Annotated in this window: 51 protein-coding genes, 4 tRNA genes and 1 rRNA gene; 3 read left to right on the top strand and 53 right to left on the bottom strand. The window is 58.3% G+C overall.

The window, feature by feature from the left end; all coding sequences use genetic code 11:
- The coding region (locus DNK10_RS26340) for a hypothetical protein (protein ID WP_208738870.1) at positions 1-225 on the top strand (225 nt) is incomplete at its 5' end.
- A gap of 120 nt (positions 226-345) precedes the next feature.
- Positions 346-693: a VanZ family protein gene (locus tag DNK10_RS25270; protein WP_131193419.1), complete on the top strand. Its 348-nt coding sequence runs from the start codon at positions 346-348 to the stop codon at positions 691-693.
- A 67-nt stretch (positions 694-760) separates the two neighbouring features.
- On the opposite strand, the gene DNK10_RS25265 is transcribed toward DNK10_RS25270, so the two are convergent.
- Together DNK10_RS25265 and DNK10_RS25260 are read right to left on the bottom strand one after the other, a co-directional pair.
- Positions 761-1,255 carry a single-stranded DNA-binding protein gene (locus DNK10_RS25265; RefSeq protein ID WP_131182230.1) on the bottom strand — a complete coding sequence of 165 codons (495 nt, stop codon included), beginning with the start codon at positions 1,253-1,255 and terminating at the stop codon, positions 761-763.
- 15 nt (positions 1,256-1,270) lie between these two features.
- Positions 1,271-2,659: an MFS transporter gene (locus DNK10_RS25260; protein WP_131182231.1), complete on the bottom strand. Its 1,389-nt coding sequence runs from the start codon at positions 2,657-2,659 to the stop codon at positions 1,271-1,273.
- A 132-nt stretch (positions 2,660-2,791) separates the two neighbouring features.
- Here DNK10_RS25260 and uvrA point away from each other — a divergent pair, with 132 nt between their 5' ends.
- Positions 2,792-5,650 carry an excinuclease ABC subunit UvrA gene (gene uvrA, locus DNK10_RS25255; protein ID WP_131193418.1) on the top strand — a complete coding sequence of 953 codons (2,859 nt, stop codon included), beginning with the start codon at positions 2,792-2,794 and terminating at the stop codon, positions 5,648-5,650.
- A gap of 68 nt (positions 5,651-5,718) precedes the next feature.
- Here the strand turns inward: uvrA and bfr are convergent, their stop codons facing one another.
- The 51 genes from bfr to rrf all read right to left on the bottom strand — a co-directional run bounded on the left by bfr (position 5,719) and on the right by rrf (position 43,823).
- Positions 5,719-6,183 (bottom strand): bacterioferritin, encoded by a 465-nt coding sequence (bfr, locus tag DNK10_RS25250; protein ID WP_131182233.1) that lies wholly within the window; start codon positions 6,181-6,183, stop codon positions 5,719-5,721.
- Positions 6,184-6,328: 145 nt separating this feature from the next.
- The gene (gene katG, locus DNK10_RS25245) at positions 6,329-8,620 is read right to left on the bottom strand and encodes a catalase/peroxidase HPI (protein WP_131193417.1); all 2,292 of its coding nucleotides are present in this window, start codon (positions 8,618-8,620) and stop codon (positions 6,329-6,331) included.
- A 173-nt stretch (positions 8,621-8,793) separates the two neighbouring features.
- A complete protein-coding gene (rplQ, locus tag DNK10_RS25240; protein ID WP_042552930.1) occupies positions 8,794-9,180 on the bottom strand; it encodes a 50S ribosomal protein L17 in 387 nt (128 codons plus the stop codon).
- Positions 9,181-9,223: 43 nt separating this feature from the next.
- On the bottom strand, positions 9,224-10,225 hold the full coding sequence (locus DNK10_RS25235; RefSeq protein WP_131182235.1) for a DNA-directed RNA polymerase subunit alpha: 1,002 nt from the start codon (positions 10,223-10,225) through the stop codon (positions 9,224-9,226).
- A gap of 22 nt (positions 10,226-10,247) precedes the next feature.
- A complete protein-coding gene (gene rpsD, locus DNK10_RS25230; protein ID WP_070882618.1) occupies positions 10,248-10,868 on the bottom strand; it encodes a 30S ribosomal protein S4 in 621 nt (206 codons plus the stop codon).
- Positions 10,869-10,885: 17 nt separating this feature from the next.
- The gene (gene rpsK / locus DNK10_RS25225; protein WP_013789773.1) at positions 10,886-11,275 is read right to left on the bottom strand and encodes a 30S ribosomal protein S11; all 390 of its coding nucleotides are present in this window, start codon (positions 11,273-11,275) and stop codon (positions 10,886-10,888) included.
- Between the two features lie 30 nt (positions 11,276-11,305).
- Positions 11,306-11,662 (bottom strand): 30S ribosomal protein S13, encoded by a 357-nt coding sequence (gene rpsM, locus DNK10_RS25220; protein WP_131182237.1) that lies wholly within the window; start codon positions 11,660-11,662, stop codon positions 11,306-11,308.
- A 131-nt stretch (positions 11,663-11,793) separates the two neighbouring features.
- Entirely contained in the window at positions 11,794-11,910 is a 117-nt protein-coding gene (gene rpmJ, locus DNK10_RS25215) for a 50S ribosomal protein L36 (RefSeq protein WP_002555468.1), read from the bottom strand.
- Positions 11,911-11,938: 28 nt separating this feature from the next.
- On the bottom strand, positions 11,939-13,267 hold the full coding sequence (gene secY, locus DNK10_RS25210; protein ID WP_013789771.1) for a preprotein translocase subunit SecY: 1,329 nt from the start codon (positions 13,265-13,267) through the stop codon (positions 11,939-11,941).
- The gene (rplO, locus tag DNK10_RS25205) at positions 13,268-13,702 is read right to left on the bottom strand and encodes a 50S ribosomal protein L15 (RefSeq protein WP_013789770.1); all 435 of its coding nucleotides are present in this window, start codon (positions 13,700-13,702) and stop codon (positions 13,268-13,270) included.
- A gap of 3 nt (positions 13,703-13,705) precedes the next feature.
- Positions 13,706-13,885 carry a 50S ribosomal protein L30 gene (gene rpmD, locus DNK10_RS25200; protein WP_013789769.1) on the bottom strand — a complete coding sequence of 60 codons (180 nt, stop codon included), beginning with the start codon at positions 13,883-13,885 and terminating at the stop codon, positions 13,706-13,708.
- 2 nt (positions 13,886-13,887) lie between these two features.
- On the bottom strand, positions 13,888-14,388 hold the full coding sequence (gene rpsE, locus DNK10_RS25195) for a 30S ribosomal protein S5 (protein ID WP_013789768.1): 501 nt from the start codon (positions 14,386-14,388) through the stop codon (positions 13,888-13,890).
- A gap of 3 nt (positions 14,389-14,391) precedes the next feature.
- Positions 14,392-14,742 carry a 50S ribosomal protein L18 gene (rplR, locus tag DNK10_RS25190; RefSeq protein ID WP_003293038.1) on the bottom strand — a complete coding sequence of 117 codons (351 nt, stop codon included), beginning with the start codon at positions 14,740-14,742 and terminating at the stop codon, positions 14,392-14,394.
- Between the two features lie 11 nt (positions 14,743-14,753).
- Positions 14,754-15,287 (bottom strand): 50S ribosomal protein L6, encoded by a 534-nt coding sequence (rplF, locus tag DNK10_RS25185; protein ID WP_042552935.1) that lies wholly within the window; start codon positions 15,285-15,287, stop codon positions 14,754-14,756.
- Positions 15,288-15,299: 12 nt separating this feature from the next.
- Positions 15,300-15,692, bottom strand: a complete 393-nt coding sequence (rpsH, locus tag DNK10_RS25180) for a 30S ribosomal protein S8 (RefSeq protein WP_013789766.1) — start codon at positions 15,690-15,692, stop codon at positions 15,300-15,302.
- A gap of 184 nt (positions 15,693-15,876) precedes the next feature.
- Positions 15,877-16,182, bottom strand: a complete 306-nt coding sequence (rpsN, locus tag DNK10_RS25175; RefSeq protein WP_042552936.1) for a 30S ribosomal protein S14 — start codon at positions 16,180-16,182, stop codon at positions 15,877-15,879.
- A gap of 13 nt (positions 16,183-16,195) precedes the next feature.
- Complete coding sequence (rplE, locus tag DNK10_RS25170) at positions 16,196-16,735, bottom strand: 50S ribosomal protein L5 (protein ID WP_131182238.1); 540 nt, start codon at positions 16,733-16,735, stop codon at positions 16,196-16,198.
- Positions 16,736-16,754: 19 nt separating this feature from the next.
- Positions 16,755-17,069, bottom strand: coding sequence for a 50S ribosomal protein L24 (gene rplX / locus DNK10_RS25165; RefSeq protein ID WP_042552938.1), 315 nt, complete (start codon positions 17,067-17,069; stop codon positions 16,755-16,757).
- Between the two features lie 11 nt (positions 17,070-17,080).
- On the bottom strand, positions 17,081-17,449 hold the full coding sequence (gene rplN, locus DNK10_RS25160; protein WP_002555479.1) for a 50S ribosomal protein L14: 369 nt from the start codon (positions 17,447-17,449) through the stop codon (positions 17,081-17,083).
- 23 nt (positions 17,450-17,472) lie between these two features.
- Positions 17,473-17,739 (bottom strand): 30S ribosomal protein S17, encoded by a 267-nt coding sequence (gene rpsQ / locus DNK10_RS25155; RefSeq protein WP_131182239.1) that lies wholly within the window; start codon positions 17,737-17,739, stop codon positions 17,473-17,475.
- A gap of 2 nt (positions 17,740-17,741) precedes the next feature.
- Entirely contained in the window at positions 17,742-17,933 is a 192-nt protein-coding gene (gene rpmC / locus DNK10_RS25150; protein ID WP_002555481.1) for a 50S ribosomal protein L29, read from the bottom strand.
- The gene (gene rplP / locus DNK10_RS25145; RefSeq protein WP_042552939.1) at positions 17,933-18,346 is read right to left on the bottom strand and encodes a 50S ribosomal protein L16; all 414 of its coding nucleotides are present in this window, start codon (positions 18,344-18,346) and stop codon (positions 17,933-17,935) included. The genes rpmC and rplP overlap by 1 nt, the downstream gene beginning before the upstream one ends.
- Positions 18,347-18,358: 12 nt before the next feature.
- Positions 18,359-19,045 (bottom strand): 30S ribosomal protein S3, encoded by a 687-nt coding sequence (gene rpsC / locus DNK10_RS25140; protein ID WP_131182240.1) that lies wholly within the window; start codon positions 19,043-19,045, stop codon positions 18,359-18,361.
- Between the two features lie 13 nt (positions 19,046-19,058).
- Positions 19,059-19,391: a 50S ribosomal protein L22 gene (gene rplV, locus DNK10_RS25135; RefSeq protein ID WP_003210077.1), complete on the bottom strand. Its 333-nt coding sequence runs from the start codon at positions 19,389-19,391 to the stop codon at positions 19,059-19,061.
- 11 nt (positions 19,392-19,402) lie between these two features.
- Positions 19,403-19,678, bottom strand: coding sequence for a 30S ribosomal protein S19 (gene rpsS / locus DNK10_RS25130; RefSeq protein ID WP_013789761.1), 276 nt, complete (start codon positions 19,676-19,678; stop codon positions 19,403-19,405).
- Between the two features lie 16 nt (positions 19,679-19,694).
- Positions 19,695-20,519: a 50S ribosomal protein L2 gene (gene rplB, locus DNK10_RS25125; protein WP_073267839.1), complete on the bottom strand. Its 825-nt coding sequence runs from the start codon at positions 20,517-20,519 to the stop codon at positions 19,695-19,697.
- Between the two features lie 14 nt (positions 20,520-20,533).
- On the bottom strand, positions 20,534-20,836 hold the full coding sequence (gene rplW, locus DNK10_RS25120; RefSeq protein ID WP_013789759.1) for a 50S ribosomal protein L23: 303 nt from the start codon (positions 20,834-20,836) through the stop codon (positions 20,534-20,536).
- Complete coding sequence (gene rplD, locus DNK10_RS25115) at positions 20,833-21,435, bottom strand: 50S ribosomal protein L4 (protein WP_042552942.1); 603 nt, start codon at positions 21,433-21,435, stop codon at positions 20,833-20,835. Before rplD ends, rplW begins: the two co-directional genes overlap by 4 nt.
- A 12-nt stretch (positions 21,436-21,447) precedes the next feature.
- On the bottom strand, positions 21,448-22,083 hold the full coding sequence (gene rplC / locus DNK10_RS25110; RefSeq protein ID WP_013789757.1) for a 50S ribosomal protein L3: 636 nt from the start codon (positions 22,081-22,083) through the stop codon (positions 21,448-21,450).
- An 82-nt stretch (positions 22,084-22,165) separates the two neighbouring features.
- Positions 22,166-22,477: a 30S ribosomal protein S10 gene (gene rpsJ, locus DNK10_RS25105; protein ID WP_010486970.1), complete on the bottom strand. Its 312-nt coding sequence runs from the start codon at positions 22,475-22,477 to the stop codon at positions 22,166-22,168.
- A 180-nt stretch (positions 22,478-22,657) separates the two neighbouring features.
- The gene (gene tuf, locus DNK10_RS25100) at positions 22,658-23,851 is read right to left on the bottom strand and encodes an elongation factor Tu (RefSeq protein WP_084307122.1); all 1,194 of its coding nucleotides are present in this window, start codon (positions 23,849-23,851) and stop codon (positions 22,658-22,660) included.
- A 31-nt stretch (positions 23,852-23,882) separates the two neighbouring features.
- Positions 23,883-26,012: an elongation factor G gene (fusA, locus tag DNK10_RS25095; RefSeq protein ID WP_131182242.1), complete on the bottom strand. Its 2,130-nt coding sequence runs from the start codon at positions 26,010-26,012 to the stop codon at positions 23,883-23,885.
- 30 nt (positions 26,013-26,042) lie between these two features.
- A complete protein-coding gene (gene rpsG / locus DNK10_RS25090) occupies positions 26,043-26,513 on the bottom strand; it encodes a 30S ribosomal protein S7 (protein ID WP_010490886.1) in 471 nt (156 codons plus the stop codon).
- Positions 26,514-26,630: 117 nt separating this feature from the next.
- The gene (rpsL, locus tag DNK10_RS25085) at positions 26,631-27,002 is read right to left on the bottom strand and encodes a 30S ribosomal protein S12 (protein ID WP_003186084.1); all 372 of its coding nucleotides are present in this window, start codon (positions 27,000-27,002) and stop codon (positions 26,631-26,633) included.
- A 158-nt stretch (positions 27,003-27,160) separates the two neighbouring features.
- Positions 27,161-31,360 (bottom strand): DNA-directed RNA polymerase subunit beta', encoded by a 4,200-nt coding sequence (gene rpoC / locus DNK10_RS25080; protein ID WP_131193416.1) that lies wholly within the window; start codon positions 31,358-31,360, stop codon positions 27,161-27,163.
- A gap of 61 nt (positions 31,361-31,421) precedes the next feature.
- The gene (gene rpoB, locus DNK10_RS25075) at positions 31,422-35,495 is read right to left on the bottom strand and encodes a DNA-directed RNA polymerase subunit beta (protein ID WP_131193415.1); all 4,074 of its coding nucleotides are present in this window, start codon (positions 35,493-35,495) and stop codon (positions 31,422-31,424) included.
- A gap of 221 nt (positions 35,496-35,716) precedes the next feature.
- Positions 35,717-36,085 (bottom strand): 50S ribosomal protein L7/L12, encoded by a 369-nt coding sequence (gene rplL, locus DNK10_RS25070; protein WP_084307130.1) that lies wholly within the window; start codon positions 36,083-36,085, stop codon positions 35,717-35,719.
- Positions 36,086-36,163: 78 nt separating this feature from the next.
- Positions 36,164-36,664, bottom strand: coding sequence for a 50S ribosomal protein L10 (gene rplJ / locus DNK10_RS25065; RefSeq protein WP_084307131.1), 501 nt, complete (start codon positions 36,662-36,664; stop codon positions 36,164-36,166).
- Between the two features lie 212 nt (positions 36,665-36,876).
- Complete coding sequence (rplA, locus tag DNK10_RS25060) at positions 36,877-37,572, bottom strand: 50S ribosomal protein L1 (protein ID WP_131182245.1); 696 nt, start codon at positions 37,570-37,572, stop codon at positions 36,877-36,879.
- Positions 37,572-38,003: a 50S ribosomal protein L11 gene (rplK, locus tag DNK10_RS25055; RefSeq protein ID WP_013789749.1), complete on the bottom strand. Its 432-nt coding sequence runs from the start codon at positions 38,001-38,003 to the stop codon at positions 37,572-37,574. The genes rplA and rplK overlap by 1 nt, the downstream gene beginning before the upstream one ends.
- A 117-nt stretch (positions 38,004-38,120) precedes the next feature.
- Positions 38,121-38,654 carry a transcription termination/antitermination protein NusG gene (nusG, locus tag DNK10_RS25050; protein ID WP_131182246.1) on the bottom strand — a complete coding sequence of 178 codons (534 nt, stop codon included), beginning with the start codon at positions 38,652-38,654 and terminating at the stop codon, positions 38,121-38,123.
- Between the two features lie 13 nt (positions 38,655-38,667).
- Positions 38,668-39,036 carry a preprotein translocase subunit SecE gene (gene secE / locus DNK10_RS25045; RefSeq protein WP_131182247.1) on the bottom strand — a complete coding sequence of 123 codons (369 nt, stop codon included), beginning with the start codon at positions 39,034-39,036 and terminating at the stop codon, positions 38,668-38,670.
- A 43-nt stretch (positions 39,037-39,079) separates the two neighbouring features.
- Positions 39,080-39,155, bottom strand: a tRNA-Trp gene (locus DNK10_RS25040).
- Positions 39,156-39,209: 54 nt separating this feature from the next.
- Positions 39,210-40,403, bottom strand: coding sequence for an elongation factor Tu (gene tuf, locus DNK10_RS25035; protein ID WP_084307122.1), 1,194 nt, complete (start codon positions 40,401-40,403; stop codon positions 39,210-39,212).
- 84 nt (positions 40,404-40,487) lie between these two features.
- A tRNA-Thr gene (locus DNK10_RS25030) sits at positions 40,488-40,563 on the bottom strand.
- A gap of 25 nt (positions 40,564-40,588) precedes the next feature.
- Positions 40,589-40,662: transfer RNA gene (locus DNK10_RS25025), tRNA-Gly, on the bottom strand.
- 25 nt (positions 40,663-40,687) lie between these two features.
- Positions 40,688-40,772, bottom strand: a tRNA-Tyr gene (locus DNK10_RS25020).
- A gap of 146 nt (positions 40,773-40,918) precedes the next feature.
- A complete protein-coding gene (locus DNK10_RS25015) occupies positions 40,919-41,596 on the bottom strand; it encodes an SPOR domain-containing protein (RefSeq protein ID WP_131182248.1) in 678 nt (225 codons plus the stop codon).
- A gap of 3 nt (positions 41,597-41,599) precedes the next feature.
- The gene (locus DNK10_RS25010) at positions 41,600-42,358 is read right to left on the bottom strand and encodes a pantothenate kinase (protein WP_131193414.1); all 759 of its coding nucleotides are present in this window, start codon (positions 42,356-42,358) and stop codon (positions 41,600-41,602) included.
- Positions 42,348-43,304 carry a bifunctional biotin--[acetyl-CoA-carboxylase] ligase/biotin operon repressor BirA gene (gene birA / locus DNK10_RS25005; protein WP_131193420.1) on the bottom strand — a complete coding sequence of 319 codons (957 nt, stop codon included), beginning with the start codon at positions 43,302-43,304 and terminating at the stop codon, positions 42,348-42,350. The genes DNK10_RS25010 and birA overlap by 11 nt, the downstream gene beginning before the upstream one ends.
- 403 nt (positions 43,305-43,707) lie before the next feature.
- Positions 43,708-43,823, bottom strand: a 5S ribosomal RNA gene (rrf, locus tag DNK10_RS25000).
- Positions 43,824-43,827: the final 4 nt, after the last annotated feature.

The raw sequence follows: 43,827 nt of genomic DNA, 5'->3' as shown, positions 1-43,827 counted from the left end.
ATCTTCTTCGGCTCCCAGGCGAATCAACGCCTTACCCAGCGTACTGCCACCACCCAGCAACAACAGGCGCATGCGCATAACGAAACTAGAGGCTCCACAATCAGGTTTGAGCTCGCACCGCGCGATGGCGCGCCAGCCGCTATATTCTCGGCAGATCCCGGACGGTTAAGCCCTGTGGCCTGCATTTTGCTGTTTTTACCCCGCGGCGTCACCAACCACGCATAACCTTGACGCGCTCCGGCGGCACGAGGACACCTGAGCAGCCAACCTGCATCGCGGGCAACCCGCGCCGAATGCTGTGGTCATAGTGCCGAGCGAATCGACAAAGAAGAAAGGACGGAAAATTTGAGAAAGCTGATGTTCCTGGCCTGCTGCGCGGTGCTCGCCTACGGCCTGTTCCGCCCGGAGCCACCACCGGATCTGTTCGAGGAATCGGACAAATTCCTCCACCTGCTGGCCTTCGCCGGCTTTTCGCTGGTCAGCCGTATCGCCTTCCCCGCCGTACCAGGTTGGCTGCTGTGGAGCCTGCTGTATATCCAGGCACCGCTATTGGAATGGTTGCAGCACTACTTTCAACCGAGCCGCGAATTCAGCCACTTGGACATTCTCGCCAACCTGTTCGGCATCAGTATCGCTCTGGTGCTGTGGATCTGCCAGGGCCTGCTGCGTAAACGCTTTTTCAGTCCGGCCTGATTTGCCACCTGGATGCTGAATGACAAAGGCCCCGCATTGCGGGGCCTTTTGCTGTCACGTCTGACGATCAGAAGGGGATATCGTCATCGAAGCTGTCGTAGTCCTGAGCCGGCTGCGGCTTCTGCTGCTGCGGAGCGGACTGACGCGGAGCCTGTTGCTGCGGCTCACGCTGTGGCGCTGGACGCTGCTGGCGCGGCTCGCCACCACCGGCATTGTCCGGACGGCCACCGAGCAGCTGCATGGTGCCCTGCATGTCGACGATGATTTCGGTGGTATAGCGCTTGACGCCATCCTTTTCCCACTCGCGGGTCTGCAGCTTGCCTTCGATGTAAACCTGGGAACCTTTGCGCAGATACTCACCGGCGATTTCCGCGACCTTGCCGAACAACGACACACGGTGCCACTCGGTCTTTTCGACCTTCTGCCCGGTCTGCTTGTCCGTCCACTGCTCGCTGGTAGCCAGACTCAGGTTGGTCACGGCGTTGCCGCTGGGCAGATAGCGCGTTTCCGGATCCTGTCCGCAGGTACCGACCAGAATGACTTTGTTAACCCCACGGGCCATAACGCTCTCCTACTTTCAGCACGTCACCGGCGCCGCTTCGATCAAGCGCTGCAGCGACGTGCGATCCAATTGTTGGGTATCCACTTTGACATAGATGGCGGCCTCTTCGGCCACCACCACGGCATCCGCCACTCCGGGCACTGCCTGAATACGCTCGGCCAGTCCTGCTTCCTGCAATGCCGTGCTCGAAAGCGACAAACGCAGGCTGGTGACATACGGCGGTTCGCGCATAGTAACAGCAAAGGCCAACCAAAAAACCGTCAGCAATGCACAGCCGCCGAACACACCGGCCAGGCCATGGTGCTGGTACAGCCAGCCACCGAGAATGCCGCCCAGGGCCGAGCCGAGGAACTGGCTGGTCGAATACACGCCCATGGCCGTGCCCTTGCCACCCGCTGGCGCCACCTTGCTGACCAGCGATGGCAATGAGGCCTCGAGCAGATTGAAGGCGGTGAAGAACACGATGATGCCGAATACCAGGTTGCTCAGGTCGTGGCCGAATGCCCAGAAGTACAGCTCACAGCCAAGCAGCACCACCACCGCGCCGATCAGCACACGGCGCATCTGGCGTTTCTTCTCGCCATAGATGATGAACGGCACCATGGCGAAGAAACCCGCCAGCAGTGCGGTGAGATAAACCCACCAGTGCTGCTCCTTGGGCAGCCCGCCCTGCTCCACCAGCGCCAGGGGCAAGGCAATGAAGCTGGCCATCAGGATGGCATGCAGGGCGAAGATGGCGAAGTCCAGGCGCAGCAGATCCGGGTGACGCAGGGTCGGCCACAGCGCCTGTCTGGCAACCCCGGACTCACGGTGCTGCAACGGCCCCGCGCTGGACGGCACCATACCGGCAACGATGACGATGCCCAGCAGGGCCATGGCCGCCGTCGCCAGGAACAGACCGGACAGGCCGAAAGCGCGGGTCAGCAGCGGACCGACCACCATGGCCACGGCGAAGGACAAGCCGATACTCATGCCAATCATGGCCATGGCCTTGGTACGGTGCTGTTCGCGGGTCAGGTCGGAGAGCAGCGCCATCACCGCCGCGGAAATCGCCCCGGCGCCCTGCAGCACGCGACCGGCGATCACCCCCCAGATGGAATCGGCATTGGCCGCCAGCAAGCTGCCGGCAGCGAACACCACGAGACCGAAATAGATCACCGGACGCCGGCCGATACGATCGGACAGCACGCCAAAGGGAATCTGCAGAAAGGCCTGGGTCAGACCGTAGGCACCAATGGCCAGCCCGATCAGTGCCGGGGTTGAACCCGCGAGTTCCTGCCCATAAGTAGCCAATACCGGCAATACCATGAACATGCCCAGCATGCGAAAAGCGAACACCAGTGCCAGCCCACCGGCTGCCCGAGTCTCCGCGCCACTCATGCGTTCGCTGTGCGAATCGCGCATCGTCGATAACCTGTTGAAACAAGCCGGCGATTCTACCAGTCGAAACACCACTGGCACAGCAGCGGCGCTTTGCCGCAGGGCTGTCGCCCCCCGTATACTCGGCGGTTTATCCGCCCGCCACGCGAGGCTGTTTTGGACAAGATTCTGATCCGGGGTGCCCGCACCCATAATCTCAAGAACATCGACCTGACCCTACCGCGCGACAAGCTGATCGTGATTACCGGCCTGTCTGGCTCGGGCAAGTCGTCCCTGGCCTTCGACACCCTGTACGCCGAGGGTCAGCGCCGCTACGTCGAATCGCTGTCGGCCTACGCCCGGCAGTTCTTGTCGATGATGGAAAAACCCGACGTCGACACCATCGAGGGTTTGTCACCGGCTATCTCCATCGAGCAGAAATCCACGTCGCACAACCCCCGCTCGACGGTCGGCACCATCACCGAGATCTACGACTACCTGCGCCTGCTCTATGCCCGCGCCGGTACGCCGCGCTGCCCGGATCACGACCTGCCGCTGGAGGCACAGACCGTCAGCCAGATGGTTGACCAGGTACTCGCCCTGCCTGAAGGCAGCAAGCTGATGCTGCTCGCTCCGGTGATTCGCGAGCGCAAAGGCGAGCACCTCGCGGTGTTCGATGAGTTGCGCGCTCAGGGTTTCGTACGGGTACGGGTCAACGGCAAGCTGTACGAGCTGGACGAACTGCCGAAACTCGACAAGCAGAAGAAGCACAGCATCGATGCTGTGGTCGACCGCTTCAAAGCCCGTGGCGACCTGCAACAGCGCCTGGCCGAATCCTTCGAGACTGCCCTCAAGCTGGCCGATGGCCTGGCGTTGATCGCCCCCATGGAAGGCGAGGAAGGTGAGGAGATCATCTTCTCCGCACGCTTCGCCTGTCCGGTCTGCGGTCACTCGATCAGCGAGCTTGAGCCCAAGCTGTTCTCCTTCAACAACCCGGCCGGCGCCTGCCCGACCTGCGACGGCCTAGGCGTGAAGCAGTTCTTCGACACCAAACGCCTGGTCAATGGTGAACTGACCCTGGCCGAAGGCGCGATACGCGGCTGGGACAGACGCAACGTCTACTACTTCCAGATGCTAGGCTCCCTGGCCTCGCATTACGGCTTCAGCCTGGACAAGCCCTTCGCCGAGCTGGACAGCGACCACCAGAAGGTCATTCTCGGTGGTAGCGGCTCACAGAACGTCGACTTCAAATACCTCAATGACCGCGGCGATATCGTCAAGCGTTCGCACCCGTTCGAAGGCATCGTGCCCAACCTCGAGCGCCGCTACCGCGAAACCGAGTCGGCCAGTGTCCGCGAAGAACTGGCCAAGTTCCTCAGCACCCAGCCGTGCCCCGACTGCCGCGGCACTCGCCTGCGTCGCGAGGCCCGTCACGTATGGGTCGGTGAGAAGACCCTGCCGGCAGTCACCGGCATGCCGATCGGTTCGGCCAGTGACTACTTCGGTGGCCTGACCCTGGAAGGCCGTCGTGGCGAGATCGCCAGCAAGATCCTCAAGGAAATTTGCGAGCGCCTGCAGTTCCTGGTCAATGTGGGCCTCGATTACCTGACCCTGGATCGCAGCGCCGACACCCTGTCCGGCGGCGAAGCGCAACGTATCCGTCTGGCCAGCCAGATCGGCGCTGGCCTGGTGGGCGTCATGTACATCCTCGACGAACCCTCCATCGGCCTGCACCAGCGCGACAACGAGCGCCTGCTCGGCACCCTGCGCCACCTGCGCGACATCGGCAACACGGTGATCGTGGTCGAGCACGACGAGGACGCCATCCGCATGGCCGACTACGTGGTCGATATCGGCCCGGGCGCCGGCGTGCATGGCGGCCAGATCGTCGCCGAAGGCACGGCGGCCGAAGTCATGGCTCACCCGGACTCGGTTACCGGCAAATACTTGTCCGGCCGATTGAAGATCAAGGTACCGGCCAAACGCACGCCACGTGACAAGAAGCTCTCGCTGAAGATCAAGGGCGCCCGTGGCAACAACCTGCAGAACGTCAACCTGGATATTCCCATCGGCCTGCTGACCTGCGTGACCGGCGTGTCCGGCTCGGGCAAGTCGACGCTGATCAACAACACCCTGTTCCCGCTCAGCGCCACCGCCCTGAACGGCGCCACCACACTGGAAGCCGCCGTCCACGACAGCATCGACGGCCTGCAGCACCTGGACAAGGTGGTGGATATCGACCAGAGCCCGATCGGTCGTACACCGCGCTCCAACCCGGCAACCTACACCGGTTTGTTCACGCCGATTCGTGAGCTGTTCGCTGGCGTACCCGAGTCTCGATCGCGGGGTTACGGCCCGGGCCGCTTCTCGTTCAACGTCAAGGGCGGTCGCTGCGAGGCGTGCCAGGGCGACGGTCTGATCAAGGTGGAGATGCACTTCCTGCCGGATATCTACGTGCCTTGCGACGTGTGCAAGAGCAAGCGTTACAACCGTGAGACCCTGGAGATCAAGTACAAGGGCAAGAACATCCACGAAGTGCTGGAGATGACCATCGAGGACGCCCGCGGTTTCTTCGACGCCGTGCCGGCCCTGGCGCGCAAGCTGCAGACGTTGATGGACGTGGGGCTTTCGTATATCAAGCTCGGGCAGTCGGCGACCACCCTTTCCGGGGGCGAGGCGCAGCGGGTCAAGCTGTCACGCGAGCTGTCCAAGCGTGACACCGGCAAGACCCTGTACATACTCGACGAACCGACCACCGGCCTGCACTTCGCCGATATCCAGCAATTGCTCGACGTGCTGCACCGCCTGCGCGACCACGGCAACACCGTGGTGGTGATCGAGCACAACCTGGACGTGATCAAGACCGCCGACTGGCTGGTGGATCTGGGCCCCGAAGGCGGCTCCAAGGGCGGCCAGATCATCGCCGTCGGCACACCCGAGGAGGTCGCCGAGATGGCGCAATCGCACACCGGGCATTTCCTCAAGCCGTTGCTGGAAAGAGACAGCGACAAGCCGCAAGCTCCAAGCGGCAAGTAGAAGAAAAAGCAAAAGCCAGAGCGGATCACCTCCGCTCTGGCTTTTTCTTGTGGCTTGAAGCTTGCCGCTTACATCTGGCCCTGCAGGTATTTCTCCAGGCCCAGCTTGCCGATCAGTTGCAGCTGAATTTCCAGCCAGTAGGCGTGATCTTCCTCGGTATCCTTGAGCTGCAGCAGCAGGATATCGCGGCTCTGGTAATCCTGATGACGCTCGCACAGCTCGATGCCTTTGCTGAGCGCCGCACGCACCTGATACTCCAGCGCCAGATCCAGCTTGAGTGCGTCAGGCACGGTTTGGCCGAAGGTGAAGGCGTCGGGCACCATATCCGGCACGCCTTCGAGGAAGATGATCCGTTTGAGCAAAGCGTCAGCGTGCTGCGTCTCTTCTTCCATCTCGTGATTGATGCGCTCGTAGAGCTTGCTGAAGCCCCAATCCTCATAGAGTCGCGAATGAATGAAGTACTGGTCGCGCGCGGCCAGTTCGCCCTTCAACAGGGTTTTGAGGTAGTCGATGACTTCGATGTGGCCCTTCATGCCTGGGAATCCTTGCTGCACCCGATGGAATGGACGAATGCTCCGCCCGACATCCGTTTCGGTCAAGTAAAAAGCACAACGCCTCCATTAAGGAGGCGCTGGCTGCATCGACTCGACAGACCGGGCGCAAGCGCCCGGCCAGCAGTCAGGCGAGATCGAAGCGGTCGAGGTTCATCACCTTGGTCCAGGCCGCCACGAAGTCCTCGATGAACCGAGCGTCGGCGCTGGCATAGACCTCGGCCTGGGCGCGCAGGATGGCGTTGGAACCGAACACCAGATCGACACGGGTGCCGATCCACTTGAGCTCACCGCTCTTGCGGTCACGCCCTTCGTACAGGTTGTCGTCGCCCGGCACTGCCTTCCACGCCGTGCCCATGTCGAGCAGGTTGACGAAGAAGTCGTTGCTCAGCGCTCCCGGCCTGTCGGTGAACACTCCATGACCAGCCTGGCCCACGTTGATATTGATCGCACGCAGGCCACCGATCAGCACCGTCAGCTCCGGCGCGGTCAAGGTCAGCAACTGCGCCTTGTCGATCAGCAACGCCTCGGCCGGCACGCTGTAGCGGCCCTTGAGGTAATTGCGGAAGCCGTCGGCGATCGGCTCGAGCACAGCGAAGGAGTCGACATCGGTCTGCTCCTGCGAGGCATCGGCCCGACCAGGCGAGAACGGTACGCTTACCGCGTGGCCGGCATTCCTGGCGGCCTGCTCGATGCCGGCATTACCGGCCAGCACGATCAGATCGGCCAAGGTTACCTGCTTGCCGCCGATGGCGGTGCGGTTGAACTCGCCACGGATACCCTCGAGCACCGCCAGAACCCTGGCCAATTGCTCGGGCTGGTTGGCGGCCCAGTCCTTCTGCGGCGCCAGGCGCAGACGTGCGCCGTTGGCCCCGCCGCGCTTGTCGGATCCACGGAAGGTGGAAGCCGAAGCCCAGGCCGTGCCAACCAACTCGGATACCGACAGACCGGAGGCCAGCACCCGAGCCTTGAGCGCGGCGACATCCGCCTCGTCGATCAAGGGATGGTGGATGGCCGGCAGCGGGTCTTGCCAGAGCAGGTCTTCCTTCGGTACTTCCGGCCCCAGGTAGCGCGACTTCGGACCGAGGTCGCGGTGGGTCAGCTTGAACCAGGCGCGGGCGAATGCCTCGGCGAATGCCTGCGGGTTATCCAGGAAACGCCGCGAGATCTTCTCGTAGGCGGGGTCGAAACGCAGCGACAGGTCGGTGGTCAACATCGTCGGCAAACGCTTCTTCGACGGGTCGTGCGCATCGGGAATGATGGCCTCGGCGCCCTTGGCTACCCACTGGTGCGCACCCGCCGGGCTCTTGGTCAGTTCCCACTCGAACTTGAACAGGTTCTCGAAGAAGTTGTTGCTCCACTGCGCAGGTGTGGTCGTCCAGGTCACTTCCAGACCGCTGGTGATCGCATCGCCGGCCTTGCCGCTGCCGAATGAGCTGCTCCAGCCCAGGCCCTGTTCCTCGAGACCAGCGGCCTCGGGCTCGGCGCCGACGTTGTCCGCCGGCCCGGCGCCATGGGTCTTGCCGAAGGTATGGCCGCCGGCGATCAGCGCGACGGTCTCCTCGTCGTTCATGGCCATGCGGGCGAAAGTCTCGCGGATGTCATGGGCCGCCGCGAGCGGATCGGGGTTGCCCTCAGGGCCTTCGGGGTTGACGTAGATCAGCCCCATCTGCACGGCAGCGAGCGGGTTTTCCAGGTTGCGACCCTGGTTGTCGGTGCGATCCTGCTCCTGGCCATGCAGTTCTTCGTCGGCCACGATCACGCCCGTATCGTCATCACTGCCGGCCGCCCCCTTGCCATAGCGCGTATCGCCACCCAGCCAGGTTTTCTCGGTGCCCCAGTAGACGTCCTGATCCGGTTCCCAGGTGTCCTCGCGTCCGCCAGCGAAGCCGAAAGTCCGGAAGCCCATGGTCTCCAGAGCGACGTTGCCGGTGAGCACCAGTAGATCGGCCCAGGAAATCTTCTGGCCATACTTCTGCTTGATCGGCCACAGCAGGCGGCGCGACTTGTCGATATTGACGTTGTCCGGCCAGCTGTTGAGCGGCGCGAAACGCTGCTGCCCACGCCCGGCGCCGCCGCGACCATCGCCGGTACGGTAGGTGCCTGCAGCGTGCCAGGACATGCGGATGAATTGCGGGCCATAGTGGCCGAAGTCGGCCGGCCACCAGTCCTGCGAATCGGTCATCAAGGCACGCAGATCCTTTTTCAGCGCCTCGTAATCCAGCGACTGAAAGGCTTCGGCATAGCTGAAAGTCTCGCCCAACGGGTTGGACTTGGAGGAATGCTGGTGCAACAGGTCGACGCGCAGTTGGTTCGGCCACCAGTCTCGGTTGCTCGTCCCGCCGCCAGCAGTATGCTTCGGCGTCGCCTCAGAGGCGCCCCCCGAGAAAGGGCATTTGCCTTCGGTCTTCTCGCTCATTTTCTATCTCCTTAACCAGGCCTGATCATTCCCGACTAAGCGGGATTGGCTTTGAGTATTGATGAGATACGGAGAACGGACAAATAAATAAGAACTTACATACCGATAGATTTTTACTAAATAAAAGGCATAAAAAAACCGGGCGTGAGCCCGGTTCTTCTTGCAACGATGCCTTACTCGGCAGCTTCTACTGCGCCACCGACCGGACGGTCGACCAGCTCAACATAAGCCATCGGGGCATTGTCGCCAGCGCGGAAGCCGCACTTGAGGATACGCAGGTAACCGCCCTGACGGGTGGCGTAGCGCTTGCCCAGATCGTTGAACAGTTTGCCAACGATAGCTTTCGAACGAGTACGGTCGAAAGCCAGACGACGGTTGGCAACGCTGTCTTCTTTAGCCAGGGTGATCAGCGGCTCGGCAACGCGGCGCAGTTCCTTGGCTTTCGGCAGAGTAGTTTTGATCAGCTCATGCTCGAACAGCGATACCGCCATGTTTTGAAACATGGCCTTGCGGTGAGCGCTGGTGCGGCTGAGGTGACGGCCACTTTTACGATGACGCATGGTTCAATTCCTTACCAAACTTCACGTTCGGTGATGATGACGATCAGGCAGTCGCCTTATCGTCTTTCTTCAGACTTGCCGGCGGCCAGTTGTCGAGGCGCATACCGAGGGACAGACCACGGGAAGCCAGAACGTCCTTGATTTCAGTCAGGGACTTCTTGCCCAGGTTCGGCGTTTTCAACAGCTCTACTTCGGTGCGCTGAATCAGGTCACCGATGTAGTAGATGTTTTCTGCCTTGAGGCAGTTGGCCGAACGAACGGTCAGTTCCAGATCATCAACCGGACGGAGCAGGATCGGATCGATCTCGTCTTCCTGTTCGATTACAACAGGCTCGCTGTCACCTTTGAGGTCGACGAATGCAGCCAACTGCTGTTGCAGGATGGTTGCAGCACGACGGATAGCCTCTTCAGGATCCAGGGTACCGTTGGTTTCGAGGTCGATAACCAGCTTGTCCAGGTTGGTACGCTGCTCAACACGAGCGTTTTCCACCACGTACGACACGCGACGCACCGGGCTGAAGGAAGAATCGAGCTGCAAGCGACCAATGCTGCGGCTCTCGTCTTCATCACTCTGGCGCGAATCAGCTGGCTCATAGCCGCGACCACGAGCTACTACGAGCTTCATGTTCAGCGCGCCATTGGAGGCCAGGTTGGCGATAACGTGGTCGCCGTTGACGATTTCAACATCATGATCCAGCTGAATATCGGCAGCGGTTACGACGCCAGAGCCCTTCTTCGCCAGAGTCAGTGTAACTTCGTCTCGACCGTGCAGCTTGATTGCCAGACCTTTAAGGTTGAGCAGGATTTCAATTACGTCTTCCTGAATACCTTCGATGGCGCTGTACTCATGGAGTACACCATCAATCTCGGCCTCGACTACTGCACAGCCAGGCATGGAGGACAACAGGATGCGACGCAGCGCGTTGCCCAGGGTATGGCCGAAACCACGCTCGAGAGGCTCGAGAGTGATCTTGGCGCGGGTCGGACTGACCACCTGCACATCGATATGGCGGGGGGTCAGGAACTCATTTACCGAAATCTGCATGGATGCACCTATTTTCTAGCCCTTACTTGGAGTAGAGCTCGACAATCAGGCTTTCGTTGATGTCAGCGGAGAGATCACCACGAGCCGGGACGCTTTTGAACACGCCAGACTTTTTCTCGGTGTCTACATCTACCCACTCAACACGGCCACGCTGAGCACACAGCTCAAGAGCCTGAACGATGCGCAGCTGATTCTTCGACTTCTCGCGTACTGCAACCACGTCGCCAGCTTTAACCTGGTAGGACGGTACGTTTACAGTTTTGCCGTTTACGCTGATCGCTTTGTGCGAAACCAGCTGACGGGATTCAGCGCGGGTAGCGCCGTAGCCCATACGGTAAACAACGTTATCCAGACGGCATTCGAGCAGTTGCAGCAGGTTCTCACCAGTAGCGCCTTTCTTGCCGGCAGCTTCTTTGTAGTAACCGCTGAATTGACGCTCGAGCACGCCGTAGATACGACGAACTTTTTGCTTCTCACGCAGCTGGGTGCCGTAGTCGGACTGACGGCCACGGCGCTGGCCGTGAATACCTGGGGCTGCTTCGAGGTTGCACTTCGATTCCAGAGCGCGAACACCGCTTTTCAGGAAAAGATCAGTGCCTTCACGACGAGACAGTTTGCATTTGGGACCAATGTAACGAGCCATTTCTCACTGTCTCCTGATTACACGCGACGCTTCTTCGAAGGACGGCACCCGTTATGCGGGATAGGCGTCACATCGGTGATGCTGGCGATCTTGTAACCGCAACCGTTAAGAGCACGGACTGCGGACTCACGACCCGGACCTGGGCCCTTGACGTTCACGTCGAGGTTCTTCAGGCCGTATTCCAGCGCAGCTTGACCAGCACGCTCAGCAGCCACCTGGGCAGCGAACGGGGTGGACTTGCGAGAACCGCGGAAACCCGAACCACCGGAGGTTGCCCAGGACAGGGCGTTACCTTGACGGTCGGTGATGGTCACGATGGTGTTGTTGAAAGAAGCGTGGATGTGGGCGATGCCATCAACCACCGTCTTCTTGACTTTCTTACGAGTACGAGCAGCAGGTTTTGCCATGACTAAATTCCTGTCGATTCGCGAACGCGATTACTTGCGGATCGGCTTACGCGGGCCCTTACGGGTGCGCGCGTTGGTCTTGGTACGCTGACCGCGAACCGGGAGGCCGCGACGATGACGCAGACCGCGGTAGCAGCCCAGATCCATCAAGCGCTTGATTTTCATGTTCACTTCACGGCGCAGATCACCTTCGGTATTCACCTTGGCGACTTCACCACGCAGCTGCTCGATCTGCTCGTCAGAGAGATCCTTGATCTTTGCTGCCGGGTTTACACCGGTAGCTGCACAGATTTTCTGTGCGGTGGTGCGACCGACACCAAAGATGTAGGTCAGCGAGATAACAGCGTGCTTGTTATCCGGAATGTTAACGCCTGCAATACGGGCCATTCAGTGGAACTCCAATTGACAGCTACCTACGCCCCGGAAGCCAAGAAATGGGGCGCGAGATATTATCGCTGTAGAAACAAATAATCAACCCGGCAGCGCACTAGCTGCCGGGCTTATAGCTTCGATCACACTCAGCCTTGGCGCTGTTTGTGACGCGGTTCCGCGCTGCAAATCACTCGCACAACACCTTCACGGCGAATAATTTTGCAGTTACGGCACAGCTTTTTCACCGATGCACGAACTTTCATCACCAACTCCTCGAACCTTATGGACACTTCAGCGGAGCATGCCGCTGCCGTAGCCCTTCAGGTTGGCTTTCTTCATCAGGGATTCGTACTGGTGCGAAACGAGGTGCGATTGTACTTGGGACATGAAGTCCATCACAACCACTACCACGATCAGCAACGAGGTCCCGCCAAGGTAGAACGGTACGTTGGCCGCCACCACCAGGAACTGGGGCAACAAGCATACGGCCGTCATGTACAGAGCACCGAACATGGTCAAGCGAGTCAGAACGCCATCGATATAGCGCGCGGACTGCTCACCGGGACGGATACCCGGAATAAAGGCACCGGACTTCTTCAGGTTTTCCGCTACGTCTTTCGGGTTGAACATCAAGGCTGTGTAGAAGAAGCAGAAGAAAATGATCCCTGCACTAAACAGCAAAATGTTCAACGGCTGACCAGGAGCGATAGCCTGTGAAATATCCTGCAGCCAGCCCATACCTTCGGACTGACCAAACCAGGCACCCAGCGAGGCCGGGAACAACAGAAGGCTGCTGGCGAAAATGGCCGGGATTACTCCCGCCATGTTCACCTTCAACGGCAGGTGGCTGGTCTGCGCCGCGAAGACCTTACGGCCCTGCTGACGCTTGGCGTAGTGCACCGCAATGCGACGCTGACCACGCTCAATGAACACCACGAAACCGATAATCGCTACTGCCAGCAAACCGATGGCGATGAGAGCGAAGATATTGATATCGCCCTGCCGAGCAGACTCGAAAGACTGCCCGATCGCCGACGGCAGACCGGCTACGATGCCCGCAAAAATCAGCATCGAAATACCGTTGCCAACACCGCGCTCGGTGATCTGCTCGCCTAACCACATCATGAACATCGCACCCGCCACGAAGGTGGTGACTGCAACGAAGTGGAAGCCGAAATCGACCGAGAACGCTACGCCCTGACTCGCCAGACCAACGGACATGCCGATAGCCTGGACGAAAGCCAGAACCAAGGTGCCGTAGCGGGTGTATTGACTGATCTTGCGACGACCAGCCTCACCTTCCTTCTTCAACTGCTCCAGCTGCGGGCTGACGGCGGTCATCAGCTGCATGATGATCGATGCCGAGATGTACGGCATGATCCCCAGTGCAAAGATGCTCATCCGCTCCAGCGCGCCGCCGGAAAACATGTTGAACAAGCTAAGAATGGTCCCCTCATTCTGTCGGAACAGATCAGCTAGACGATCCGGGTTTATGCCTGGAACTGGGATATGCGCACCGATTCGATAGACGATGATCGCCATGAACAGAAAGCGCAGACGAGCCCAGAGCTCGGACAACCCGCCACCAGCCAGCGCAGAGAGAGCACCTTGCTTAGCCATTTATTCCTCGAACTTACCGCCAGCTGCTTCGATAGCCGCGCGCGCACCTTTGGTGGCGGCGATACCTTTAAGGGTGACCGCACGAGTAATCTCACCGGACAGCATGACTTTCACACGCTGTACGTTTTGATTAATCAGGTTGGCATCCTTCAGCGCTTGCAGAGTAACTACGTCGCCTTCGATCTTGTTCAGCTCGGAAGTACGCACTTCTGCGCGATCCATAGCTTTCAGAGACACGAAACCGAACTTGGGAAGACGACGGTGCAGAGGCTGCTGGCCGCCTTCGAAACCCGGAGCAATGGTGCCACCGGAGCGGGAGGTCTGACCTTTGTGGCCGCGGCCACCGGTCTTGCCCAAACCACTACCGATACCACGGCCCGGACGGTGCTTCTCGCGGCGGGAACCCGGCGCTGGACTCAAATCGTTCAGGTACATGGATCAACCCTCCACACGGAGAAGGTAATAAGCCTTGTTGATCATGCCGCGGTTTTCCGGAGTATCCAGAACTTCGACGGTATGATTGATGCGACGCAGGCCGAGGCCCTTGACACAGGCTTTGTGATTGGCCAGACGGCCATTGGTGCTCTTGATCAGAGTCACTTTGACGGTGTTAGCCATGGTTAGAGAATCTCCTCGACACTCTTGCCACGCTTGGCTGCAACCGAATCCGGAGACTGCATAGCCTTCAGACCTTTGAAAGTGGCATGAACCACGTTCACTGGGTTGGTAGAGCCGTAGCACTTGGCCAGAACGTTCTGAACACCAGCGACTTCAAGGACGGCACGCATGGCGCCACCAGCGATGATGCCGGTACCTTCGGAAGCAGGCTGCATGTACACCTTGGAAGCGCCATGGGCGGACTTCATTGCGTACTGCAGAGTGGTGCCGTTCAGATCAACTTGGATCATGTTGCGACGAGCAGCTTCCATAGCCTTCTGGATGGCAGCCGGCACTTCACGAGACTTGCCACGGCCAAAACCTACACGGCCCTTGCCATCACCCACCACGGTCAACGCGGTGAAGGTGAAGATACGGCCGCCTTTAACGGTCTTGGCAACGCGGTTCACTTGAACCAGCTTCTCGATATAGCCTTCGTCGCGCTTTTGGTCGTTATTTGCCATAACTTAGAACTCCAGCCCGCCTTCACGAGCAGCATCAGCCAGCGCCTTGACGCGGCCGTGGTACTTGAAGCCAGAACGGTCGAATGCAACCTGAGTCACACCAGCGGCTTTCGCACGCTCGGCAACCAGCTCACCAACTTTCTTGGCCGCGTCGACGTTGCCGGTGGCGCCGTCACGCAGTGCTTTGTCCAAGGTAGAGGCGCTGGCCAGAACCTTGCTGCCGTCGGCCGAGATGACCTGGGCATAGATATGCTGCGAAGAGCGATACACGCAGAGACGCACGGCTTCGAGCTCGTGCATTTTCAGGCGTGCTTTGCGAGCGCGACGCAGACGAGTAACTTTTTTGTCGGTCATTTCCTAGCCCCTTACTTCTTCTTGGCTTCTTTACGGCGGACGACTTCGTCAGCGTAACGAACACCTTTGCCCTTGTAAGGTTCAGGACGGCGGAAGTCACGAATCTCCGCGGCAACCTGACCAACCAGCTGCTTGTCGACACCCTTGATGAGGATCTCGGTCTGGTTCGGGGTTTCGGCCACAACGCCTTCCGGCAGTTGATAGTCGATAGGGTGAGAGAAGCCCAACGCCAGATTGAGAACCTGGCCCTTGGCCTGTGCCTTGTAACCAACACCGACCAGCTGGAGCTTGCGCTCGAAGCCTTGGCTTACGCCGATGACCATGTTGTTAACCAGTGCACGGGTAGTACCGGCCATCGCACGAGTCTGCTGGTCGCCATTGCGAGCAGCGAAACGCAGCTCACCGGATTCCTGCAGAACTTCAACGGACGAGTGAACGTTCAGTTCCAGAGTGCCCTTGGCACCCTTCACCGAAAGCTGCTGACCGGCGAGTTTGATCTCTACACCAGCAGGCAGCTTGACGGGGTTCTTAGCAACGCGAGACATGCTTATCCCCCCTTAGAACACAGTGCAAAGCACTTCGCCGCCGACACCGGCAGCGCGCGCAGCGCGGTCCGTCATCACACCTTTGTTGGTGGAGACGATGGAAACACCGAGACCGCCGCGAACTTTCGGCAGATCATCGACGGATTTGTACTGGCGAAGGCCGGGACGGCTGACGCGCTTGACTTCTTCGATAACCGGACGGCCTTCGAAGTATTTCAGCTCGATGGACAGCTGCGGCTTTGCTTCGCCGCTGATCTGATAACCCGCAATATAACCTTCGTCTTTCAGAACTTTGGCTACAGCCACCTTCAGGGTAGAAGAAGGCATGCTTACGACGGACTTTTCAGCCATCTGGGCATTACGGATACGAGTTAGCATGTCCGCTAACGGGTCCTGCATACTCATGGGCTAGACGCTCCTGATACAAAAAGAATTAGCCTTTCGGCTAAGAATCACCAGAGCTCACGAAAATCCGGGCTCAGGCGAGCCGGGCATTCTAGAGACTGATCAAAAATGAATCAAGCCCCAAAAGGGGCTTGATTCATTTTGCTTGTCCGCCGGAGCTAACTCCGGCGTTTACCGCAGCGGCTTACCAGCTGGCTTTAACCAGACCTGGTACGTCGCCACGCATGGCTGCTTCACGCAGCTTGATGCGCGACAGACCGAACTTGCGGAAGACACCGTGCGGGCGGCCGGTGATACGGCAGCGGTTGCGCAGGCGCGAGGCGCTGGCATCACGGGGTTGCTTCTGCAGGGCGACCTGGGCTTCCCAACGCGCTTCCGGAGAGGTTTCCGGATTGACGATGGTAGCTTTCAGCTCGGCACGCTTTTTGGCGTACTTGGCAACCGTGCGCTGACGCTTCAGCTCGCGGTTTTTCATGCTCGTCTTGGCCATGTTCCTACTCCAATCAGTTGCGGAACGGGAATTTGAAAGCACGCAGCAGAGCGCGGCCTTCGTCATCCGTACGGGCAGTAGTGGTCAGAGTGATGTCCAGACCACGCAGTGCATCGATCTTGTCGTAATCGATTTCCGGGAAGATGATCTGCTCTTTCACGCCCATGCTGTAGTTGCCACGACCATCGAAGGACTTGGCATTCAGGCCGCGGAAGTCACGCACGCGCGGCAGGGAGATGGACAGCAGACGATCCAGGAACTCGTACATACGCTCGCGACGCAGAGTGACCTTGACGCCGATCGGCCAGCCCTCACGAACCTTGAAACCTGCGATCGATTTACGAGCATAAGTCACAATGACTTTCTGACCGGTAATCTTCTCGAGGTCGGCAACTGCGTTTTCGATGATTTTCTTGTCACCGATCGCTTCGCCCAGGCCCATGTTCAGGGTGATCTTGGTGATGCGTGGAACTTCCATCACGTTACCCAGCTTCAGTTCTTCCTTCAGCTTGGGCGCGATTTCCTTCCGGTAAATCTCTTTCAGTCGTGCCATGGTGTTTTACCTATGATTCTCAAGCGCCAACCGGCTTCTGGGTGGACTTGAAGACACGAATTTTCTTGCCGTCTTCAACCTTGAAACCAACGCGGTCAGCCTTGTTGGTTTCGCCATTGAAAATGGCAACGTTGGAAGCGTGCAGAGGCGCTTCTTTCTCGACGATACCGCCTTGAACGCCCGACATCGGGTTCGGCTTGGTATGACGCTTCACCAGGTTGATGCCACCGACGACCAGACGGTCGTCAGCGAGAACCTTGAGCACCTTACCGCGCTTACCTTTGTCTTTGCCGGCGATCACGATGATCTCGTCGTCACGACGAATCTTTTGCATGTCGGATCTCCTTAAAGCACTTCAGGGGCGAGCGAGACGATCTTCATGAACTTCTCAGTACGAAGTTCACGGGTCACTGGCCCGAAGATACGGGTACCGATCGGCTCTTGCTTGTTGTTCAGCAGAACAGCAGCGTTGCCGTCGAAGCGGATGATCGAACCGTCGGCACGGCGAACGCCGTGACGGGTGCGAACGACCACTGCGGTCATGACCTGACCTTTCTTCACTTTGCCGCGCGGAATTGCTTCCTTGACGGTGACCTTGATGATGTCGCCGATGCCAGCGTAGCGGCGATGCGAGCCACCCAGCACCTTGATGCACATGACGCGGCGTGCACCACTGTTGTCGGCCACATCGAGCATGGATTGAGTCTGAATCATATAATTTCTCCGACCCCTAGCCCTTAGACTTCCACTGCGCGTTCGAGAACTTCAACCAGCGCCCAAGACTTGGTCTTGGCCAGCGGACGAGTTTCGGTAATCGAAACCTTGTCGCCGATTTTGCATTGGTTGCTTTCGTCGTGCGCGTGCAGCTTGGTCGAACGCTTGACATATTTGCCGTAGATCGGGTGCTTGACACGACGCTCGATCAATACGGTGATGGTCTTGTCCATCTTGTCGCTGACGACACGGCCGGTCAGCGTACGGACTGTTTTTTCGGCTTCAGCCATGATCACTTACCTGCCTGCTGGTTGAGCACAGTTTTCACACGAGCGATGTCGCGCTTAACTTGCGAGAGCAGGTGAGACTGCCCCAACTGGCCAGTTGCTTTCTGCATGCGCAGATTGAACTGGTCGCGCAGCAGGCCGAGCAGTTGCTCGTTCAGCTGCTGTGCTGATTTTTCACGAAGTTCATTCGCTTTCATCACATCACCGTCCGCTTAACAAAAGTGGTGGCGAGCGGCAGCTTTGCAGCAGCCAGGGCGAAAGCCTCACGCGCCAACTCTTCGGAAACGCCTTCGATCTCGTACAGGACTTTGCCTGGCTGGATCTGGGCTACCCAATATTCAACGCTACCCTTCCCTTTACCCATCCGCACTTCGAGAGGCTTCTTGGTAACAGGCTTGTCAGGGAACACGCGAATCCAGATTTTCCCGCCACGCTTAACGTGACGAGTCAGAGCACGACGAGCGGACTCGATCTGGCGGGCGGTGAGACGACCGCGGGCAACAGACTTCAGCGCGAATTCGCCGAAGCTGACTTTGCTACCGCGCTGAGCCAGACCACGGTTGTGGCCGGTCATCTGCTTGCGGAACTTCGTACGCTTTGGTTGCAACATTTGGCGTACCCCTTACTTAGCAGCTTTTTTACGAGGCGCAGGTGCTTGCGGCTTCAGTTCTTCATGGCGGCCACCAATGACCTCACCCTTGAAGATCCAAACCTTGACACCGATCACACCGTAGGTGGTGTGCGCTTCGTACGTGGCATAGTCGATATCGGCACGCAGGGTGTGCAACGGCACACGACCTTCGCGATACCATTCGGTACGTGCGATTTCCGCACCGCCGAGACGACCGCTCACTTGGATTTTGATGCCCTTGGCACCAATACGCATGGCGTTCTGTACAGCGCGCTTCATGGCGCGACGGAACATCACACGACGCTCCAGCTGCTGAGCTACGCTCTGCGCAACCAGCATACCGTCGAGCTCCGGCTTGCGGATCTCTTCGATGTTGATGTGCACAGGCACACCCATTTGCTTGGTCAGGTCCTGACGCAGCTTCTCAACATCTTCACCTTTCTTCCCGATAACGATACCTGGACGAGCGGTGTGGATGGTGATGCGTGCGGTTTGAGCCGGACGAGCAATCTCGACACGGCTTACGGACGCGCTTTTTAGTTTGTCGAGGAGATACTCACGCACCTTCAGATCAGCGAACAGATAGTCCGCATAAGTCCGGCCGTCTGCATACCAGACGGAGGTGTGATCCTTGACGATTCCCAGGCGAATGCCAGTGGGATGTACTTTCTGACCCATCTGATCGACTCCGTTACTTGTCCGCAACCTTGACAGTGATATGGCAAGACCGCTTGACGATGCGATCAGCGCGGCCTTTGGCACGCGGCATGATTCGCTTCAGCGAACGCCCCTCGTTGACGAAAACGGTGCTGACCTTCAGGTCATCAACGTCTGCGCCTTCGTTGTGCTCGGCGTTGGCTACAGCCGACTCCAGCACTTTCTTGATGATTTCAGCGGCTTTCTTACTGCTGAAAGCCAGCAGGTTGAGCGCTTCGCCCACCTTCTTCCCGCGAATCTGGTCGGCGACCAAGCGGGCTTTCTGGGCGGAGATGCGAGCGCCCGACAACTTAGCGGCTACTTCCATTTCCTTACCCCTTAACGCTTGGCTTTCTTGTCAGCCACGTGCCCACGATAGGTACGGGTACCGGCAAATTCGCCCAGTTTGTGGCCGACCATGTCTTCGTTCACGAGAACGGGGACGTGCTGGCGACCGTTATGCACGGCGATGGTCAGACCGACCATCTGCGGCAGAATCATGGAACGGCGCGACCAGGTTTTCACCGGCTTGCGATCGTTCTTTTCTGCTGCCACTTCGACCTTCTTCAGTAGGTGAAGATCGATAAAAGGACCTTTTTTCAGAGAACGTGGCACTGTCGTATCCCTCTAGTTACTTGCGACGACGGACGATCATATTGTCGGTGCGTTTGTTACCACGAGTCTTCGCGCCCTTAGTCGGGAAGCCCCATGGAGACACCGGATGACGACCACCAGAGGTACGACCTTCACCACCACCGTGTGGGTGGTCGACCGGGTTCATGGCAACACCACGAACGGTCGGGCGAACGCCACGCCAGCGTTTGGCACCAGCTTTACCCAGCGAACGCAGGCTGTGCTCGGAGTTCGAGACTTCACCCAGGGTCGCGCGGCATTCGGCCAGCACTTTACGCATTTCACCACTGCGCAGACGCAGGGTGACGTAGACGCCTTCACGAGCGATCAGCTGAGCCGAAGCACCAGCGGAACGAGCGATTTGAGCACCCTTGCCCGGCTTCAGTTCGATACCGTGAACGGTCGAACCAACCGGAATGTTACGCAGCGGCAGGCTGTTACCAGCCTTGATCGGCGCCATCGAACCTGCAACCAGCTGATCGCCGGCGCTCACACCTTTCGGTGCGATGATGTAACGACGCTCACCATCTGCATATTTCAGCAGGGCGATGTGCGCGGTACGGTTCGGGTCATATTCCACGCGTTCGACAGTGGCAGGAATGCCATCTTTGTCGTTGCGGCGGAAATCGACCAGACGGTAATGCTGCTTGTGACCACCACCGATATGACGGGTAGTGATACGGCCGTTGTTGTTACGACCGCCAGTCTTCGACTTCTTCTCGAGCAGTGGAGCATGAGGAGCGCCTTTGTGCAGCTCCTGATTGACCACCTTGACCACAAAACGGCGGCCCGCGGAAGTCGGTTTGCATTTAACGATTGCCATGATGCACCCCTTCCTTACTCAGCACTGCTGGTGGCGAAATCGAGATCTTGGCCTGGCTGAAGGGAGATGATCGCCTTCTTCCAGTCGTTACGCTTGCCCAGACCGCGAGCGGTGCGCTTGCTCTTACCCAGAACGTTCTGAGTAGTGACATGCTGAACCTTCACGCTGAACAGGCTTTCGACGGCCTTCTTGATTTCCAGCTTGGTTGCGTCAGTTGCAACCTTGAAAACGAACTGGCTTTTCTTGTCTGCCAGAGTCGTGGCCTTCTCGGAGATGTGCGGGCCAAGCAGCACTTTGAATACGCGTTCCTGGTTCATCCCAGCAGCTCCTCGAATTTCTTCACGGCAGAAACGGTGACCAGCACCTTTTCATACGCGATCAGACTGACCGGATCGGAACCCTGCACGTCACGAACATCGACATGCGGCAGGTTGCGGGCAGCCAGGTACAGATTTTGATCAACAGCGTCGGACACGATCAGAACGTCAGTCAGACCCATGTCGTTCAGCTTGCCCAGCAGCTCTTTGGTTTTCGGAGCTTCGACAGCGAAGTCTTCAACCACTACCAGACGGTCGCTACGAACCAGCTCAGCAAGAATCGAACGGATCGCAGCGCGATACATCTTCTTGTTCAGCTTCTGATCATGATTCTGCGGACGAGCTGCGAAGGTCACACCACCGCCACGCCAGATCGGACCACGAGTGGTACCGGCACGCGCACGGCCAGTACCCTTCTGACGCCATGGGCGTTTGCCGCCACCGGAAACGTCGGAACGAGTCTTCTGCTGCTTGCTGCCCTGACGGCCGCCAGCCATGTAGGCTACGACAGCTTGGTGAACCAGGGTCTCGTTGTAGTCGCCACCGAAAGTCGCATCAGAGACTTCGATCGCTTGAGCGCCATTTACATTTAATTGCATGTCAGCTTCCCCTTAACCGCGAGCCTTGGCAGCCGGACGTACAACCAGGTTGCCGCCAGTAGCGCCAGGAACGGCACCCTTGACCAGCAGCAGGTTGCGTTCAGCATCCACGCGCACTACTTCCAGGGACTGCACAGTCACGCGCTCAGCACCCATGTGACCGGACATTTTCTTGCCCTTGAAGACACGACCCGGAGTCTGGCACTGGCCAATCGAACCCGGAACGCGGTGGGACACGGAGTTACCGTGAGTGTTGTCTTGGCCGCGGAAGTTCCAACGCTTGATGGTACCGGCAAAGCCTTTACCTTTGGACTGACCGGTCACGTCGACCAGTTGACCAGCTTGGAAGATTTCAGCGTTGATCAGATCGCCAGCCTGGTAGTCGCCTTCTTCAAGACGGAATTCCAGAACGGTACGACCTGCCGCGACGTTCGCCTTGGCGAAGTGACCGGCTTGAGCCTTACTGACACGAGAAACGCGACGCTCACCGACAGTGACTTGCACTGCACGATAGCCATCGGACTCTTCAGTTTTAAACTGGGTGACGCGATTCGGTTCGATCTCAATGACCGTGACCGGAATGGAGACACCTTCTTCGGTGAAAATACGGGTCATGCCGCATTTACGACCGACTACACCAATAGTCATGTTGTAACCTCATGAGTGTACGGGGCTTTCACCCGCTATGGCCGCCCATTTCAGAGCGTTACACGACTAAAACCGCTGGGTTTTAGCCGAGGCTGATCTGCACTTCCACGCCAGCCGCAAGATCGAGCTTCATAAGAGCATCAACGGTTTTATCCGTTGGCTGGACGATGTCCAGTACACGCTTATGAGTGCGGATTTCGAACTGATCGCGCGCGTCTTTGTTGACGTGTGGCGAAGTCAGAACGGTGAACCGCTCTTTGCGAGTTGGCAGAGGAATCGGACCACGCACCTGAGCACCAGTACGTTTCGCGGTTTCCACGATTTCCTGGGTTGATTGATCGATCAGGCGATGGTCAAAAGCCTTCAACCGTATACGGATTTGTTGGTTTTGCATTTTGACCTCAGATTCCAAGCTGCGAGTCCCAGTCAACGGGCGCAGTACGCCCGTTAAAAGGAGGCGTGATTCTATAGACGCCCCCTGAGGGTGTCAACCCGGTTAGAAAATAACCAACGAAGATACCGTCCATAAAAAAGCCCCCGCATTGCGGGGGCTTTTTTACATCAGATCAGACGATTACTCGACGATCTTGGCAACCACGCCAGCACCAACGGTACGACCACCTTCGCGAATCGCGAAGCGCAGGCCGTCTTCCATGGCGATCGGCTTGATCAGGGTGACAACCATTTTGATGTTGTCGCCCGGCATTACCATCTCAACGCCTTCCGGCAGTTCGCACGAACCGGTCACGTCAGTGGTACGGAAGTAGAACTGTGGACGGTAGCCCTTGAAGAACGGGGTGTGACGACCACCTTCTTCTTTGGACAGAACGTACACTTCAGCTTCGAACTTGGTGTGCGGCTTGATGGTGCCTGGCTTGGCCAGAACCTGACCACGCTCCACGTCGTCACGCTTGGTGCCGCGCAGCAGTACACCGCAGTTCTCGCCAGCACGACCTTCGTCGAGCAGCTTGCGGAACATCTCGACACCGGTACAGGTGGTCTTGGTGGTGTCACGCAGACCAACGATCTCGATTTCTTCCTGGATCTTGACGATACCGCGCTCTACACGACCGGTAACTACAGTACCGCGGCCGGAGATCGAGAATACGTCTTCGATCGGCATCAGGAACGGACGGTCGATTGCACGAACCGGCTCCGGGATGTAGCTGTCCAGAGTTTCGACGAGTTTCTTGACAGCAGTGGTGCCCATCTCGTTGTCGTCCTGGCCGTTCAGAGCCATCAGCGCGGAACCGATGATGATCGGCGTGTCGTCGCCCGGGAAGTCGTAAGTGCTCAGCAGATCGCGCACTTCCATTTCCACCAGCTCCAGCAGCTCGGCGTCATCGACCATGTCAGCCTTGTTCAGGAACACGACGATGTACGGAACGCCTACCTGACGCGACAGCAGGATGTGCTCGCGAGTCTGCGGCATCGGGCCGTCAGCGGCCGAACAAACCAGGATCGCGCCGTCCATCTGCGCAGCACCGGTGATCATGTTCTTGACGTAGTCAGCGTGACCCGGGCAGTCAACGTGTGCGTAGTGACGTACGGACGAATCGTACTCAACGTGCGCAGTGTTGATGGTGATACCACGAGCCTTCTCTTCCGGCGCGCTGTCGATCTTGTCGAAGTCGACCTTGGCCGAACCGAATACTTCGGAGCAGACGCGGGTCAGAGCAGCGGTCAGAGTGGTTTTACCGTGGTCAACGTGACCGATGGTGCCGACGTTGACGTGCGGTTTGTTACGTTCGAATTTTTCTTTAGCCACGACAATTAACTCCTAGCGTAAAGGGGCTGAATCAGCCTTGTTTTTTAACCAGAGCTTCGACGATGTTCGACGGAGCTTCGGAGTATTTGGAGAATTCCATAGAGTAGCTCGCGCGACCCTGAGACATGGAACGAACGTCGGTTGCGTAACCGAACATCTCACCCAGCGGCACTTCGGCACGGATTACCTTGCCGGACACTGTGTCTTCCATACCCTGGATCAGACCACGACGACGATTCAGGTCACCCATCACGTCACCCATGTAGTCTTCTGGGGTTACCACTTCCACTTTCATGATCGGCTCAAGCACTACACCGCCGCCCTTCTGGGCCAGCTGCTTGGTCGCCATGGAAGCGGCCACCTTGAACGCCATCTCGTTGGAGTCGACGTCATGGTAGGAACCGTCGAAAACGGTAGCCTTCAGGCCGATGAGCGGATAGCCGGCAACGACGCCGTTCTTCATCTGCTCTTCGATACCCTTCTGGATGGCCGGGATGTATTCCTTCGGAACCACACCGCCCACGACTTCGTTGACGAACACCAGACCTTCCTGACCTTCGTCTGCCGGCGCGAAGCGAATCCAGCAGTGACCGAACTGACCACGACCACCGGACTGACGCACGAACTTGCCTTCGATTTCGCAGTTCTTGGTGATCTTCTCGCGGTAGGAAACCTGCGGCTTGCCGATGTTCGCCTCGACGTTGAACTCGCGACGCATACGGTCAACGAGAATGTCCAGGTGCAGCTCGCCCATACCGGAGATGATGGTCTGGCCGGTTTCTTCGTCGGTCTTGACGCGGAACGACGGGTCTTCCTGAGCGAGCTTGCCCAGTGCGATACCCATCTTCTCCTGGTCAGCCTTGGTCTTCGGCTCAACAGCTACCGAGATCACGGGCTCCGGGAAGTCCATACGCTCGAGGATGATCGGCTTGTCGGCGTTGCACAGGGTGTCACCAGTGGTGACGTCCTTCATGCCGATCAGAGCTGCGATGTCGCCTGCGCGCACTTCTTTGATCTCTTCACGCTGGTTGGCGTGCATCTGCACCATACGACCAACGCGCTCTTTCTTGCCCTTGACCGAGTTGATCACGGAGTCGCCCGAGGTCAGGAAACCCGAGTAGACGCGCACGAAAGTCAGAGTGCCCACGAACGGGTCGGTGGCAATCTTGAAGGCCAGAGCCGAGAACGGCTCGTTGTCGTCGGCATGACGCTCATCGAAGTCAGCATCGACCAGCTCTTCTTTCGGCTTGTCGATGAGATCCGGATGAATACCCTTGATCGCAGGGATCTCGGTCGGCGCCGGCAGGTAGTCGATGACGGCGTCGAGAACCAGAGGAACACCCTTGTTCTTGAAGGAAGAACCGCAGACAGCCGGAACAATCTCGCTGGCCAGAGTGCGCGCACGCAGACCCGCCTTGATTTCCTCGATGGTCAGTTCACCGCCTTCAAGGTACTTGTTCATCAGCTCTTCGTTGGCTTCGGCAGCGGCTTCAACCATATTGGAGCGCCACTCTTCAGCCAGCTCCAGCATATCGGCAGGAATCTCTTCCTCGCGATAGGTGGTGCCTTTGTCATCGTCGTTCCAGTAGATAGCCTTCATCTTGATCAGGTCGACCTGACCCTGGAAGTTATCTTCCGAACCGATAGCCAGCTGGATCGGCACCGGGGTGTGACCCAGACGGTTCTTGATCTGAGCTACAACACGCAGGAAGTTGGCACCGGCGCGATCCATCTTGTTCACGTAAACGACACGTGGAACGCCGTACTTGTTGGCCTGACGCCATACGGTTTCGGACTGAGGCTCGACACCGGAGGTGCCGCAGAACACCACGACCGCGCCATCGAGTACGCGCAGCGAACGCTCTACTTCAATGGTGAAGTCAACGTGGCCGGGGGTATCGATGACGTTTACGCGATAGTTGTCGTACTGACCAACCGAACCTTTCCAGAAGGTGGTAACGGCAGCGGAGGTAATGGTGATACCACGCTCCTGCTCCTGCACCATCCAGTCGGTAGTGGCTGCACCGTCATGCACCTCACCCATTTTGTGGCTGAGGCCTGTGTAGAACAGGATCCGCTCGGTAGTAGTGGTCTTGCCCGCATCGACGTGCGCACAAATACCAATGTTACGGTAGCGGTTAATTGCTGTATTACGAGCCATAAAGCCCTCGCAAATTGAGTGATGCCGGATTTAGAAACGGTAGTGCGAGAACGCTTTGTTGGCCTCGGCCATACGGTGCACATCTTCACGCTTCTTAACTGCGGCGCCTTTGCCTTCGGCAGCGTCCAGCAGTTCACCAGCCAGGCGCAGAGCCATGGATTTCTCACCACGCTTACGGGCGAAATCCACCAGCCAGCGCATGGCCAGGGCGTTACGACGGGAGGGACGAACTTCGACCGGAACCTGGTAAGTAGCACCACCTACACGGCGCGACTTCACTTCGACCAGCGGAGCGATGGCGTCGAGAGCTTTCTCGAAGATTTCCAGGGGATCGCTGTTCTTACGCTCTTTAACCTTGTCCAGGGCGCCATAAACGATACGCTCGGCAACGGCTTTCTTGCCGCTTTCCATCACGTGGTTCATGAACTTGGCCAGGATTTGGCTTCCGTATTTTGGATCGTCAAGCACTTCGCGCTTGGCTGCTACACGACGTCTTGGCATTTGATAAGCCCTCAAACGGTCTTCAGGTTAGCTCGGAACTGTAACCATGGGGTTACGCCCGACCTTACTCTTATCGACTCAATAAAATTAGAAACTGCATTCAGTACTGACGACCGATCACTTCGGACGCTTGGTACCGTATTTCGAACGACCCTGGTTACGGCCTTTGACACCCGAGGTGTCCAGCGAGCCGCGAACGGTGTGATAACGCACACCTGGCAAGTCTTTTACACGACCGCCACGGATCAGCACGACGCTGTGCTCTTGCAGGTTGTGGCCTTCACCACCGATGTACGAGGAAACCTCGAAACCATTGGTCAGACGCACACGGCAAACTTTACGCAGTGCCGAGTTAGGTTTTTTCGGGGTGGTGGTATACACGCGAGTGCACACACCACGACGCTGGGGGCAGTTCTGCAGCGCAGGTACGTCGGATTTCTCGACGATACGCTTGCGCGGCTGACGCACCAGCTGGTTGATAGTTGCCATCTACTAGCTCCACTGTCCGTCTTTCGACGCTATTTATTTACACCATAAATAAATGGCAGGGCTTATGCCCTGCCATATTTAGGGGTGCATGAGTCTAAAGAGACTCTCACCCCCAGTCAAGACACGAGCCCCGACCGCCAGGCGGCCGGGGCACGTTCTCAATTGTCGCTGGAGTTCAACGCTTCGGTCAGCGCCGCTTCCACTTCGCTCGCGCTCACACGCACAGGCTTGTCAGCCTCGCGACGACGTTTGCGTTCGCTGTGGTAAGCCAGGCCGGTACCTGCCGGGATCAGACGACCCACGACCACGTTCTCCTTCAGGCCACGCAGGAAGTCGCGCTTGCCAGTAACCGCCGCCTCGGTGAGGACGCGAGTGGTTTCCTGGAAGGATGCCGCCGAGATGAACGACTCGGTGGACAGCGACGCCTTGGTGATACCCAGCAGTACGCGGGAGTACTTGGCGATGAACTTGTCCTGCTCGGCCAGGCGCTCGTTCTCGCCCAATACCTGAGTCAGCTCCATCTGGTCGCCCTTGATGAAGGTGGAATCTCCGGACTCGGCGATCTCGACCTTGCGCAACATCTGACGCAGGATGGTCTCGATGTGCTTGTCGTTGATCTTCACGCCCTGCAGACGGTAAACGTCCTGGATCTCGTTGACGATGTACTTGGCCAGCGCGCTGACGCCCAATAGACGCAGGATGTCGTGCGGATCGCTCGGACCGTCGGAGATGACTTCGCCCTTGTTGACCTGTTCACCTTCGAACACGTTCAGGTGACGCCATTTCGGGATCAGCTCTTCGTACGGATCACTGCCATCGGTCGGCGTGATGACCAGGCGGCGCTTGCCCTTGGTCTCCTTGCCGAACGAGATGGTGCCGCTGATTTCCGCCAGAATCGAAGCTTCTTTCGGACGACGCGCTTCGAACAGGTCGGCAACGCGCGGCAGACCACCGGTGATGTCACGGGTCTTCGAGGTTTCCTGCGGGATACGGGCGATAACGTCACCGACCGCAACCTGGGCACCATCCGCCACACCGACAAGGGCGTTGGCAGGCAGGAAGTACTGAGCAGGCACGTCGGTACCTGGCAGCAGCAGATCCTTGCCGTTGGCGTCGACCAGTTTCACCGCCGGGCGGATTTCCTTGCCGGCAGCCGGACGATCCTTGGCATCGAGAACCTCGATGTTGGTCAAACCGGTCAGTTCGTCGGTCTGACGCTTGATGGTGATACCTTCCTCCATACCCACGAAGGTGACGGTACCTTTCATCTCAGTAACGATCGGGTGGGTGTGCGGATCCCACTTGGCGACGATGGCGCCAGCGTCGACCTTGTCGCCTTCCTTCACGGAAATCACCGCGCCGTACGGCAACTTGTAGCGCTCGCGCTCACGACCGAACTCGTCAGCGATAGCCAGCTCACCGGAACGCGATACCGCGATCAGGTTGCCGTCCAGACGCTCGACGTGCTTCAGGTTGTGCAGGCGAACCGCACCACCGTTCTTCACCTGGACGCTGTCGGCAGCCGAAGTCCGACTTGCCGCACCACCGATGTGGAACGTACGCATGGTCAGCTGGGTACCCGGCTCACCGATCGACTGGGCAGCGATAACGCCGACTGCTTCGCCGATGTTGATCTGGTGACCACGAGCCAGGTCGCGACCGTAGCACTTGGCGCAGATGCCGTAACGGGTTTCACAGCTGATCGGCGAACGCACGACGACTTCGTCGATGCTGTTCAGTTCGATGAACTCGACCCACTGCTCGTCGACCAACGTACCGGCCGGAACGATGACTTCTTCGGTACCCGGTTTGAACACGTCGCGAGCGATGACACGGCCCAGTACGCGCTCACCGAGTGGCTCGACCACGTCGCCACCTTCGATGTGCGGGGTCATGTACAGACCCTGCTCGGTGCCGCAATCGATCTCGGTCACCACCAGATCCTGGGCCACGTCGACGAGACGACGAGTCAGGTAACCGGAGTTCGCGGTCTTCAGTGCGGTATCCGCCAGACCTTTACGAGCACCGTGCGTGGAGATGAAGTACTGCAGTACCGACAGACCTTCGCGGAAGTTCGCGGTGATCGGCGTCTCGATGATCGAGCCGTCCGGCTTGGCCATCAGACCACGCATACCGGCCAGCTGACGGATCTGCGCGGCGGAACCACGCGCACCGGAGTCGGCCATCATGTACATGGAGTTGAAGGACTCCTGATCGACTTCGTTGCCATCGCGGTCGATGACCTTCTCTTTCGAGAGGTTCGACATCATCGCTTTGGACACTTCATCGTTGGCCTTCGACCAAAGGTCGATCACCTTGTTGTACTTCTCGCCCTGGGTAACCAGGCCGGAGGCGTACTGCGATTCGATTTCCTTCACTTCCTCGGTGGCGGCATCGATGATGCGTGCCTTCTCATCCGGGATGACGAAGTCGTTCACGCCGATCGACACACCGGAGATGGTCGAGTAGGCGAAACCGGTGTACATCAACTGGTCGGCGAAGATCACGGTATCCTTCAGACCAACGGTGCGGTAGCACTGGTTGATCAGCTTGGAGATCGCCTTCTTCTTCATCGACTGGTTGACCACATCGTACGACAGGCCGGCAGGAACCACCTGGAACAGCAGCGCACGGCCGACAGTGGTATCGACGATACGGGTGTTCTTGGTGATGCTGCCATCGCGGTCTTTGATGACTTCGTTGATGCGCACTTTCACCCGCGCGTGCAGGGATGCTTCGCCAGCGCGGAACACGCGGTCGACTTCCTGCAGGTCAGCGAACACGCGACCTTCGCCTTTTGCGTTGATGGCTTCGCGGGTCATGTAGTACAGACCCAATACAACGTCCTGGGACGGAACGATGATTGGCTCACCGTTGGCAGGCGACAGGATGTTGTTGGTGGACATCATCAGCGCGCGCGCTTCGAGCTGGGCTTCCAGCGTCAGCGGCACGTGAACGGCCATCTGGTCACCGTCGAAGTCGGCGTTGTACGCGGCGCAGACCAGCGGGTGCAGCTGGATGGCCTTACCTTCGATCAGTACCGGCTCGAAGGCCTGGATACCCAGACGGTGAAGGGTCGGTGCACGGTTGAGCAATACGGGGTGTTCGCGAATCACTTCGGCGAGAACGTCCCACACTTCCGGCAGCTCGCGCTCGACCATCTTCTTGGCAGCCTTGATGGTGGTCGCCAGACCACGCATTTCCAGCTTGCCGAAAATGAACGGTTTGAACAGCTCGAGGGCCATCTTCTTCGGCAGACCGCACTGGTGCAGACGCAGCGCCGGGCCTACGGTAATTACCGAACGGCCGGAGTAGTCAACGCGCTTACCGAGCAGGTTCTGACGGAAACGACCCTGTTTACCCTTGATCATATCGGCCAGGGACTTCAGAGGACGCTTGTTCGAACCGGTGATGGCGCGACCGCGACGACCGTTGTCGAGCAGTGCGTCGACCGCTTCCTGCAACATGCGCTTTTCGTTGCGCACGATGATGTCGGGAGCCGAGAGGTCGAGCAGACGCTTCAGGCGGTTGTTACGGTTGATGACGCGGCGATACAGGTCGTTCAGGTCGCTCGTTGCGAAGCGGCCACCGTCCAGCGGAACGAGCGGACGCAGATCTGGCGGCAGAACCGGCAGAACGGTCAGCACCATCCACTCTGGCAGGTTGCCGGAGCCCAGGAAGGCTTCCATCAACTTCAGACGCTTGGACAGCTTCTTGATCTTGGTTTCCGAGTTGGTCTGCGGAATCTCTTCGCGCAGGCGACCGATCTCGTGTTCCAGGTCGATAGCGTGCAGCAGCTCGCGAACGGCCTCGGCACCCATGCGGGCGTCGAAGTCGTCACCGAACTCCTCCAGTGCCTCGAAGTACTGCTCGTCGTTGAGCAGTTGACCCTTTTCGAGGGTGGTCATGCCCGGATCGATAACGACGTAGCTCTCGAAATAGAGAACGCGTTCGATATCACGCAGGGTCATGTCCATCAGCAGGCCGATACGCGACGGCAGCGACTTGAGGAACCAGATGTGGGCGACCGGCGAAGCCAGTTCGATGTGCGCCATGCGTTCACGACGAACCTTGGCCAGAGCGACTTCGACGCCACACTTCTCACAGATCACACCACGGTGCTTCAGGCGCTTGTACTTACCGCACAGGCACTCGTAATCCTTGACCGGGCCAAAGATCTTGGCGCAGAACAGGCCGTCACGCTCAGGCTTGAACGTACGGTAGTTGATGGTTTCCGGCTTTTTAACTTCACCGAACGACCACGAACGGATCATCTCAGGCGAAGCAAGGCCGATGCGAATGGCATCGAACTCTTCGACTTGACCCTGGTTTTTCAGCAAATTCAGTAGGTCTTTCAAGGCCTTTCCTCCTGGCGGAGCAGGCAGCGGGCATATTGCCCCGCTGCCGATTCACGTCGTGTTATTCGGTTTCCAGATCGATATCGATACCGAGCGAACGAATCTCTTTGATCAACACGTTGAAGGACTCGGGCATGCCCGGCTCCATGCGGTGATCGCCATCCACGATGTTCTTGTACATCTTGGTACGGCCGTTCACGTCGTCCGACTTGACGGTCAACATTTCCTGCAGGGTATAGGCGGCACCATAAGCTTCCAGAGCCCAGACCTCCATCTCCCCGAAGCGCTGACCACCGAACTGCGCCTTACCACCCAGCGGCTGCTGGGTAACCAGGCTGTAGGAACCCGTGGAACGCGCGTGCATCTTGTCGTCCACCAGGTGGTTCAGTTTCAGCATGTACATGTAGCCAACGGTGGTCGGACGCTCGAACTGGTTCCCCGTACGGCCGTCGATCAGGCGCATCTGGCCGCTTTCCGGCAGATCTGCCAGTTTCAGCATGGCCTTGATTTCGCTTTCCTTGGCACCGTCGAAAACCGGAGTAGCCATCGGCACGCCTTTGCGCAGGTTGTTGGCCAGGGCCAGCACTTCCTGATCGCTCAGCTCGTCGAGGTTCTCCTGACGCCCACCGATCTCGTTGTAGATCTCGTTGAGGAACTTGCGCAAATCAGCGATCTTGCGCTGCTCCTCGAGCATCAGGTTGATCTTCTCGCCCAGGCCCTTGGCCGCGAGGCCCAGGTGGGTTTCGAGGATCTGACCGACGTTCATACGCGACGGTACGCCGAGCGGGTTGAGGACGATGTCGACCGGCGTGCCATGCACGTCGTGCGGCATGTCTTCGACCGGCATGATCACCGAGACAACACCCTTGTTGCCGTGACGACCCGCCATCTTGTCACCCGGCTGGATGCGACGGCGGATGGCCAGGTAGACCTTGACGATCTTCAGTACGCCCGGAGCCAGGTCATCGCCCTGCTGCAGTTTGCGTTTCTTGTCTTCGAACTTGTCGTCGAGCAGCTGACGGCGGTCGGAGATGTAGGCCTGGGCCTTTTCCAACTGCTCGTTCAGTGCATCTTCAGCCATGCGCAGCTTGAACCACTGGCCACGCTCCAGACCGTCGAGCACTTCGTCAGTGATCGCAGCACCTTTCTTCAGGCCGGCGCCGCCTTCGGCGACCTTGCCAACCAGAGCGGCACGCAGACGCTCGAAGGTCGCGCCTTCGACGATGCGGAACTCTTCGTTCAGATCCTTGCGGATCTCGTCCAGCTGGCTCTTCTCGATCGACAGAGCACGAGCATCACGCTCGACGCCGTCACGGGTGAAGACCTGTACGTCGATGACGGTACCCTTGGTGCCGGTCGGCACGCGCAGGGAGGTGTCCTTAACGTCGCTGGCCTTCTCACCGAAGATCGCACGCAACAGCTTCTCTTCAGGCGTCAGCTGGGTCTCGCCTTTCGGCGTGACTTTACCAACCAGAATGTCGCCTGGGCCGACTTCGGCACCGACGTAGACGATACCGGCTTCGTCGAGCTTGTTCAGTGCAGCTTCACCCACGTTCGGGATGTCCGCAGAGATTTCCTCTGGGCCGAGCTTGGTGTCACGCGCCACGCAGGTCAGTTCCTGGATGTGGATCGTGGTGAAGCGGTCTTCCTGAACCACGCGCTCGGAGAGCAGGATGGAGTCTTCGAAGTTGTAACCGTTCCACGGCATGAACGCGACGCGCATGTTCTGACCCAGCGCCAGTTCACCCATGTCGGTGGACGGGCCGTCAGCCATGATGTCGCCACGCGCAACCACATCACCTTTCTGCACCAGCGGACGCTGGTTGATGCAGGTGTTCTGGTTGGAGCGGGTGTATTTGGTCAGGTTGTAGATGTCCACACCGGCTTCACCGGTTTCGACTTCATCGTTGGCAACGCGAACCACGATACGGCTGGCATCGACGGAGTCGATCACACCACCGCGGCGAGCCACGACGCAGACGCCGGAGTCACGGGCGACGTTGCGCTCCATGCCGGTACCGACCAGCGGCTTGTCCGAACGCAGGGTCGGGACGGCCTGACGCTGCATGTTCGAACCCATGAGTGCACGGTTGGCGTCGTCGTGCTCGAGGAACGGAATCAACGAGGCAGCGACGGATACGACCTGCTTCGGCGATACGTCCATCAGCGTGACATCTTCCGGCGCCTTGACGGTGAACTCGTTGAGGTGACGCACGGCAACCAGCTCGTCGATCAGCTGCCCCTTGTCGTTCAGGGTCGCGGATGCCTGAGCGATGACGTGATCGGCCTCTTCGATGGCGGACAGGAACACGATCTCGTCGGTGACCTTGCCTTCCTGAACAACGCGGTACGGACTTTCCAGGAAGCCGTACTGGTTGGTGCGGGCATAGGCCGCCAGGGAGTTGATCAGACCGATGTTCGGGCCTTCCGGCGTTTCGATCGGGCACACGCGGCCGTAATGGGTCGGGTGTACGTCACGGACTTCGAAGCCTGCGCGCTCACGGGTCAGACCGCCCGGGCCGAGTGCGGAAACACGGCGCTTGTGGGTGATCTCGGAGAGCGGGTTGTTCTGATCCATGAACTGGGAAAGCTGGCTGGAACCGAAGAATTCCTTCACCGCCGCCGCAACTGGCTTGGCGTTGATCAGATCCTGCGGCATCAGGCCTTCGCTTTCGGCCATCGACAGACGTTCCTTGACCGCACGCTCGACGCGCACCAGGCCAACACGGAACTGGTTCTCGGCCATCTCGCCGACGCAACGTACACGGCGGTTACCCAGGTGGTCGATGTCATCGACGATACCTTTGCCGTTACGGATGTCGACCAGAGTCTTGAGCACTTCGACGATATCTTCGCGGCTCAACACGCCCGAACCTTCGATCTCGGTGCGACCGATACGACGGTTGAACTTCATGCGGCCCACGGCAGACAGGTCGTAACGCTCGGCGCTGAAGAACAGGTTGTTGAACAGCGTCTCGGCGGCATCCTTGGTAGGTGGCTCGCCAGGACGCATCATGCGATAGATCTCGACCAGCGCTTCCAGCTGATTGGTGGTGCTGTCGATCTTCAGCGTATCGCTGATGAACGGCCCACAGTCGATGTCGTTGGTGTACAGGGTCTCGATGCGCACGACCTGAGCCTTGGCGATCTTCGCCAGCAACTCGACCGACAGCTCGGTATTGCACTCGCAGAGAATTTCACCAGTGGCCGGGTGCACGATCGCCTTGGCGGAGGTGCGGCCGATCAGGTAGTCGAACGGTACGTCCAATTCCTTGATGCCGGCTTTGTCCAGCTGGTTGATGTGGCGAGCGGTAATACGACGACCCTGCTCGACAATCACTTTGCCGCTGCCGTCCAGAATGTCCTGGCTGGCGATTTCACCACGCAGACGCTGCGGTACGAGTTCCAGGCTCAGGCCTTCACCTTTGACGTGGAAAACGTTGGTGGTATAGAAGGCGTCCAGCACTTCTTCAGTGCTGTAGCCCAGCGCGCGCAGCAGTACCGAGGCCGGCAGTTTGCGGCGGCGGTCGATACGCACGAACACCGCGTCCTTCGGATCGAACTCGAAGTCCAACCAGGAACCGCGGTAAGGAATGATGCGAGCGGAGTACAGCAGCTTGCCCGAACTGTGAGTCTTGCCACGGTCGTGGTCGAAGAACACACCCGGGGAACGGTGCAGCTGGGAAACGATCACACGCTCGGTACCGTTGATGACGAAGGTACCGTTCTCGGTCATGAGCGGAATTTCGCCCATGTACACTTCCTGCTCCTTGATGTCCTTGATCGCTTTGTTCGACGATTCTTTGTCGAAAATGATCAGGCGCACTTTCACGCGCAGCGGGACGGCGAAGGTCACGCCACGCAGCACGCACTCCTTGACGTCGAACGCCGGCTCGCCCAGGCGATAACCGACGTATTCCAGAGCAGCGTTGCCGGAGTAGCTGATGATCGGGAATACAGATTTGAAGGCCGCATGCAGGCCGATGTCGCGGAACTGTTCCTTGCTCGCGCCTTGCTGCAGGAATTCGCGGTACGAATCCAGCTGGATGGCCAGGAGGTAAGGCACATCCATGACATCCGGCAACTTGCTAAAGTCCTTGCGGATACGTTTTTTCTCAGTGTATGAGTAAGCCATCAGCGTTCCCCAGCTTGGTCACCTGCTTATTTGGCTTCTCCGACGGGAGCAGCCAGAAACTCGTGCAAACCCTAGGTTTGCTCCACCTCGTTGGTGGGTCTTTTCACGCTCCAAGACAGGGCCATTGAGCAGCCGAGCTAGAACGGAAAAAGGCCGGTGGCAAGAGCCACCAGCCGTCAGCCTTGTGCGAATCGCGCGGGCTGTAGACGCAAGGTCGTCGCTTACTTGAGCTCGACTTTGGCGCCTGCTTCTTCCAGAGCTTTCTTGGCAGCTTCGGCTTCGTCTTTCGACACGCCTTCTTTGACCACGCCAGGAGCGCCGTCAACAACTGCTTTAGCTTCTTTCAGACCCAGACCGGTCAGTTCGCGAACGGCTTTGATGACGTTCACTTTCTTCTCGCCAGCTTCGGTCAGGATGACGTTGAACTCGGTTTGCTCTTCAGCAACGGCAGCAGCCGGGCCAGCAGCAGCAACGGTAGCAGCAGCGGCGGTAACGCCGAACTTCTCTTCCATTGCCTTGATCAGTTCAACAACTTCCAGAACGGATTTCTGGCCGATTGCTTCGATGATATCTTCGTTAGACAGAGCCATGACTCTAATTCCTGTATTGGGGGACAGCCTTCGCGACCGTCAAATTAAACAAATAAGCGCGAGAACGAATGACGTACCTTAAGCGGCAGCGGCTTCTTTCTGGTCGCGAACGGCCGCCAGAGTACGAGCCAGTTTGCTGGTAGCGCCTTGAATCACGCTCATCAGCTGGGAAATGGCTTCGTCATAGGTCGGCAGAGTTGCCAGTACGTCGATCTGATTGGCTGCGAGGAACTGACCCTCGAACGCAGCTGCCTTGATCTCGAACTTGTCCTGACCCTTGGCGAAATCCTTGAAGATACGAGCAGCAGCGCCCGGATGTTCGGTGGAGAAAGCGATAAGGGTCGGGCCTTTGAACACGTCGTTGAGCACATCATACTGAGTGCCTTCAACAGCGCGCTTGAGCAGGGTGTTACGTACGACACGTACGTATACGCCAGCTTCGCGGGCCTCTTTACGGAGTCCGGTCATAGCACCTACGGTCACGCCACGGGCATCAGCCACGACAGCGGACAGGGCAGCTTTGGCAGCCTCGTTGACTTCAGCGACGATGGCCTTCTTGTCTTCGAGTTTAATTGCCACGGGTTTACTCCTGGATGTTACCGTTTCGCCCGGCCTGAGCCGGACGGCGTTTTGGTGTCTGATTCGGTAAGAATCGGGAGCACCATCTGCGTAGGGTGGAAGATTGCTCTTCTGGTTTGAGGCTTGCGCCCCCTACGGTCTTGGATAGCCCCCGCCAGGCAGGGACCCCAATTTTTCGCTGCAGGCGCACTAGGTGCGCCTGCAGTCATTCGTTAAGCGTCCAGCGAGCCTTGGTCGATCAGCAGACCTGGGCCCATAGTGGTGCTCAGAGTCACGCGCTTGACGTAGATGCCTTTCGAGGTCGACGGCTTCAGGCGCTTCAGATCGGCCAGCAGTGCTTCCACGTTCTGCTTCAGCTTGTCGGCTTCGAAGCCAACCTTGCCAACGGAGCTGTGGATGATGCCGTTCTTGTCAGTACGGAAACGTACTTGACCAGCTTTGGCATTCTTGACTGCAGTAGCGACGTCCGGAGTCACGGTACCGACTTTCGGGTTCGGCATCAGACCGCGCGGGCCGAGAACCTGACCCAGCTGGCCGACGACGCGCATGGCGTCCGGAGAAGCGATGACCACGTCATAGTTCAGATCGCCGCCTTTCATTTCAGCAGCCAGATCGTCCATGCCTACACGGTCAGCGCCGGCAGCCAGAGCGGCTTCAGCGCCCGGGCCTTGGGTGAAGACGGCAACGCGTACGCTCTTGCCAGTGCCGTTCGGCAGCACGGTAGCGCCACGCACGACCTGATCCGATTTACGCGGGTCAACGCCGAGGTTGATAGCGATATCAACGGACTCGGAGAACTTGACGGCGGAGATTTCAGCCAGCAACGCAGCAGCGTCGGTGAAGCTGTAGGCTTTACCCGGCTCGATCTTGGCCGCGATAGCCTTTTGGCGCTTGGTCAGCTTAGCCATTATACACCCTCCACGTTGAGGCCCATGCTACGAGCGGAACCGGCGATGGTACGCACGGCCGCATCCATATCAGCTGCAGTCAGATCGGCCTGTTTGGTTTTGGCGATCTCTTCGAGCTGGGCACGGGTAACGGTGCCGACCTTGACGGTATTCGGACGAGCCGAACCGCTGGTCAGACCGGCTGCTTTTTTCAGCAGCACGGAAGCCGGGGTGCTCTTGGTTTCGAAGGTGAAGCTACGGTCGCTGTATACAGTGATGATCACTGGAGTCGGCAGACCAGGTTCCATGCCCTGAGTCTTGGCGTTGAACGCCTTGCAGAATTCCATGATGTTCACGCCGTGCTGACCCAGAGCCGGGCCGACGGGTGGCGACGGGTTGGCCTGACCGGCCTTTACTTGCAGCTTGATATAAGCCGTGATTTTCTTAGCCATTAGCTACTCCAGTTACGGGTTCTAGCGCCTCGCGGCTCCCCGGACTATTGCCTGTTTATCCCAGTGACAACAAAACCCCGCAGCCTACGGCTGCGGGGTATGGGATGCGTTTGTCAGTTACGACTTCTCGACCTGACTGAACTCCAGCTCGACCGGTGTCGAGCGACCAAAAATGGTCACTGCCACCTGGATACGGCTTTTCTCGTAATTGACTTCTTCGACGACGCCACTGAAATCAGCGAACGGGCCATCAGTGACTCGAACCATCTCGCCCGGCTCGAACAGAGTCTTGGGCTTCGGCTTGTCACCGCTATCGGCGACACGACGCAGGATGGCGTCAGCTTCTTTTTCAGTAATTGGTGCAGGCTTATCAGCAGTACCACCGATGAACCCCATAACGCGCGGCGTATCCTTGATCAAGTGCCAAGTCGCCTCGTTCATTTCCATCTGCACCAGCACATAACCTGGAAAGAACTTTCGCTCGCTCTTGCGCTTCTGGCCATTACGCATTTCCACCACTTCTTCGGTGGGAACCAGAATATCGCCGAAATCATCTTCCATTCCGGCGAATTTGACGCGCTCGATCAGCGAACGCATTACATGCTTCTCGTAACCCGAGTAAGCATGCACAACGTACCAACGCTTAGCCACGGGACACCCTATTTCAACTTACGATAAACGACACAAGCCAACCCAGGAGCGAATCGAGCCCCCACAACATCAGAGCCATGACCAGCACGACAAGGACGACGATCAGCGTGGTTTGCGTGGTTTCCTGGCGCGTCGGCCAGACAACCTTGCGAATCTCGACGCGAGCTTCCTTCGCCAGACCAAAGAAGGCCCGACCCTTTGTCGTCTGCAGGGCGATGGCAGCAGCAGCTACCGCAAGCACCAACAGCACGACGACGCGGTACAGAATCGGCTCACCAGAGAAGTACTGATTACCGACTACCCCAGCAACAACGAGCAGGGACGCCACAATCCACTTGAGCAGATCGAAGCGAGAGTCTTTGGCTTCAGACTTAGCATTCATGAACAAGGATCCTGTGAGAAGACACGCCAAATTCGTTAGAAAATGGCAGGTCAGGAGGGAATCGAACCCCCAACCTGCGGTTTTGGAGACCGCCGCTCTGCCAATTGAGCTACTGACCTAGAACAAAAATCAGGCCGACCATTATGCCGGCCTGACAGGGACAGATCAATCGATTATTCGACGATCTTGGCAACTACACCAGCACCAACGGTACGACCACCTTCGCGAATCGCGAAACGCAGGCCGTCTTCCATGGCGATCGGCTTGATCAGGGTGACAACCATTTTGATGTTGTCGCCCGGCATTACCATCTCAACGCCTTCCGGCAGTTCGCACGAACCGGTCACGTCAGTGGTACGGAAGTAGAACTGTGGACGGTAGCCCTTGAAGAACGGGGTGTGACGACCACCTTCTTCTTTGGACAGAACGTACACTTCAGCTTCGAACTTGGTGTGCGGCTTGATGGTGCCTGGCTTGGCCAGAACCTGACCACGCTCCACGTCGTCACGCTTGGTGCCGCGCAGCAGTACACCGCAGTTCTCGCCAGCACGACCTTCGTCGAGCAGCTTGCGGAACATTTCAACACCGGTACAGGTGGTCTTGGTGGTGTCACGCAGACCAACGATCTCGATTTCTTCCTGGATCTTGACGATACCGCGCTCTACACGACCGGTAACTACAGTACCGCGGCCGGAGATCGAGAATACGTCTTCGATCGGCATCAGGAACGGACGGTCGATTGCACGAACCGGCTCTGGGATGTAGCTGTCCAGAGTTTCGACGAGTTTCTTGACGGCAGTGGTGCCCATCTCGTTGTCGTCCTGGCCGTTCAGAGCCATCAGCGCGGAACCGATGATGATCGGCGTGTCGTCGCCCGGGAAGTCGTAAGTGCTCAGCAGATCGCGCACTTCCATTTCCACCAGCTCCAGCAGCTCGGCGTCATCGACCATGTCAGCCTTGTTCAGGAACACGACGATGTACGGAACGCCTACCTGACGCGACAGCAGGATGTGCTCGCGAGTCTGAGGCATCGGGCCGTCAGCGGCCGAACAAACCAGGATCGCGCCATCCATCTGCGCAGCACCGGTGATCATGTTCTTGACGTAGTCAGCGTGACCCGGGCAGTCAACGTGTGCGTAGTGACGTACGGACGAATCGTACTCAACGTGCGCAGTGTTGATGGTGATACCACGAGCCTTCTCTTCCGGCGCGCTGTCGATCTTGTCGAAGTCGACCTTGGCCGAACCGAATACTTCGGAGCAGACGCGGGTCAGAGCAGCGGTCAGAGTGGTTTTACCGTGGTCAACGTGACCGATGGTGCCGACGTTGACGTGCGGCTTGTTACGTTCAAACTTTTCTTTAGCCATTTTGACCGTCTCCGAACGAAGAATTCAGCTAGCGATACCGCCATTAAAACAAAGGCAGATACTTTCATATCTGCCTTTATCAAATGGAGCTCATGAGCGGATTCGAACCGCTGACCTCACCCTTACCAAGGGTGTGCTCTACCAACTGAGCTACATGAGCAAATATGTTGCACGACCAACAAAGCTGGAGCGGGCAGCGGGAATCGAACCCGCATCATCAGCTTGGAAGGCTGAGGTTCTACCACTGAACTATGCCCGCGGAGCCTGCAGCTCACGCTTAAATCTGGTGGAGGGAGAAGGATTCGAACCTTCGAAGTCGATGACGTCAGATTTACAGTCTGATCCCTTTGGCCGCTCGGGAATCCCTCCATAAGGAGGCGGCATTCTCAATATCTGCCACCCTACTGTCAAGCACTTTCTCATTTAAAAACCTGAGCTTAGCGACACTAACAGCAACTTCACATACACACCCGTAAAGGCGTCCACCCTGCGAAGCGGGCGCCATTCTATGCATTCTATCGAGGGCTTGCAACCCCCTCGCACGGCATTAATTGATGTTGTAAGCCTTTGAAGTCCAAAGACAAACGCTCGAGCAGTGAATCATCGACCAAGCGCCGGCTTTCTGGAGCGACGCGCACCCAATGACGGCGGTTCGCCCGCGGCAGCTCACGGAGCAACGGTTCGTAGCCCGCACCGCGTAATCGCGAGATCACGCTATCGGCAGAATCGTGACGGGGAAAGATTCCCAGGGAGATACCGTTGGAAAGATCACCCTGGGTAATGATGTAGCTGTCTATCTTGCGTGCCTGTAATTCTCGCAATTGTCTCAACGAGGCCTGACGCGAAGCCAGCGGCGGCAGGTAAACCCAGTAGTCGACCGCACCCGCAGACTCGACTATCTGCATCTGCGAGCGAATATCCAGGCTGAGCAGGCGCTGCTCGACCTGCTCGGCCTCGGCACTTTCCTCAAAACTACCCAGGAACAGACATACCGACTCGTTGGCCGGCGTTTCCTTCACCGCAGGAGCACGTCGCTGCTGCAGTTCGGACTCACTGAGCAGTTGAATGTCGCGCCGGCTTTCCTGATACAGCGACAGGGGGGCGACTTCTTTCGCATACATTGGCGCCTGCTGCTGATGCCAGACGTAGTAGAAAGCATTCAGCACCACCAGGAGCATGAAAATCCAGCGCATAACCTATCCCCTCGCCAGTGGACAGGCGATCGCCAAGCCAATAAACACCAGATCCGGCACCACGCGCGCAGCAGGCACCCATTCGGCGGCCAGTACAGCATCCCCACCAGTAAGAAATACGGTCACATCATCGCCACATTGCTGGCGAGCAAGCTCAAGCTGGGTATCGACGAAGCCGCGCAACATCAGTAGGCAACCACGCTCCACGGCTTCAGCCGTTGAACGCCCAGGCGTCAGGCTGTGCTGCGCCCGCTCAGCAACAGCATCGTCATAACGAATGCGGCGAGTATGGGTGCGCAGTTGATTGCGCATCAGCGGCATCCCCGGACAGATGAAACCGCCCAGGTGGTTGCCAGCCGCATTGATGAAGTCCGAGGTGATCGCAGTACCCAGATCCAGAACCAGACAGGCACGCTGCTCCAAGCTGTAAGCGCCGACCACCGCAAGCCATCGATCGAGTCCCAAGCGCTGGTATTCATCATAGCCATTGCTCACACCAGCCAGCTCCTTCGCCGGCGCGGCAATCATGCAATCGATACCGAAACGCGCCTTCAAGGCATCCACCAGGAGTCGCGTTTCATCTTCAGTGCGCACACTGACAAGGCGACAGGTGAACAGCTCTCCAGGAAAGCGAGAGATCAGCGCACCGAGAAGCTCCTCATCGCTACCGACCACGCCACCGGCAACCACCCGAGCATCATCCTGCCTAGGCAGAACACGCCACTTGATAAAGCTGTTGCCACAATCAAGCTCAAGAATCATCACGCAACCTCAAGCTAAGCTCCCCACCACTGAACACGCGCTCGCTACCATCAATATCGAGGCGCAGTGCGCCGCTGTCATCGACACCCAGAACACACCCATCCACAGACTGCACACCGGCTGCGAGTGACACCGCTCGACCTTGCCACAGGTGATTAGCCTCCCACTGTTCACGCAGAGCGGCAAAACCATCCCGCCGATGCAATTCCAGGTAGTGCTCAAGCTGGAGACTGAGGTCGCTCACGAAACGGTTGCGATCGATCTGTGCCCCCAGGATCTGCCTGATCGACGTCCATGGCTGATCGATGACATCTCCAGCCACTACCCGCATATTGATGTTGACCCCAATTCCGATTACTACATGGCAAACATCAGCGGGGTCACCGGATAACTCCAGAAGGATGCCGGCAATCTTGCGCCCACCCACCAACAAGTCATTGGGCCACTTCAGGCCAACATCAGTAACACCTGCCCCGCGGATGGTATGCAGCAAGGCGAGGCCAACCACCAGGCTCAAGCCTTCTATCTGACGCATGCCCCCGGTGATGCGCAGCACCAGGCTGTAGTACAGGTTCTCCCCGAAAGGGCTCACCCAACTCCGCCCACGACGCCCGCGGCCTGCAGTCTGCTGCTCTGCAATGACCAGAAAAGGCGGCACCGCTGCAGATGCCAGACGACGCAGGGCTTCCGCGTTGGTGGAGTCCACCTGCTGCAGGAGCGTGACGGGCCAGCCACTCGGCAGGCCAAGTGCGTCATCCGCCAATAGAGAAAGCGGCGCCTCAAGACGATAACCGCGACCACGCACCTTGTGGATGCTGAGATCGAACTCAGCCTCGAGCGCCTGCAGCCGCTTCCATATCGCAGCGCGGCTCACACCAATCGCTGCACCGAGTTCTTCGCCCGAATGGAACTGGCCATCTTGTAAAAGTCGCAATAAAGGCTGCATGCCGAACCTGCCGTGCAATAAGGTGCGCATGATAGCGATGCGCTCCGCCGCTGCCTACCGAGGGCGGAAACGCAATTGCCTCGCTGGTGTGAAAATGAACAGATATGGAAGACGCTCCACCCTTCCACCACGAGCCCACCACCACGCTAAGGCCGTACGGTTGCTTCTTCCGTAGCCTGGGTTGAGCGCAGCGATACCCGGGGAGGGCCATCAACGCCAAAGTCCCTCGCGCGTAGGACGGGCTTTTGTAGGAGCTGCTGGGGCGCCTAGCCTTGCTGGCGATGCTCTTGAACTACTGCTCGTCGGCAAGGCCCAGGCGCTCCCCTGAACTGGGGCCCAAGACTTTCCCGGCCCCAAAGACGAAACCCCAGACCTCTGTCGAGATCTGGGGTTTCCAGTAGAAGCTTGACGATGACCTACTCTCACATGGGGAGACCCCACACTACCATCGGCGATGCATTGTTTCACTACTGAGTTCGGGATGGGATCAGGTGGTTCCAACGCTCTATGGTCGTCAAGCAAT

Source organism: Phytopseudomonas daroniae (assembly GCF_004327275.1).
In the GTDB taxonomy this organism is placed as follows: domain Bacteria; phylum Pseudomonadota; class Gammaproteobacteria; order Pseudomonadales; family Pseudomonadaceae; genus Aquipseudomonas; species Aquipseudomonas daroniae.
The sequence above is the reverse complement of the archived record's forward strand: the minus strand, read 5'-3'. Positions and strand labels throughout refer to the sequence as shown.

What these genes read in the sequence shown, in the direction of transcription:
- DNK10_RS25265 (WP_131182230.1), bottom strand. Translation starts at nt 1,255, where the DNA reads ATGGCCCGTGGGGTTAACAAAGTCATTCTGGTCGGTACCTGCGGACAG.
- DNK10_RS25260 (WP_131182231.1), bottom strand. Translation starts at nt 2,659, where the DNA reads ATGCGCGATTCGCACAGCGAACGCATGAGTGGCGCGGAGACTCGGGCA.
- bfr (WP_131182233.1), bottom strand. Translation starts at nt 6,183, where the DNA reads ATGAAGGGCCACATCGAAGTCATCGACTACCTCAAAACCCTGTTGAAG.
- katG (WP_131193417.1), bottom strand. Translation starts at nt 8,620, where the DNA reads ATGAGCGAGAAGACCGAAGGCAAATGCCCTTTCTCGGGGGGCGCCTCT.
- rplQ (WP_042552930.1), bottom strand. Translation starts at nt 9,180, where the DNA reads ATGCGTCATCGTAAAAGTGGCCGTCACCTCAGCCGCACCAGCGCTCAC.
- DNK10_RS25235 (WP_131182235.1), bottom strand. Translation starts at nt 10,225, where the DNA reads ATGCAGATTTCGGTAAATGAGTTCCTGACCCCCCGCCATATCGATGTG.
- rpsD (WP_070882618.1), bottom strand. Translation starts at nt 10,868, where the DNA reads ATGGCTCGTTACATTGGTCCCAAATGCAAACTGTCTCGTCGTGAAGGC.
- rpsK (WP_013789773.1), bottom strand. Translation starts at nt 11,275, where the DNA reads ATGGCAAAACCTGCTGCTCGTACTCGTAAGAAAGTCAAGAAGACGGTG.
- rpsM (WP_131182237.1), bottom strand. Translation starts at nt 11,662, where the DNA reads ATGGCCCGTATTGCAGGCGTTAACATTCCGGATAACAAGCACGCTGTT.
- rpmJ (WP_002555468.1), bottom strand. Translation starts at nt 11,910, where the DNA reads ATGAAAGTTCGTGCATCGGTGAAAAAGCTGTGCCGTAACTGCAAAATT.
- secY (WP_013789771.1), bottom strand. Translation starts at nt 13,267, where the DNA reads ATGGCTAAGCAAGGTGCTCTCTCTGCGCTGGCTGGTGGCGGGTTGTCC.
- rplO (WP_013789770.1), bottom strand. Translation starts at nt 13,702, where the DNA reads ATGTACCTGAACGATTTGAGTCCAGCGCCGGGTTCCCGCCGCGAGAAG.
- rpmD (WP_013789769.1), bottom strand. Translation starts at nt 13,885, where the DNA reads ATGGCTAACACCGTCAAAGTGACTCTGATCAAGAGCACCAATGGCCGT.
- rpsE (WP_013789768.1), bottom strand. Translation starts at nt 14,388, where the DNA reads ATGGCAAATAACGACCAAAAGCGCGACGAAGGCTATATCGAGAAGCTG.
- rplR (WP_003293038.1), bottom strand. Translation starts at nt 14,742, where the DNA reads ATGACCGACAAAAAAGTTACTCGTCTGCGTCGCGCTCGCAAAGCACGC.
- rplF (WP_042552935.1), bottom strand. Translation starts at nt 15,287, where the DNA reads ATGTCTCGCGTTGCTAAGAACCCCGTCAAGCTGCCTGCTGGTGTAGAG.
- rpsH (WP_013789766.1), bottom strand. Translation starts at nt 15,692, where the DNA reads ATGAGTATGCAGGACCCGTTAGCGGACATGCTAACTCGTATCCGTAAT.
- rpsN (WP_042552936.1), bottom strand. Translation starts at nt 16,182, where the DNA reads ATGGCCAAGACGAGCATGAAAAACCGCGAGCTGAAGCGTCAGCGCACG.
- rplE (WP_131182238.1), bottom strand. Translation starts at nt 16,735, where the DNA reads ATGGCACGACTGAAAGAGATTTACCGGAAGGAAATCGCGCCCAAGCTG.
- rplX (WP_042552938.1), bottom strand. Translation starts at nt 17,069, where the DNA reads ATGCAAAAGATTCGTCGTGACGACGAGATCATCGTGATCGCCGGCAAA.
- rplN (WP_002555479.1), bottom strand. Translation starts at nt 17,449, where the DNA reads ATGATTCAGACTCAATCCATGCTCGATGTGGCCGACAACAGTGGTGCA.
- rpsQ (WP_131182239.1), bottom strand. Translation starts at nt 17,739, where the DNA reads ATGGCTGAAGCCGAAAAAACAGTCCGTACGCTGACCGGCCGTGTCGTC.
- rpmC (WP_002555481.1), bottom strand. Translation starts at nt 17,933, where the DNA reads ATGAAAGCGAATGAACTTCGTGAAAAATCAGCACAGCAGCTGAACGAG.
- rplP (WP_042552939.1), bottom strand. Translation starts at nt 18,346, where the DNA reads ATGTTGCAACCAAAGCGTACGAAGTTCCGCAAGCAGATGACCGGCCAC.
- rpsC (WP_131182240.1), bottom strand. Translation starts at nt 19,045, where the DNA reads ATGGGTCAGAAAGTACATCCCACTGGCATTCGCCTGGGAATCGTCAAG.
- rplV (WP_003210077.1), bottom strand. Translation starts at nt 19,391, where the DNA reads ATGGAAGTAGCCGCTAAGTTGTCGGGCGCTCGCATCTCCGCCCAGAAA.
- rplB (WP_073267839.1), bottom strand. Translation starts at nt 20,519, where the DNA reads ATGGCAATCGTTAAATGCAAACCGACTTCCGCGGGCCGCCGTTTTGTG.
- rplW (WP_013789759.1), bottom strand. Translation starts at nt 20,836, where the DNA reads ATGAACCAGGAACGCGTATTCAAAGTGCTGCTTGGCCCGCACATCTCC.
- rplD (WP_042552942.1), bottom strand. Translation starts at nt 21,435, where the DNA reads ATGCAATTAAATGTAAATGGCGCTCAAGCGATCGAAGTCTCTGATGCG.
- rplC (WP_013789757.1), bottom strand. Translation starts at nt 22,083, where the DNA reads ATGACTATTGGTGTAGTCGGTCGTAAATGCGGCATGACCCGTATTTTC.
- rpsJ (WP_010486970.1), bottom strand. Translation starts at nt 22,477, where the DNA reads ATGCAAAACCAACAAATCCGTATACGGTTGAAGGCTTTTGACCATCGC.
- fusA (WP_131182242.1), bottom strand. Translation starts at nt 26,012, where the DNA reads ATGGCTCGTAATACAGCAATTAACCGCTACCGTAACATTGGTATTTGT.
- rpsG (WP_010490886.1), bottom strand. Translation starts at nt 26,513, where the DNA reads ATGCCAAGACGTCGTGTAGCAGCCAAGCGCGAAGTGCTTGACGATCCA.
- rpsL (WP_003186084.1), bottom strand. Translation starts at nt 27,002, where the DNA reads ATGGCAACTATCAACCAGCTGGTGCGTCAGCCGCGCAAGCGTATCGTC.
- rpoB (WP_131193415.1), bottom strand. Translation starts at nt 35,495, where the DNA reads ATGGCTTACTCATACACTGAGAAAAAACGTATCCGCAAGGACTTTAGC.
- rplL (WP_084307130.1), bottom strand. Translation starts at nt 36,085, where the DNA reads ATGGCTCTGTCTAACGAAGATATCATCGAAGCAATCGGCCAGAAATCC.
- rplA (WP_131182245.1), bottom strand. Translation starts at nt 37,572, where the DNA reads ATGGCTAAGCTGACCAAGCGCCAAAAGGCTATCGCGGCCAAGATCGAG.
- rplK (WP_013789749.1), bottom strand. Translation starts at nt 38,003, where the DNA reads ATGGCTAAGAAAATCACGGCTTATATCAAGCTGCAAGTAAAGGCCGGT.
- secE (WP_131182247.1), bottom strand. Translation starts at nt 39,036, where the DNA reads ATGAATGCTAAGTCTGAAGCCAAAGACTCTCGCTTCGATCTGCTCAAG.
- tuf (WP_084307122.1), bottom strand. Translation starts at nt 40,403, where the DNA reads ATGGCTAAAGAAAAGTTTGAACGTAACAAGCCGCACGTCAACGTCGGC.
- DNK10_RS25015 (WP_131182248.1), bottom strand. Translation starts at nt 41,596, where the DNA reads ATGCGCTGGATTTTCATGCTCCTGGTGGTGCTGAATGCTTTCTACTAC.
- DNK10_RS25010 (WP_131193414.1), bottom strand. Translation starts at nt 42,358, where the DNA reads ATGATTCTTGAGCTTGATTGTGGCAACAGCTTTATCAAGTGGCGTGTT.
- birA (WP_131193420.1), bottom strand. Translation starts at nt 43,304, where the DNA reads ATGCAGCCTTTATTGCGACTTTTACAAGATGGCCAGTTCCATTCGGGC.